Source organism: Streptomyces sp. NPDC001549 (genome assembly GCF_042894025.1).
Taxonomy (GTDB): Bacteria; Actinomycetota; Actinomycetes; order Streptomycetales; family Streptomycetaceae; genus Streptomyces; species Streptomyces kutzneri.
This window is the reverse complement of sequence record NZ_JBIAVJ010000038.1, coordinates 1-54,015: the sequence shown is the minus strand read 5'-3', so window position 1 is coordinate 54,015 and position 54,015 is coordinate 1. Positions and strand designations below refer to the sequence as shown.

Genomic DNA, 54,015 nt, shown 5'->3' with positions numbered 1-54,015 from the left:
CGATCTTGGCGCTGATCGCGACGATCACAACGGGGAAGACCAGTCGCATACCGAAGACCGCGATCAGGACGCCGATGGTGAGGAAGATCTTCTGCCAGAAGGCATTCATCTTCTTCAGGATTCCGGCGTTGACCACCGCGTTGTCGAAAGACAGCGAGATCTCGAGGACCGACAGGATCGCGACGATACCGAAGGCCTGCCACCCCCCGTAGAACACCGCTGCGACCAGACCGAGCGCAGTGATTGCGAACGACCAGCCGAAGGTTTTGAGAACCACTGGCACCCCATCGTCTTGTACGGCTTTACGAAACGTTGACCCCGAAGTCTAGAGCGATGCCTCGGAGCCCCGACGCGTACCCCTGCCCCACCGCACGGAACTTCCATTCGCCCCCGTACCGGTAGACCTCGCCGAAGATCATCGCGGTTTCGCTGGACGCGTCCTCGGACAGGTCGTAGCGGGCCAGTTCCTGGCCGTCGGCCTGGTTCACCACACGGATGAAGGCGTTGCTGACCTGGCCGAAGCTCTGCCGACGGGAGTCCGCGTCGTGGATCGAGACCGGGAAGACGATCTTGTCCACGGCCGCCGGCACCTTGGTGAGGTCGATGATGATCGACTCGTCGTCGCCTTCACCCTCGCCGGTGAGGTTGTCCCCCGTGTGTTCGACGGAGCCGTCGGGGCTCGTCAGGTTGTTGTAGAAGACGAAGTACTCGTCCCCCAGCACCCGGCCGCTGTTGCAGAGCAGCGCGCTGGCGTCGAGGTCGAAGTCGGCTCCCGTGGTCGAGCGCGCGTCCCATCCGAGACCGATCAGAACCCTGGTGAGGTTCGGTGCGGCCTTGGAGAGGGAGACATTGCCCCCCTTGGCGAGTGTGACGCCCATGTTGTGGTCCTCCCCGGACGACGGTGTGGCGATATGGCGATGTGCCGGTGCGGTGCGGTGCGATGTGGCGGGTGTGGTGCGGCCTGGCGGGTGCTGCTGTGTGCCGTGGTGCTGCGTGCCGTGCTGCTGCTGTGTGCCGTGGCGCTGCATGCGGTGTGCCGGTGGTGCGGTGTGCCGCCCGCGGTGGTATCCGCGGGTAAAGCCGGTCCGGCGCCGTACACACAGTGCACGGCGCCGGACGGACGGACTGCTCTCAGGCTCAGACGTTGACGCCGAAGTCCTGCGCGATGCCGCGCAGGCCCGATGCGTAACCCTGGCCGATGGCGCGGAACTTCCACTCCGCACCGTTGCGGTACAGCTCGCCGAAGACCATGGCGGTCTCGGTCGAGGCGTCCTCGGAGAGGTCGTAACGCGCGAGCTCGGTGTTGTCGGCCTGGTTCACCACGCGGATGTACGCGTTGCGGACCTGGCCGAAGCTCTGCTGGCGGCTCTCGGCCTCGTAGATCGAGACCGGGAAGACGATCTTGGCAACGTCGGCCGGGACGCCGGCCAGGTTCACCTTGATCGCCTCGTCGTCGCCCTCGCCCTCACCGGTGGTGTTGTCACCGGTGTGCTCCACCGAGCCGTCGGGGCTCTTCAGGTTGTTGAAGAAGACGAAGTTCGCGTCGCTGGTGACCTTGCCCTGGTCGCTGGTCAGGATCGCGCTGGCGTCGAGGTCGAAGTCGACACCGGTGGTGGTGCGAGCATCCCAGCCCAGACCGACGATGACCGCCGTCAGGTTAGGCGCGGCCTTGGTCAGCGAGACGTTGCCGCCCTTGCTGAGGCTGACTCCCACGGGTCCTCCATTTGGGTTCTGTGTGTGGGGCGGTGCCCCGTCGTGCAGGGGGCCCTCCCGGCCGTGACCGGGGGAGCTACCGGATCAACGTTTCGATCCTAGTGACGGGTTCCCGCCTGTAAGCGGTTTTCGCAGGGAAAATGCATGTACGGCCCGCTCGGGCGCGCTCAGAGACTGTCGATCGCCTTGATGTACTCGTTCAGGTCACGCGCGTCGGGCAGTCCGTTGACGACAGTCCAGCGCACGACGCCGTCCTTGTCGATGATGAAGGTGCCGCGGACCGCGCATCCCTTGTCCTCGTCGAAGACGCCGTAGGCGCGCGAGGTCTGCCCGTGCGGCCAGAAGTCCGACAGCAGCGGGTACTCCAGGCCCTCCTGCTCCCCGAAGACCCGCAGGGTGGGCACGGAGTCGTTGGAGACGGCCAGGAGCTGCACGTCGTCGTTCTGGAAGCGCGGGAGCTGGTCGCGCAGCTCGCACAGCTCGCCGGTGCAGACGCCGGTGAAGGCGAACGGGTAGAAGAGCAGCACCACTGCCTTCTCGCCCCGGAAGTCGGAGAGCCGCACGGTGGCGCCGTGGTTGTCCTTGAGCTCGAAGTCCGGGGCCTTGTCGCCGACCTCGATCGCCATCTCTCGCATCCCTTCGTTCCCGCATCCCCGCGTTGGGCTGTTCGGGTGAGTCACAGACTAGGCCCTGGACGTGGGCAGGTCATGGAACGCACACACCCCGCAGACCGGGGTCACCTGGTCGGCGGGGTGCGCGTCCGCTTGGCTGCGGGCGTACGGCTCAGCGCTTGGCCTTGGCGGCCTTCGGCGTCACCAGCTTGGTGGAGGTCCACTCCTTGCCGACGGGCAGGCCCTTGGCAAGCGAGAGGCCGGCCGTCTCGGCTGCCTCGCTGATGTCGCTGGCCTCGACGTAGCCGTCACGGCCCGTCTTGGGGGTCAGCAGCAGGATCAGTGCGCCGTCCTCGACCAGCTCGGTCGCATCGACCAGGGCGTCCGTCAGATCGCCGTCCTCGTCGCGGAACCACAACAACACCGCGTCGGCGACGTCGTCGTAGTCCTCGTCGGCCAGCTCGCTGACGAGCTTCTCGACGGCGTCACGGAATTCCTGATCGACGTCGTCGTCGTAGCCGATCTCCTGGACCACCTGTTCGGACTGGAAACCCAGCCGGGCGGCCAGGCTCTCCGCGTGGTCCGCGGTCGCGCTCACGGGGTGCCTCCTGCTCATGTTCGGTGAATGTCTTCTGGCGGCGCGCGTACGCGCAGCATTGGCCGTAGTCCACACGGGCGCGGCGGATCGCGCAAGTACCCGGCCGCCGAGACCGTCGAAACGGTGACGATTGCGGCCGTCTCGCCGCAACTTTCAGCCTTCCCGTGTGCACCTCTCGTGATTCATCCCACACCATTCCAGCTCATTCGGCATCATCGTCGACGCTTGAGGACTTTCCTACCTGTTTGAGGGACGAACGGTCTCACGAAGGCGGCGCCCGTCTTGGGCGTAAGGTTGCGGTTTGGCCGGACTCGCGACGGATCGCCGCCGATCCTTCCCTCCCGGGTTCCCTGCGGTTTCCAGGGATTACCCGGTGGTAAAGATGAAGATTTCGGCCCAGCGTAAGAGCATGGGAGGCGGCGAACCCCAGGCACGACTCCCCCGACAGCGAAGGAACAGCGTGGCTTCCGCATCCGATCGCAATCCGATCATCATTGGCGGCCTGCCGAGTCAGGTCCCGGACTTCGATCCGGAGGAGACGCAGGAGTGGCTCGACTCCCTCGACGCCGCAGTCGACGAGCGGGGCCGTGAACGGGCCCGCTACCTGATGCTGCGGCTGATCGAGCGGGCCCGCGAGAAGCGCGTGGCCGTGCCGGAGATGCGCAGCACGGACTACGTCAACACGATCGCCACCCGGGACGAGCCGTTCTTCCCCGGCAACGAGGAGATCGAGCGCAAGGTCCTCAACGCCACCCGGTGGAACGCGGCCGTCATGGTCTCGCGCGCCCAGCGTCCCGGTATCGGCGTCGGCGGCCACATCGCCACGTTCGCCTCCTCCGCCTCCCTCTACGACGTGGGCTTCAACCACTTCTTCCGGGGCAAGGACGAGGGCGACGGCGGCGACCAGATCTTCTTCCAGGGCCACGCCTCCCCCGGCATCTACGCTCGCGCCTACCTCCTGGACCGGCTCACCGAGCAGCAGCTCGACTCCTTCCGCCAGGAGAAGTCGAAGGCCCCGTACGGCCTTTCGAGCTACCCGCACCCGCGGCTGATGCCGGACTTCTGGGAGTTCCCGACCGTCTCGATGGGCCTCGGCCCCATCAGCGCGATCTACCAGGCGCGGATGAACCGGTACATGGAGGCGCGCGGTATCGCCGACACCTCCAAGTCCCACGTCTGGGCGTATCTCGGCGACGGCGAGATGGACGAGCCGGAGTCGCTGGGCCAGCTGTCGATCGCGGCCCGTGAGGGTCTGGACAACCTGACCTTCGTCGTCAACTGCAACCTGCAGCGCCTCGACGGCCCGGTGCGCGGCAACGGCAAGATCATCCAGGAGCTGGAGTCGATCTTCCGCGGCGCGGGCTGGAACGTCATCAAGCTGATCTGGGACCGCTCCTGGGACCCGCTGCTGGCCCAGGACCGCGACGGCATCCTCGTCAACAAGATGAACTCCACGCCCGACGGGCAGTTCCAGACGTACGCCACCGAGTCGGGCGCGTACATCCGCGAGCACTTCTTCGGCGGCGACCAGCGGCTGCGGGCGATGGTCGAGAACATGTCCGACCAGCAGATCCAGCACCTGGGCCGCGGCGGTCACGACCACAAGAAGGTCTACGCGGCCTACGCGGCGGCCAAGGCCCACAAGGGCCAGCCGACGGTGATCCTGGCCCAGACGGTCAAGGGCTGGACGCTCGGCCCGAACTTCGAGGGCCGCAACGCGACGCACCAGATGAAGAAGCTGACGGTCGACGACCTCAAGCGCTTCCGCGACCGTCTGCACATCCCGATCACGGACGCGCAGCTGGAGGGCGGGGCCCCGCCGTACTACCACCCGGGCCCGAGCTCCCCCGAGATCCAGTACATGCACGACCAGCGCAGCGCGCTGGGCGGGTACGTGCCGACCCGCGTGGTGCGCGCCAAGCCGCTGCAGCTGCCGGACGACACGACGTACGCGGCCGCCAAGAAGGGGTCCGGGCAGCAGTCGATCGCCACGACCATGGCCTTCGTCCGCATCCTGAAGGACCTGATGCGGGACAAGGAGATCGGCAAGCGCTTCGTGCTGATCGCGCCCGACGAGTACCGCACCTTCGGTATGGACGCCTTCTTCCCGAGCGCCAAGATCTACAACCCGCTGGGCCAGCAGTACGAGGCGGTCGACCGCGACCTGCTGCTCGCGTACAAGGAGTCCCCGACCGGCCAGATGCTGCACGACGGCATCTCGGAGGCGGGCTGCACGGCCTCGCTGATCGCCGCGGGCTCGGCGTACGCGACGCACGGCGAGCCGCTGATCCCGGTCTACGTCTTCTACTCGATGTTCGGTTTCCAGCGCACGGGTGACCAGTTCTGGCAGATGGCCGACCAGCTCGCGCGCGGTTTCGTCCTCGGCGCGACCGCCGGACGGACCACCCTCACGGGTGAGGGCCTCCAGCACGCCGACGGTCACTCCCAGCTGCTGGCCTCGACGAACCCGGGCTGCGTGGCGTACGACCCGGCCTACGGCTACGAGATCGCGCACATCGTCAAGGACGGTCTGCGGCGGATGTACGGCCCCGAGGCGGAGGACGTCTTCTACTACCTGACCGTCTACAACGAGCCGATCCAGCACCCGGCCGAGCCGGCGGACGTCGACGTGGACGGCATCCTCAAGGGCATCCACCGGGTGTCGCAGGGCACCGCGGGCACGATCGGGGCGCAGCTGATGGCCTCGGGCGTGGCGGTGCCGTGGGCGCTGGAGGCGCAGCGGATCCTGGCGGCCGACTGGGGTGTCCGGGCGGACGTCTGGTCGGCGACCTCCTGGAACGAGCTGCGCCGCGAGGCGGTCGAGGTGGAGCAGCACAACCTGCTCCACCCGGAGGAGGAGCAGCGCGTCCCGTACGTGACGCGGAAGCTGTCGGGTGCGGAGGGGCCGTTCGTGGCGGTCTCGGACTGGATGCGGGCGGTTCCGGACCAGATCTCGCGGTGGGTGCCGGGTGCGTACACCTCGCTGGGCGCGGACGGCTTCGGCTTCGCGGACACCCGTGGCGCCGCTCGGCGCTTCTTCCACATCGACGCCCAGTCGGTGGTCCTGGCGACGCTCACCGAGCTCGCGCGGGCGGGGAAGATCGACCGCTCGGTGCTGAAGCAGGCGATCGACCGGTACCAGCTGCTGGACGTGACGGCGGCGGACCCGGGCGCTGCGGGCGGCGACGCGTAGTCGCTGCGCGGCAGGACGGATCACAGCGGCGGGCGGGTCCCGGCTCCGGCCGGGGCCCGCTCTCCTTTACGGGTTCCTTACGATGCTCGGCATGAAGGAACCCTCCCGCCAGCTGCTGTGGGAGCGGCGGAGCCAGACCCCGCTGCTCCTGCTCGCCGCGGCTTTCGCCGTGGCGTACGCCGTGCCCATCGTCGCCCCCGACGCGCGTGCGGAGGTGCACGGGGCGTGCACCTACGTCGAATGGGTGGTGTGGGGGGCCTTCGCCGTCGACTACCTGGTCCGCCTCGCCCTCGCGGCGGACCGCAAGCATTTCGTCCGGACCCACTGGCTGGACCTGGCCGCCGTGGTGCTGCCGCTCGTGCAGCCGCTGCGCCTGCTGCGACTGGTCGCCACGTTGATGCTGGTGGGCCGGCGGGCCCGGATGGCCCCGCAGATCCAGCTGACGACGTATGTGGCCGGGGCCGTCGTGGGGCTGCTGATGTTCGGCTCGCTGGCGGTGCTCAGTGTGGAGCGGGACGCCCCCGACGGGAACATCAAGAACCTGGGTGACGCCGTGTGGTGGTCCTTCACCACGATGACGACGGTCGGGTACGGGGACCATTCGCCCACCACCGGCCTCGGCCGGGTCCTGGCCGTCGGTCTGATGCTGTCGGGGATCGCCCTGCTCGGTGTGGTGACGGCCAACATCGCCGCTTGGTTCATCTCCCGCTTCGAACGGGACGACCGGGCGGACATGCTCCAGCTGGCGGCCATCCGGGAACTGCAGGACGAGGTACGGGCGCTGCGCGGCGAGGTCGCCCGGCTGGGCGGCACCACGGCCGTGGCCACGGGCGCAGCCGTGGCCGTGGCCTCGACCCCGGCCGCGGCCGACCCGCCGAACGCCCCGGCGCAGCGGGAAGCTACCTCTCCCACACCTTGAACGCCCGCACCTGGTAGGGCGACTGGGGCAGCCAGACCCCGTCGCCCGGATAGGTCTGGAACTCGCCCGTCTCCGCGCACTCGGCCGACTGGTAGGTGGTCACCGGGCGCCCGGTGCGGTTGGTGAGCGACTGGGCGCTGGTCCCGGCCGGCAGCGCGGTGCAGCTGTTGATGTCCAGGGTGCTGAGTTCGTGCGTCTGCCGCGCCCCCTTGAACTCCGGTTTCGCCCACAGGCACAGCTGCCCGGTCGCGCAGGCCCCGAGGGTCGGCGGGCCCGCGGCGTGCGCCGTGGTGGCCGTACTCGGGAGGAGGGCGGTGAGGGCCAGGACGGTCGCGGCGAGGGCGGTCGTGGTGGTGGCGCGGGTGCTTCGACACGTACGCATGACGGGTCAACTCCTTGTTGACGACGGGCGCCCGGACCGTTTCCGGAGCTCCGCCGACACCACGCTGACCTGCGACGACGGGCGGGCGGAAGAGGCCCCGGGCGGGTCCACCCAGATAGGCGACAGCCCCGGCGCGGCCCTCCGGCATAGCCTTCGTACCTACGGAGTTGACGCTTCCGGGAGCCGCGGGGCCGGGCTCGCGGCCGCCCCGGCCGGGGTGCGAACCCCGCCGGGCCCGCACCCGAACGTGTCATGCGCGAACGCTCCCGCGGGCCGGCCGAGGACCTCGGACGGCGCGTCGCAAACGGCTTGACTCAGCGGTCGCCACCCCGTCGGCCGCCGGTACGCTGACCGCCCACTCGGCGTCAGGAGGGAGCCCCGCGTTGATGATCGACGAGCGGTCGGCGACGGCCGCGCCGGTGACCGGACTGCGCGAACGCAAGAAGCGGCGCACCCGGAACGCGCTGCTGCGCGCCGCCCTCCCGCTGTTCCTCTCCCAGGGGTACGAGCGCACCACGGTCGACGAGATCACCGACGCCGTGAACGTGTCCCAGCGCACCTTCTTCCGCTACTTCGCCAACAAGGAGGAGGTCGTCTTCGCCCTCCAGGAGCTGGTCGAGTCGCGGTTCGTCGCCGAACTGCACGCCCGGCCGGCGGCCGAGGGGCCCTTCGAGGCCCTGCGGGGCGCGGCGCTCGCCGCCTGGGACAGCGTCGAGCTGACCCTGTCCGAGGTGGTCCCGGTCGATCTCTACATGCGCAGCTACCGGTTGATCGAGTCCACCCCGGCCCTGCTCGCCGTGCACCTGCGGCGCTCCACGGAGCTGGAGGAGCGGATCTCCCGGCTGATCGGCGCCCGCGAGGGTCTGGACGTGGACGCCGATCCGAGGCCGCGGGTCGCGGTCGCCGCGTTCTGCGGTGTGATGCGCGTCACGGGGCGGCTCTGGGGGCAGGGCGAGGACACCAGTGTGGAGTCGATCCGAAGGCTGACGGTGACCTACCTCGACCGGATCGGCCCGGCGCTGACCTCCAGTTGGCGGGGGTCCGCGTAGCCCGGCGGCCGGTGCCGTCCGGTCCGCCGACGCGCCGGCGGGTGCTCCGCCCGGGCCTCACGGAGTCCCACGGTCGGCCGTGAGTCCTGTCACCCGGCACGCCTGTGGCGTAAGACGTCTCATAGGCTGGTCACAGTGAACGTGCCCGGCCTTGCCCACCCCACCGCCCTCGGCGCCGACCCGCGCCCTGCCGCTTTGCGTGCCCTGCTCGCGCTGGCGGTGGTCTTCATCATGCTGGCGACCACCGGCTGGACGGCCGTGCACCGGCCTGAGAAGGACACCCCGCTGCGGGTCGCAGCCCTCGGCGCCTGGGCCAAGGCCCGGGTCGACGGCCGCCCGATGCCCCCCGCGGACGCCCCCGCACGGACGGTGGCCCGTTTCTTCGCGGGCCTCGACGGGACCCAGCGCGCCCGGCTCGCCGACGGCTACCCGCTCGTCGTGGGCAACCTCGAAGGGGCCCCCGCGGCCGTCCGCTACCGGGCCAACCTGCAGGGCCTGGAACAGGCCCGCCGGGTCGAGGAGGCCCGCAGCCGCGATGTCGCGCTGACTCCGGCCGACCGGTCCACGGCCACCCGGCGCTCCCACCGCTTCGCCTCGCTCACCGAGCCGGGCCGCCAGATCCTCGCCTTCGACCCGAGCGGCAACGGCCGCGTGGCCGAGGTCTTCGGTGACCTCAGCGGGGCCGATCGGGTCTCGGTGATCGTCCCCGGTGTCGACACCGACGTGCTCACCTTCGAGCGCACCCAGCGCCGCCTGACCTCCCCGGTCGGCATGGCCGAGTCCCTGTACGAGGCCCAGCGGGCGGCCGACCCGGACAGCCGGACGGCGGTCATCGCCTGGGCCGGCTACACCGCCCCCACCGGCATCGGCGTGGACGCCGCCACGGGCCGCATGGCCGTCGACGGCGCCGTCCTGCTGAAGTCCCTGACCGCGGCCCTGCCCGGGGACGCGAGCGTGGCGCTGTTCTGCCACAGCTACGGATCGGTCGTCTGCGGGGTCGCGGCGCACGAGCTGCCGCGCCGGGTGACCGACGTGGTGGTGGCGGGCAGCCCCGGGATGCGCGCGGAGAACGTCGCCGGGCTGCACACCTCGGCGCGGGTCTGGGCGACGCGTGACGAGGGCGACTGGATCGCGGACGTACCGCACCTGGAGGTCGGCGGCCTGGGCCACGGCGCCGATCCGGTCTCCCCGGCGTTCGGCGCGCGGCTGCTGTCCTCGGCCCGGGCCAAGAGCCACACCGGCTATTTCGCGCCAGGTACGGACTCGATGGACAACTTCGCCAAGATCGGAACCGGCGCGTTCGCTTCCGTTGTCTGTGCGACCGGGAACGATGCGTGCCGGCGCGGGATTTCCGGGACAGAGCAGGACTGACGCGCGTAGAGGCGCGGAAATCGGTCCCCGCAACCGGGGGGACGTGCGGGGGCGCCGCCGTTTACGATGTGCCGCATGGGTGACGTACTGGCCGGAAATCATGCCGTCTGGGAGTTCGACTCGGACTCGGTGCTCATCCGCTTCGCACGGGGGATCAGAACGCCGAGGCTGCCACGACTCTGGCATGCCCTGGGCTCGCGCCGGATCCCCCTCGAAGCGGTGTCCGCCGTGACCGTGACCGTGACCGGCAACAAGCGGGACACGGTGGTTCTGCGTGCCCTGCCGCGGCCGGGCGCGGATCCGCTGATGGAGGCCGCCGCCGGGCAGCTCAAGGAGGCGTGCGACCCGTACCGGCTGGTGCTGCCGGGCGACCGGGCGCCGGCCGCCACGGCGTTCGCCGACGCGCTGCGGTCCCGGCTCGGGCCGGATGCCGCCGAGCCGTCCGCGCGCTTCCTCGTCGACGTGCCGCAGCCGCCGCTGCACCTGAAGGCGTACGACGCCCGGGTGGGCTTCGACGGCTCGGCGGTCACCTTCCACTGGTCCCGTACGGGCGCCTCCAGCGCCAAGTGGAAGGCGGGCGACCAGCGCTTCCCGCTGGCCGCGCTCACCGGCGTCGAGTGGTGCTCCCCGGAGGGCCCCGGCGGGCACCTGCGGCTGCTGCTGCGGGACACCACCGGTGACCCCCGCCCGGACCACGACCTGGCGGCGGCCGTCTTCGGCACGGGCTACGGGGCGGTGCACGAGTCGCTGCCGTTCGCCGCGGCCGTCCTGGCCGCCCTGCGCGCCCGTACCCCGGTCGCCTCCGTGCCACGGGCCCGCTCCGGCGACGACCGGCTGCGGCACCTGAGCGAGCTGCACGCGGCGGGGCTGCTCACGGACGCGGAGTACGCGGCGCTGCGGGACCGGTTCGCCGCCGAGTCGCTCTGAGCGGGGCCCGGCGGCTGGGCCGAGGGACGGCCTAGCCCTCCCGCACCGCCGAGGTGAAGCTCATATCCGGGTAGCGGTTCCCGGCGACCTGGGCGGCGATCGGCTCCAGCAGGTCCAGCTCGGCCCGGGTGAGGGTGATCCGGGTCGCCCCGGTGTTCTCGCGCAGCCGTCCGGGCTTGCGGGTGCCCGGGATCGGGACCACGGTCAGCCCGTGCACCTTCGCCCGCTGCTGCACCCAGGCCAGGGCGATCTGCGCCGGGGTCGCACCGCGCTGCGCGGCGATCTCCCGGACCGGGACCAGCAGCTCCGCGTTGGCCTTGGCGTTGTCGCCGTTGAAGCGCGGCTGGTAGCGGCGGAAGTCGTTCTGCGACAGCTCCGCGGACGCGTCCGCGAAGGACCCGGTCAGGAAGCCCCGGCCCAGCGGGGAGTACGGCACGAAGGCCACGCCCAGCTCCGCCGCCGCGCCCACCGCGCTGCGCTCCACGTCCCGGCTGAACAGCGACCACTCCGACTGGAGCGCCGCGATCGGGTGCACGGCGTGCGCCTCGCGCAGTTCCGCTCCGGTGACCTCGCTGAGGCCCAGGTAGCGGACCTTGCCCTCCTGCACCAGCTCCGCCATGGCGCCGACGGACTCGGCGAACGGCACGGCCGGGTCGCGCCGGTGCATGTAGTACAGGTCGATGACGTCCACGCCGAGCCGGCGCAGGCTGGCCTCCACGGACGCCCGGACGTAGCCGCGGTCGTTGCGGACGCCCCGGTACTGCGGGTCGTCGGTGCGCTCTATGGCGAACTTCGTCGCCAGGGTGATCTCGTCCCGGTGGGCGGCCACGAAGGGCGCCAGGAACTCCTCGTTGCGCCCCCGCCCGTAGACGTCCGCGGTGTCGAAGAGGGTGACCCCGGCGGCCAGCGCCGCGTCCAGGGTCTCGCGGGCCGCCGCCTCGTCGGTGTCCCCGTAGAACTCGCTCATGCCCATGCAGCCGAGGCCCTGGACGCCGACCAGCGGGCCGCCCTTGCCGAGCTCTACCTGTTCGAGGGTGATGCCGTGCTCCGTCATTGCTGTGCCTTCCCCGATACCGTTTTCATGGCGTACATATCGATCTTGTAGTCCAGTACGGCGAGCGCGTCCGTGAGCTCCGTGATCCGCGAGCGCACCTCGCGGCGCGTGCGTTCCAGCAGCTCCCGGCGTTCCCCCACCGTGTGCTCGCCCTCGCGGACCAGTTCGGCGTACCGCACCATGTCCGCCACCGACATCCCCGTGGCGCGCAGCTTGCCCACGAAGGCCAGCCAGTCGAGGTCCTTGTCGGTGAAGCGCCGCTGCCCCGAGTGGGAGCGGTCCACGTGCGGCATCAGGCCGATCCGCTCGTACCAGCGCAGGGTGTGCTGGGTCAGACCGGTCCGGGCCTCGACCTCGCTGATCGTGTACCGCGTCTGCGTCAGGCTCTGGCTCATGACTCCACGCTAAAACCCTTGAGTGCACTCCAAGCAAGTAGGCTCGGCGGCATGGACAGCGTGGAGGACGGGAACGGCATGGAAAGCCTGCGGATCATCGAGACCTGGCCGGTACCGACCGCCGCGGCGGCCGTCGTACGGGCCGACGGGAGCCTGGCGGGCTCCCACGGGCCCGTCGACCACCGGTTCGCCCTGGCGTCGGTCACCAAGCCGCTCACCGCGTACGCCGCCCTCGTCGCGTACGAGGAGGGGGCGATCGAGCTGGACGAGCCGGCCGGGCCCGAGGGGTCGACGGTCCGTCACCTGCTCGCGCACACCAGCGGCCTGGCCTTCGACGAGCACCGGGTGTCGGCCCCGCCCGGGCAGCGCCGGCTGTACTCGAACGCCGGTTTCGAGGAGCTCGGCGACCACATCGCCAAGGCCACCGGCATCCCCTTCGCGGAGTACCTGCACCAGGCGGTCTTCGAGCCGCTGGGCATGGAGCGGACCACCCTGGAGGGCTCGCCCGCCAAGGACGGCGTCTCGACCGTCGCCGACCTGCTGCGGTTCGCCGCCGAGCTGCAGGCGCCGCGGCTGCTGGACGTCCGTACGGTCGCCGAGGCCACCTCCGTGGTCCATCCAGGACTCAAGGGCGTCCTGCCCGGCTACGGGCACCAGTCCCCCAACGACTGGGGCCTCGGCCTGGAGATCCGCGACCACAAGTCCCCGCACTGGACGGGCGTTTCCTCCTCGCCGCGCACCTTCGGCCACTTCGGCCAGGCCGGCACCTTCCTGTGGGTGGACCCGGACGCGCGCGCCGCGTGCGTGGCGCTGACCGACCGCGCCTTCGGCCCGTGGGCGGCCGAGGCCTGGACCCCGTTCACCGACGCGGTGCTGGCCGAGCTCCGCTCCCGCTAGGGGGTGTCTCCTCCGGATCCGGACGGGGCGGGGAACTCCCAGATCAGCAGCTCCCCCGGGGATCCGGCGACGACCTCCAGGTCCCGTTCGGCGGTGATCCGTACCGAATCCCCGGGGCCCAGCTCCGCCCCGTCCAGGCGCACGTCCCCGCGCACCACGTGCAGGTACACCCGGTCCGCCGCGGGTACGGCGACGCGCTCGCCCGCGCCGGGCCGCCGGACGTGCAGCACGGCGCCGGCCGCGGGGACCTCGTAGGGCGCGGCGCCGGTGATCCCCCGGACGACCCCGTACGAGGGCTCGCCGCCCGCGGCGAGGGGCGCGAGCCACATCTGCACGAAACGCAGCCGCCCGGCGCCGTCGTTGCGCTCCACGTGCCGCGCCCCGGAACCGGCGCTGAGCCGCTGTACGTCCCCCGGCCGCACCACGCTCTTCTCGCCGGTGCTGTCCTGGTGGGTGAGTTCGCCCTCGATCACCCAGGTCACGATCTCGGTGTGGCTGTGCGGGTGCTCGTCGAAGCCGGCGCCCGGCGCGAGGGTCTCCTCGTTGCAGGCGAGCACCGGCCCGAAGCGCAGATTGTCCGGGTCGTAGAAGGCGCCGAAGGAGAAGGCGTGCCGGGTGGTGATCCCGGCGGCCGGGTCCCCGCCCTCGTACCGGTCGGCGCCGGGGCGAACATCAATCATGGACGCCACGGTAGACCCCGCCGCGGCCCGGGGCGCGGGCCGCAGGCGGGACCGGACTCCGCGTACCCGTCCCGATAAGGCAGTCTTGTCACGTGCCCCAACCCGAACGTGAGCATTCGCCCGCCACACATGCCGCGCATCCCGCTCCCGCCCATCCGCACACCGCGACCCTCCGCCGACTGGAGAAGTCCGCGGGCCGGCTGGCCGCCAACGCGATCGCGCGCATGGACGAGACCCTGCCGTGGTACCGGGCCATGCCGCCCGAGAACCGGTCCTGGATCGGCCTGGTCGCCCAGGCCGGTATCGCCGCGTTCACGGAGTGGTTCAGGCACCCGGAGACCCCGCAGGCCATCTCCACCGATGTCTTCGGGACGGCTCCGCGCGAGCTGACCCGGGCGATCACCCTGCGCCAGACCGTCGAGATGGTCCGCACCACGATCGAGGTCATGGAGGCCGCGATCGAGGAGGTGGCGGCCCCGGGCGACGAGTCGATCCTGCGCGAGGCGCTGCTGGTGTACGCCCGGGAGATCGCCTTCGCGACCGCCCAGGTGTACGCGCAGGCCGCCGAGGCGCGCGGGGCCTGGGACGCCCGGCTGGAGTCCCTGGTCGTCAACGCGGTGCTGTCCGGCGAGGCGGACGAGGGTGCGCTGTCGCGGGCGGCGGCGCTGGGCTGGAACTCCCCGGAGCACGTGTGCGTGGTGCTCGGCACCGCGCCGGAGGGCGACAGCGAGCTGACGGTCGAGGCGATCCGGCGCGCGGCCCGTCACCACAAGCTCCAGGTCCTCACCGGTGTGCTCGGGGACCGGCTGGTCGTCATCGCGGGCGGCAGCGACAACCCGATCCAGGTGGCCAAGTCGCTGATCGGACCGTTCGCGGCGGGTCCGGTGGTGGCCGGACCGGTGGTGTCCGACCTGCTGAACGCGACGAAATCGGCGCAGGCCGCGGCGGCCGGGCTGAAAGCGTGCACGGCCTGGCAGGATGCCCCTCGGCCGGTCCTGGCGGACGATCTCCTGCCGGAACGGGCCATCGCCTCCGATCCCGCCGCCAGGGATCAGCTGGTGGAGGAGATCTACAGACCACTGGAGGAGGCGGGGTCCGCGCTGCTGGAGACCCTGAGCGTCTACCTGGAGCAGGCGAGCAGCCTGGAAGGGGCGGCGCGGATGCTGTTCGTGCACCCCAACACGGTGCGCTACCGGCTACGACGTGTGACCGACGTCACCGGATGGTCTCCTTCTGATGTCCGCTCGGCGTTCACGCTGCGAATCGCCCTGATTCTCGGGCGTCTGGCCGACGGCGACCCCCAGTCCTAGACTTTTGTCGGACATCAACAATTACCCCGACGGTTCTTCGTCCCTGTCCCCACGGGCGGCAGGGACCATCCACAAGAGAGAGTGTGAGGGTGCTCGTACTCGTCGCTCCCGGCCAAGGCGCTCAGACGCCCGGCTTCTTGACTCCCTGGCTCGAACTTCCCGGTGCCGCTGACCGCGTCGCCGCGTGGTCGGACGCCATCGAGCTCGACCTTGCCCACTACGGCACGAACGCAGACGCCGACGCGATCCGCGACACGGCCGTGGCCCAGCCCCTGCTGGTCGCCGCGGGCCTGCTGTCCGCATCCGCGCTCGGTTCCCCGGCCGCCTTCGGCGCCGTCGCAGGCCACAGCGTCGGTGAGATCACCGCCGCCGCCTACGCCGGCGTGCTGTCCGAGGCCGACGCGCTGTCGTTCGTCCGGACCCGCGGTCTGGGGATGGCCGAGGCCGCCGCGGTCACCGAGACCGGCATGGCCGCGGTCCTCGGCGGTGACCCCGACGTGGTCGTCGCACACCTGGAGAAGCTGGGCCTGACGCCCGCGAACATCAACGGCGCGGGTCAGATCGTGGCCGCCGGCACGATGGAGCAGATCGCCGCTCTGGAGGCCGACAAGCCCGAAGGCTCCATGAAGGTCGTCGCCCTCAAGGTCGCGGGCGCCTTCCACACGCACCACATGGCCCCCGCGGTCGCCACGCTGGAGAAGGCCGCCGAGGCCCTCACCCCGGCGGACCCGGCGCTGAAGTACGTCTCGAACAAGGACGGCCTTGTCGTCACCACGGGCGCCGATGTCGTCGCCCGCCTGGTCGGTCAGGTCGCCAACCCGGTCCGCTGGGACCTGTGCATGGAGACGTTCGCCGAACTGGGCGTCACGGGAATCATCGAGCTCTGCCCCGGTGGCACCCTGACGGGTCTGGCCAAGCGCGCGCTGAAGGGCGTACCGAGCGTGGCTCTGAAGACCCCGGACGATCTCGACAAGGCCGCGGCGCTCATCGCCGAACTGACGGCCTGAGAGAAGGAGCCCACACAGCATGTCCAAGATCAAGCCGGCCAAGGGCTCCCCTTACGCCCGCATCCTCGGTGTCGGCGGCTACCGCCCGACCCGTGTGGTGCCCAACGAGGTCATCCTCGAGACCATCGACTCGTCCGACGAGTGGATCCGCTCCCGCTCCGGCATCGCGACCCGGCACTGGGCCTCGCCCCAGGAGACCGTCTCCGCGATGTCGGTGGAGGCCTCGGGGAAGGCGCTGGCCGACGCCGGTGTCGCCCCGGAGCAGATCGGTGCCGTGATCGTCTCGACGGTCTCGCACTTCAAGCAGACCCCGGCCGTCGCGACCGAGATCGCGCACCGGATCGGCGCGGGCAAGCCCGCCGCCTTCGACATCTCCGCCGGCTGTGCCGGATTCGGCTACGGCCTGACCCTGGCCAAGGGTCTGGTGGTGGAAGGTTCCGCGGAGTACGTCCTCGTCATCGGCGTGGAGCGGCTCTCGGACCTGACCGACCTGGAGGACCGCGCGACGGCCTTCCTGTTCGGTGACGGCGCCGGCGCCGTGGTCGTCGGTCCCTCGGACGAGCCGGCCATCGGCCCCACGGTGTGGGGTTCGGAGGGCGACAAGTCCGAGACGATCAAGCAGACCGTGCCGTGGGACGAGTACCTCGGCAAAGACGGCGGCGAGAAGTTTCCGGCCATCACCCAGGAGGGTCAGGCGGTCTTCCGCTGGGCCGTCTTCGAGATGGCCAAGGTGGCCCAGCAGGCGCTCGACGCGGCCGGGATCACCGCGGACGACCTGGACGTCTTCATTCCGCACCAGGCGAACATGCGGATCATCGACTCGATGGTGAAGACTCTGAAGCTGCCGGAGCACGTCACGGTCGCCCGTGACGTGGAGACCACCGGCAACACGTCGGCCGCCTCGATTCCGCTCGCTATGGAGCGGCTCCTGGCGACCGGAGCGGCGAAGAGCGGCGACACCGCGCTCGTCATCGGCTTCGGGGCGGGACTCGTCTACGCCGCGACGGTCGTTACCCTCCCCTAGGGCCGGGATCCACATCCCACCCTGTTCCACCTCAGTTAGCTATAGAAGGAGCGCCACATGGCCGCCACGCAGGAAGAGATCGTCGCGGGTCTCGCGGAGATCGTCAACGAGATCGCCGGTATCCCCACCGAGGACGTCGCGATCGAGAAGTCCTTCACCGACGACCTGGACGTCGACTCGCTCTCCATGGTCGAGGTCGTCGTCGCCGCCGAAGAGCGCTTCGACGTCAAGATCCCGGACGAGGATGTCAAGAACCTCAAGACGGTCGGCGACGCCGCTGACTACATCCTGAAGCACCAGGCCTGAGCCTGACGAGCGTTTGTCGCCACCTGGCGGTGGCGCCGTGACAATTCAGCACCCCCTGAGACGTGGAGAAAGAATTCCTGTGAGCCCGACCAATCGCACCGTGGTCGTCACCGGTATCGGCGCAACCACTCCGCTGGGTGGCGACAGCGCTTCGACCTGGGAAGGTCTGCTTGCCGGCCGTTCCGGCGTGAAGCCCCTGGAGGGCGAGCGCTTCGCCGAACTCCCGGTACGCATCGCCGCTCGGGCCGCCGTCGACCCGAGTGAGGTCCTGCCCCGGCCGCTGGCCCGCAAGCTGGACCGCTCGGCGCAGTTCGCCATCATCGCGGCCCGCGAGGCGTGGGCCGACGCCGGTTACACCACCCCGGCCGGTGAGGAGACGGAAGAGGGCGCCTTCATCGCGCCCGAGCGTCTGGGCACCGTGATCGCCTCCGGCATCGGCGGTGTCACCACCCTGCTCGACCAGTACGACGTCCTGAAGGACAAGGGTGTGCGCCGGGTCTCCCCGCACACCGTCCCCATGCTCATGCCGAACGGCCCGTCGGCCAACGTCGGCCTGGAGGTCAACGCCCAGGCGGGCGTGCACACTCCGGTCAGCGCCTGCGCGTCCGGTGCCGAGGCCATCGGCTACGCCGTCGAGATGATCCGTTCCGGCCGCGCCGACGTGGTCGTCGCGGGCGGCACCGAGGCGGCGATCCACCCGCTGCCGATCGCCGCGTTCGCCAACATGATGGCGATGTCCAAGAACAACGAGAACCCCGAGCAGGCCTCCCGCCCGTACGACAAGGCCCGTGACGGCTTCGTACTGGGCGAGGGCGCGGGCGTCGTCGTCCTGGAGTCCGCCGAGCACGCCGCCGCGCGCGGTGCCCGGGTCTACTGCGAGGTGCTGGGCCAGGGTCTGTCCGCGGACAGCCACCACATCGCGCAGCCGGAGCCGACCGGCCGCGGTGTCGCGGCCGCGGTGCAGAACCTGCTCGACAACACGGGTCTCGACCCGGCCGAGCTGGTCCACCTGAACGCGCACGCCACGTCGACCCCGCAGGGTGACACGGCCGAGCTGAAGGCCCTGCGCAAGGTGCTGGGCGACGACCTCGACCACATCGCCATCTCCGCGACCAAGTCGATGACGGGTCACCTGCTGGGCGGCGCGGGCGGTATCGAGACCGTCGCGACCGTGCTGGCGCTGTACAACCGGCTGGCCCCGCCGACGATCAACATCGACGACCTCGACGAGGACATCGACGCGGACATCGTCGTCGGCGAGCCGCGCAAGCTGCCGGCCGACGGCCCGATCTCCGCGATCAACAACTCCTTCGGCTTCGGCGGCCACAACGTGACCCTGGCATTCCGCACGGTCTAGTACGTCCGAGCCACGCGAAAGGCCCACCCGGTGAATCCGGGTGGGCCTTCTGCGTGCCTATTGCGTGCCTTCTGCGTGCCCGCTGCAGGCCTGCCGCATGCCTGCCGCAGGCTCAGACCACCTGGTGGAGCCAGCGGACCGGGGCACCCTCGCCCGCGTAGCGGAAGGGCTCCAGTTCGTCGTCCCACGGTTTGCCGAGCAGCTTGGCGATCTCCGCCTCCAGGTCGGTCTCGCCGCGCGCGGAGCGGGCGAGGGCGGCGCGCAGCCGGTCCTCCGGGATCAGGATGTCGCCGTGCATACCGGTGACGGCGTGGAAGATGCCGAGCTCCGGGGTGGAGCTGTAGCGCTCGCCCTCGGCGGTCGGGCACGGTTCCGCGGTCACCTCGAAGCGCAGCAGGTGCCAGCCGCGCAGCGCGGAGGCGAGTTTCGAGGCGGTGCCCGCTTCGGCCTGCCAGGAGAACTCGGCTCTCCAGGTGCCCGGGGAGGCGGGCTGTCTGATCCAGTCGAGGTTCACCCGCACCCCGAGCACGCCCGCAACAGCCCATTCCACATGCGGGCAGAGCGCGCGCGGTGCGGAATGCACGTACAGAACTCCACGTGTCGTCACCGGGACCTCCAGTGTGGGACGAGGTCGGGAATAAACTCCAGAAAACGGACAGTATGTGACGTGATGTAATGTAACGGAAATTATTTGACATTGCGCTACGGGACCTGCGGCCGAAACGCCACGGGAAAAAGCTACCGTGCGCCAGGGGTCATGGTGTGACGTACGGTCGCTCCAAGACCCGTAAACACAGAGCTTTCACTCAGCAGGACCCCCCGAACGATGTGGGGATGACAAGGAGGGCCCCTTCCCATGCGCACCACCGCTCCGCGCCGCCGCGCGCGCCGGCCCCTCGCGGGCGCGGGCGCGGCGTTCGTCCTGCTGGCCGGGACGGCCACCGGGTGCAGCTCGGGCGGGTCGGGCGGGCAGGGCGGGGAGAGCGGGGCGCAGGGCGCACCGCGCTGGAACACGGCACCCGCCTCGATCGCGGCCGTGGGCGACTCCATCACGCGTGGTTTCGACGCCTGTTCGGTCCTGGCCGACTGCCCGGAGGTCTCCTGGGCCACCGGGAACGACCCCGCGGTCCGCTCCCTCGCCGCCCGGCTGCTCGGGGACGCCGAGGCGCCCGCCCGGAGCTGGAACTACGCGGTGACCGGCTCGCGGATGGCGGACCTGCCGGCTCAGCTGGCGGGGGCCGCCGCGCACAAGCCCGACCTGGTCACGGTGATGGTGGGCTCGAACGACGCCTGCCGGCCCACGGCTTCGTCGATGACGCCGGTGGCGGAGTTCCGGTCCGGTTTCGAGCAGGCCCTCGCGGGCCTGCGGACCGCGTCCCCCGCCTCGCAGGTGTACGTCTCCAGCGTGCCGGACCTGCAGCGGCTGTGGGAGCAGGGCAAGGACCTCCCGATGGTGCGGCAGATCTGGAAGCTGGGGATCTGTCAGTCCATGCTCGCCGATCCGCTGTCGGCGGCCTCGGGGGCGACGGCCCGGCGCGAGCAGGTGCGGGCGCGGGTGGTGGAGTACAACGAGGTGCTGCGCGAGGTCTGCGCGAAGGACGCGCTGTGCCGCTACGACGGCGGTGCCGTGTTCCAGTACCCCTTCGCGGCGGATCAGTTGAGCCGCTGGGACTGGTTCCATCCGGGCAAGGACGGGCAGGCGCGGCTCGCGGAACTGGCGCACCGCCAGGTGACGGCGGCCGAACCGCCGCGTTGACGCCCCGGCGCACGGCGGGTCCGGAGGTGGGAGTCAGGGCCCGCCCCCGGACCGGTTCTCAGGGGTGATTTCCGGCCATACGGCGTGTCACGCGATGTCGAGCGTCGCGGTCAGCCGGGTGTCACCGTGCGAGTGGCTCGCGCGGACCTCGTAGGTGCCGCCGATCCGCCGCCAGCCGCGGGCCTCCTCGTCCCAGATCTCGAAGGCCCGGGCGGGCAGGGCGATCTCGGTCTCGACGCTCTCGCCGGGGCCCGCCGCGACGCCCGCGAAGGCGGCCAGCCAGCTCGCCGGGCGCTCCACGGTCTCGTGCGCGTGCGCGGGCGCGGGCGCCAGATAGACCTGGACGACCTCGCGGCCGGGGCGGGCGCCGGTGTTGGTGAGGCGGACCCGGACCGTGTCGCCGGTGGCCTCCAGGGAGTCGTACGTCCAGTCGGTGTAGCCGAGTCCGTGCCCGAAGGGGTAGGCGGGGGTCACGGCGTGCTTCTCGTACGCCCGGTAGCCGACGAAGAGCCCCTCGCGGTATTCCAGGCGCCCCTCGGTCGGGACGACCTCGGTGACGGGCGCGTCCGCGAACCGCGCGGGCCAGGTGGTGGGCAGCCGCCCGCCGGGCTCCGCGTCGCCGAGGAGTACGTCGGCCAGCGCGGCCCCGCCCTCCTGCCCGGGGAACCAGGTCAGCAGGACGGCGGCCACGTCCTCGCGCCACGGGAGCTCCACCGGGGAGCCCGCGTTGACGACGACCACCGTGTTCGGGTTGACGGCGGCGACCGCGCGCACCAGGTCGTCCTGGCGGCCGGGGAGGGTGAGGTCCTGCCGGTCGAAGCCCTCGGACTCCACGCGCTCGGTGGTGGCGACGACCACGACGGCGGTGCCGGCCTCGCGCGCGGCGGCCACGGCCTCGGCGATCAGCTCGTCGGCGTCGCGCCGCGGGCCGAGGTGGAGCAGCGAGAACATGATCGCCCGGAGCGGCAGCGCGGACATGTCGGGGACCTGGAAGGTCAGTGACACCTCCACGGGCTCGCCCTCGGTGAGGGTGAGGCGGGCGCGCTCGCTGGGGGCGCCGAAGAAGGCCTCGAAGGGGTCGGCCTCGTTGCCCATCTCCTGGACGCCGCTCCACAGGTGCTCGCCGCCGACGGTCAGGGCGAAGGCGCCGAGTCCGCGGGTGCCGAAGGCGTGCTCGCCGCTCTCGCGCGGCACGAAGGTGCCGCGGACCTCGATGCTCGCCATGGTCTCGTACGTGACCCCCGCGGGCAGGTCGTCGCCGATCCACTGGACCTGGCCCGAGGGCAGGCCGCCCTCGCCGAGGACGGTCCCGGAGGCGTCGCGGCAGACGGCGTGGAGCTCGAAGCCCTGGCCGGCGGGGGTGAGCTCGTCGGAGGGGTCGGCGCCGATGCTGTAGGTGAGGGCGCCCTCGGGGAGGGCGGCGGTGAGGCCGTCGAGCGGGGAGACGATCCGCTCGGGGAATACGGTGGCGCTGCCCCCGCCGAGTACACGGGCGTCACGGGCGGCGGCGCCGGACAGGGCGACGGTGCGGCCGGCGGCCCCGTCGAGCGGCAGCGCCCCTTCGTTGCGGACCAGGACGAAGCCGCGGGCGGCGAGCTCGCGGGCCAGCGCCTGGCCGTCGATCGGGGCCGGGGCGCTCTCCACGGCGGCGGGGGCGCCCTCCAGGACGCCGACGCGGGCGGCGAGGCGCAGGACGTTGCGCACGGCCTCGTCCACGGCGGACTCGGGGACCTCGCCGGCGCGGACGGCCTCGGCGAGGGCGGGGCCGTAGACGGTGGTGGGGCCGGGCATGGCCACGTCCATGCCGCCCAGGATGTCGCCGACGGTGGAGCGGGCGGCCATCCAGTCGGAGACGTTGCAGCCGTCGAAGCCCCATTCGGCGCGCAGGACCTCGTTCACGAGGTACTGGTGCTCGGTCATGGTCGTGCCGTTGACCTGGTTGTAGGCGGTCATGATGCCCCAGGGGTGGGCATTGGCGACGATGGCCTCGAAGGGCGCCAGGTACAGCTCGCGCAGGGGGCGCGGGGCGATGGCGCTGTCGACGGTGAACCGGTCGGTCTCGGCGTCGTTGCCGACGAAGTGCTTGACGGTGGTGCCGACGCCGCCGTCCTGGACACCGTTCACATTGCCGGAGCCGACGGCGCCGGTGAGGTACGGGTCCTCGGAGTAGCACTCGAAGTGCCGGCCGCCGAGCGGGGAGCGGTGCAGGTTGACGGTGGGCGCGAGGAGGACGTGCACGCCCTTGCGGCGGGCCTCCTGGGCGAGGAGCCGGCCGGCGCGGCGGGCGAGCTCCGGGTCCCAGGCGGCGGCGAGCGCGGTCGGGGACGGCAGGGCGATGGACGGGTCGTCGGCGGTCCAGCGCACGCCGCGGACCCCGATGGGCCCGTCGGAGAAGACCAGGGACTCCAGCCCGATCGCGGGGACGGCGGGCAGGGACCACATGTCCTGGCCGGCCAGGAGCCGGGTCTTGGTGTCGAGGTCCAGTTTGCCCAGCGCCGCCTCGACGGCGTCGCTGCGCATCTGATCGCGGACCTGATCGGCATCGGTCACGGCCGTGCCTCCTCGTTGAGTGCGGTTGCTCGGTGCGGTGCCCCCATCGTGGACCTGTTACCTGTTGAACGGTAGGGTTCGTAATGTGTTCGTGATATTTGGATCCAGTACGGTCCTGTGGGCAGGGCACAGCACGTGAACGCGAACGGGAAGGGGTGCCGGATCGATGGTCAGGGCGAGGAGCGAGGAACGCCGCGGGGAGATCGTCCGCGCGGCCGTCGAGGTGATCGCGGAGCGCGGCTACCGGGGCGCGTCCCTGGCCACCGTCGCCGAACGCGTGGGCCTGACCCAGCAGGGGCTGCTGCACTACTTCCCGACCAAGGAGGCCCTGCTGGTCGCGGTACTGGAGGAACGCGACCGCTGGGACACGGGCGGCGGCTCGCGCTCCGCCGCCGACACCTGGCGCCTGGACCTGCTGGACTCGCTGGTCGAGTACAACGCCATGCGCCCGGGCATCGTGCAGACCTTCTCGGCGCTGCTGGGCGAGAGCGTCACCGACGGGCACCCGGCCCGGGAGTTCTTCACCGAGCGCTACGCCCAGGTCCGCTCGGAGATGGCGGCGGTGCTGCGCGCCGAGTTCGGCGACCGCCTCCCCTCCGGCCTCACCCCCGAGCAGGTGGCCCCGCTGCTGACGGCGGTCATGGACGGCCTCCAGTACCAGTGGCTGCTGGCCCCCGAATCGGTCGACATGCCCGCCGCCTTCCGCTCCTTCCTGACCCTGCTGCGGGGCCCGGACACGACCTAGTCGATCTGGAGCTCGCCCATCCGGCTCCAGCCGTTCGCACCCTCGATGGTGGTGCTGACGATCTCGGGCGTACGGGTCACCATCGGCCGCATGGTCTCCAGCGCGGCGCGGAAGTGCTCCGAGGTGACGTGCGCCTCGGCGGCGTCGTCCTGGAAGGCCTCGACCAGGACGTAGGTGTCCGGCTCCTCCAGGCTGCGCGACCACTCGAACCAGAGGTTCCCGGGTTCGGCGCGGGTGGCGTGGGTGAAGGGCGCGACCTTGTCGGGCCACGCGTCGACGTATTCGGGCTTGACGGGGAATTTCACCACAATGAAGATCACACAGGCATTTTATGCAGGTTGATCCGGGCCGTGGGCGAAGTCCCGCCCCGCCGCCCGGGCGGGTCAGGCGCGGAGGGCGGAGAGGTCCCGGTCGGCCAGGTCCGGACGGGACGTCAGCGCGGCGTGCACCGACTCCAGGACCGGCAGCGCCGCGTGGGCGGTGGCCAGGGACACGTCCTTCGCGGCGAGGGAGACCGGGAAGTGATCCCGGCGCTCGCCGCCTCCTCGGCACGGGCCGACCTCGCGCTCGTCCCCCTGCACCCGGACGACACCCCGCGCCGCCGGGTCTACGCCGCCACCCCGCGCGGGATCGCCCCCTCCCCCGCCGCCCTCGCCTTCCTTGCCCTGCTCAAGGAGGTCGCCGCCGGGCTGGCATCCTGACCCGGTGAAGATCGCCGCAGCGCAGCTGACCTGTACCCCCGCCGATGTCCGGGCCAACGTCGCGCGGGCCGCGGACCTCGCCGCCGCGGCCCGCGAAGAGGGCGCCGAGCTGGTGGTGTTCCCCGAGCTCACGCTCACCGGCTACGAGCTCGCCGCACTGGCCGCCGACCCGGGCCTGTGGACGGCCGCCGACGACCCCCGGCTGGATCCGCTGCGCTCCGCCGGGATCGCCACCGCCGTGAACGTCGCCCTGCCCACCGGCGGCCCGCGCCCCGCCATCGCGACGCTGGTCCACGACGCGGACGGCGCGCACGTGACGACGTACGCGAAGCAGCACCTCTACCGCCACGAGCAGGAGGTCTTCGAACCGGGCCGGGGCGACGGGCGCTTCGAACTCGGCGGGATCCGCTTCTGTCTGGGCATCTGCTTCGACAACCACTTCCCCGAACTGCCCGGCCGGGGCGCCGCCGACGGCTGCCGGGTCCACCTGGCGAGCTCCCTGTACGGCACGGGCGACGGGATCCACGAGCGCGCCACCGTCCACCCCGGGATCGCGAAGGAACACGGCCTGTACGTGGTCCTCGCCAACCACGTCGGCCCGGCGGGCCCGTGGACCGGCTGCGGCCGCTCGGCCGTGTGGGCCCCGGGCGGCGCCCTGCTGGCCGAGGCGGACGACCGTACGCCCTCGGTGGTGACGGCCTCGGTCGCCACGGTCCCGGTGTGATGAGGTGGGTGCCATGAGCGACTTCGAGACGATCACGGTTCCGGAACGCCTCCACGGATATCCGGGGGTGGCCTTCGGCGGCTACGTGGCGGGCGTACTGGCCGCCCGGGCCGCCGCGAAGGACGTACGGGTGGACTTCCGGCGGCCCGTGCCGACCGGGGCGCCGGTGCGGCTCGCCGCGATCGCGGACGGCGGCTGCGAGCTGACGGACGGCGAGCTGCTCCTGGCCGTGGCGACCCCGGTCGGGGCGCCTGGCACGCACTGGCCCGAAGCCCCGTCCTGGGACCGGGCCGTGGCCGCGGCCGAGGCCTTCCGGGCGGACCCGCCGGACGGTCAGCCCGACTGCTTCGGCTGCGGCCTGGACCGGACGCCCGCCACCGGGCTGCGCCTGCACTGCGGTACGGTGCCGGGCCGCGAGCTGGTCGCCGCGGCCTGGACGCCCGCGCCCGGACTCGGTGGCGCGGACGGGCTGCTGCCGCCCGAGCTGGTGTGGGGCGCACTGGACTGCCCCGGGAACGCGGCCGGGCGGCTGCTCGACGGCCGCGGGGCCGGTGCGGTCACGGCCGCGCTCGGCGCCCGGCTGCTGCGGCCGGTGCCGGTGGGCGAGGGGCTCGTCTCGTACGCCTGGATGCTGTCGTCCTCGGGCCGCAAGTACACCGTGGGCACGGCCCTGGCCACGGCCGGCGGCGAACTGTGCGCCGTCGCCGAGGCGCTGTGGGTGGAGCCCCGGACCTGAGGTCTGCCCGCCGGTTGTGACGGGGTGGGGTGTGTGCCGGGGCGTCCCCACAGGGCTCCGAACCCACTTCCGCTGCGCTCTCCGGCCCTGGCCACGTTCGGCACCCGAGGAGACGCCCCGGCGCGCGCCCGGCCCCGGCGCGCCCGGCACCCCGTACCCGGCCCGGTCTGTGCGCGCATCGCCTGGTCTTGCCGCTGCGGTCTACGCCGAGTCGGGCAGCAGGTGCTTGCTGCCCCACATCCCCAGGGGTTCCAGGGCCGCGTTCAGGTCCTGGCCCAGCGGGGTCAGGGAGTACTCGACGCGCGGCGGCACCTCCTCGTACACCTCGCGGTGCACGATGCCGTCGGTCTCCAGCTCGCGCAGCTGGGCGGCGAGCACCTTCTCCGAGACCCCGGGGACGAGCCTGCGCAGTTCACCGAACCGGCGCGGGCGCTGCTCCAGCTCCCACAGGAGCGATACCTTCCACTTGCCGTCGATCACGGACATCGCCGCGGCGATCCCACAGTGATCCGCACCGGGCCTTCGTGCCACCGCCATCGCGCACCCTCCCCACCTGCTCGCTCACCTTGGGGTAACCACCCACTCCAAAGTGCGTACTTGAGCGTCCTGCCGCCCGCCACCAGGCTAAACGCCATGACCGACACCCACACCGCACCGCAGCACTCCCTCACCCTCCTCGGCCTCGGCGACATGGGCACCGCCCTCGCCCGCACCTGGCTCGCCGCCGGGCATTCCCTGACCGTCTGGAACCGCACCCCCGCCAAGGCCGAGGCGCTGGCCGCCGAAGGGGCTTCCGTCGCCGCGACCGCGGCCGGCGCGGTCGCCGCGAACGCGCTGGTCGTGGTCTGCCTGCTGGACGACGCCAGCGTCGGCTCCGCCCTGGACGGCATCGACCTGACCGGCAAGGACCTCGTCAACCTCACCACCGGCACCCCGGCCGACGCGCGCGCCCGCGCCGCCTGGGCCGAGGAGCGCGGCGCCCGGTACCTGGACGGCGGGATCATGGCCACGCCGACGATGATCGGGGTCCCCGAGGCCGGCGGCTACGTCTTCTACAGCGGCTCGCGCGCACTCTTCGACAGCCACCGGGCGGTCCTGGAGGTCCCGGCAGGGTCCCGCTTCGTCGGCGAGAACCCCAAGCACGCGGCCCTGCACGATGTGGCGCTGCTCAGCGCGATGTGGGGGATGTTCGCCGGCATCTCGCACGCCTACGCGCTGATCGAGGGCGAGGACATCGCCCCGAAGGACCTGGCCCCGCTGCTGTCCGAGTGGCTCGGCGCGATGGGCTTCTTCGTCGGCAACGCCGCCGAGCGGCTGACCTCGCGGGACTTCACCTCGGGGGTGGTGTCCAACCTGGCCATGCAGGTCGCGGGCAGCGGCACGATGCTGCGCACCGCCGAGGAGCAGGGCGTCAGCGCCGAGCTGGTCACCCCGTACGTGGACCTGCTGCGCCGGCGGCTCGCCGCGGACCCGGCCGCGCACGGCGGGGAGGACACGACGGGGGCCGTCCTGCTGCTGAAGCGGTAGCCGGCCCGGGCCGGGGCGCTACGAGTACGCGGGCGGCGGCGGGCCGAAGCCCGCGGGGGTGGTTTCGGTGGCCCGAGCCTCGTCGGTCCGCATCAGGTCGCGGGCCATCAGCGTGGCGCCGGCCACCGCGCCCGGCATCAGGAACACCGCGACCAGCGGCACCAGGAACGCCAGCACCAGCGGCACCCCGAAGCCCAGCACCAGCAGCCGCCGCGAGCGCATCAGCTCCAGCCGGTCGGGCAGCTCCACCTTGCGCCGCTGCAGGGCCACGGCGGTGAGCTCCTGGGTCAGGAAGTACCCGGAGACGCAGAAGCCGAGCACCGGGATCACCGTCTGGCCGATCACCGGGATGAACCCGAGGGCGAAGAGCACGATCCCGTACAGCAGCACCCGCAGGAGAACCTTCACGCTGTCCCGGGCCGAGATCCACAGCTCCAGCCAGAGCGGGAGCCCCGACTGCGGCACCTCGCCGCCCTCGCTGCGGTCGACCTGCTCCGAGAGGGACTCGTAGAACGGCTGGCCGATCAGCAGGGTCACGGCGGTGAAGGTGATCACCGCGAGGAACAGCCCGAGGCTGAAGAGCAGGGCGGTCAGGAAGCCGCGGAAGAGCGCGAGCCACGGCGAGGACCAGTCGTCGGCGAAGGGGGTGGCCCAGGCCGTCAGGTCGTCGGCCCCGTAGCCGAGCCCGATCAGGGCGCCGGCGTAGAGGACGAACGCCACGAGCCCGGGCAGCAGCCCGAAGCCCAGCCACCGGCCGTGGCCGAACACCCATCGCTGTCCGGCCAGCAGATACCGGAAGCCCCCCGCAAGATCACGCATGGGGCCAGTTTACGGCGAAGGCCGCACCCCGGTGGGGGTGCGGCCTTCGCGCTGCGAGCGTCGGATCAGACGGCGAGCTCGACGGTGATGTTGCCGCGGGTGGCCTTCGAGTACGGGCAGACCTCGTGGGCCTTCTCGATGAGGTTCTTGGCGGTGGCGGCGTCCACGTTCGGGATCACGGCGGAGATCTTGACGATGAGGCCGAAGCCCTCGTCGTTCTTGCCGATGCCGACCTCGGCGGTGACCGTGGAGCCGGAGATGTCGGCGTTCACGTTCTTCGCGACGACGCCCAGGGCACCCTGGAAGCAGGCGCTGTAGCCGGCGGCGAACAGCTGCTCCGGGTTGGTACCGGCGCCGCTGCCACCGAGCTCCTTCGGCGGGTTCACGACGACGTCGAGCTGGCCGTCGTTGGTGGCGACGCGACCGTCACGGCCGTTCTCGGCGGTGGCGACAGCGGTGTAGGCGACGTCGGACTGCTGGATGGACATAAAGGAAAATCCTCCTGGTAATCGCCGTGAGTCGCGCCCACGATCACGACGGTGTGCAGTGAGCCTAACCGGTGAAAGAAACGATCATCTTTCCGGTGTTCTCGCCGCGCAGCATGCCGAGGAAGGCGGAGGTGGCGTTCTCGACACCCTCGACGACCGTCTCGTCGTACCGCAGCTCACCGGAACGCAGCCATCCGGCGACGTCCTGGACGAACTGCTGCTGCAGTCCGTTGTGGTCGTTGACGAGGATGCCCTGGAGGCGCAGGCGCTTGCCGATGACCTGCATCAGGTTGCGCGGGCCGGGGGCGGCCTCGGTGTCGTTGTAGCCGGCGATCGCGCCGCACAGGGTGGCCCGGCCGTTCACCTTCATCGAGGAGATGGCGGCCTCCAGGTGGTCACCGCCTACGTTGTCGAAGTAGACGTCGATGCCCTCGGGGGCGGCGGCCGGCAGCTGCTCGGCGACGGGGCCGTTCTTGTAGTTGAAGGCGGCGTCGAAGCCGTACTTCTCCGTGAGCAGCGTCACCTTCTCGTCCGAGCCGGCGGAGCCGATCACCCGGGACGCGCCCTTGATCCTGGCGAACTGGCCGACGAGGCTGCCGACCGCACCGGCGGCACCGGAGACGAAGACGGAGTCACCCTCCTTGAAGGAGGCGACCTCGAAGAGTCCGGCGTAGGCGGTCAGACCCGGCATGCCGAGGACGCCGAGGTAGGCGGAGAGCGGGGCGAGCGAGGCGTCCACCTTGACGACGTGCGCGGCGTCGAGGTCCGCGTACTCGCGCCAGCCCAGGTGGTGCAGCACGTGGTCGCCCACCGCGAAGCCCTCGGCGGCGGAGGCGACTATCTCGCCGACCGCGCCGCCCTGCATCGGCTCGTCCAGCTGGAAGGGCGGGATGTAGGACTTCACGTCGTTCATCCGGCCGCGCATGTAGGGGTCCACGGACATGTGCAGGTTGCGCACGAGAATCCGGCCGGCGGCGGGCTCGGCGGACACGGGCACCTCGCGCAGGGCGAAGTCCTCGGCGACGGGCCAGCCCTGCGGGCGACGGACGAGGTGCCACTCGCGGCTGACGGCGGGGATCTGGGACATGCGGCGCTCCTGGTCAGAACGAAATTGCTTCACTAGGTGAAACAACCATGCGCCTAGATATTTCATGTTGTCAAGTAAATGGGTACGCTGGTTCCATGCCCAGTCGTCGAGTGGACCCAGTGACCGTCGAAGTCGTCGAGCTCATCGGCGACGTCGTGGCCCGCTATCACATGGAGTACGAGCACGCGGCCGCCAGCCACCAGCTCACCGGCGCCCAGGCCAAGGTGCTGAACATGCTCTCCCTGGAGCCCATGCCGATGCGGCGCATCGCGCTGAAGCTGCGGTGCGAGCCCTCCAACGTGACCGGCATCGTCGACCGCCTGGAGACCCGGGGCCTGGTCGAACGCCGCCCGGACCCGGCGGACCGCCGGGTGAAGCTGGCCGCCCCCACCGAGGAGGGCACGCTGGCCGCGGAGCGGCTGCGCGAGTCGCTGGACTTCGCCCGCGAACCGCTGGCCGGGCTGTCCGCGGAGGAACGGACGGTCCTGCGGGACCTCCTCAGGCGCATGCTGGCCTGACGGCACCGCCCGGCCGGCCCCGGCCCGGCATACGCCCGGCATGCGCCCGGCATGCGCCCGGCCTGGCCCGGTCCGGCCTGGCCCGGTCGTCCGGCCTGGCCCGGTCCGGCTCACCGGCCGAAAGAATCCTCCGGACGCGTGTCCGCGGGCGGCGGCAGGGGTCCGGGAGGGCCTGGCGACGGGGCCTAGAACCAGCAGAAGATCCAGCAGCTCTTGGTCGGTGAGGGCGACGGCGTCGGGGACTGCGGGGGCGACGGTGGCTGCGTGCTCGCGGAGGCGCTCGGCGACGGCTTCCCCGACGCGGTCTTCCCTGCGGACGGCGCCGGGCCGGGAGTACGGGACGCCGGGTCCGACGTCGCGGGCGCGGGGGCGGACGAGGCCGGACCCGGCTGCGCGGCGCTCCCGGAAGACGCCGCGGCACCGGCCGTCTTCGTACCCGTGGCGGGGGCCTTCGCCGTGGCCTTTCCCGGTCCCGTGGGCGCACCGGCCGTCGGAGCGTCGGGCAGCGGGGCGGGCTGCTGCGGGCCGTCGTCGGTCAGCACCACGGTCGCGGCCCGGTCGGCGCGCTCCCCGTCGGTGGCCATGCGGGCCACCGCCATCGAGCCCCCGACCGCGATCAGCAGGCCGAGCGAGAGCGACAGCACGGTCCGGCGGCGGCGCCGGTGCGTGACCCGGCGGCGGGCGCCCGCGCGCCGTTCGTTCGGCGCGGACAGCACGACGAGCGAGTCGGCGAAGACCTCGGCCAGTGCGGTCGGCGGTCCGGGTACAGGCGCCTCGGCGGCGGGCACGGCGGTCGGCGCGGCGCCGGAGGCGGCGGGTATCAGGTACTCGGCGGGGGTTCCGCATCCGGCGCACGCCAGTGCGCCGTTGAGGTGCCTCCGGCAGGCGTGGCAATAGTTCATGGCGCCCGCAGGCTACGTGGTCTGCGGCAACATCCGGATCCCGAGAACGTAAGGATCCTGTGTGGAATCGTTCCTTCCATGACATCTTTCGGGCCGACCGGATTCCAGTTGGTGCTCTTGCGGCGGATGGCCGACTTCCAGCCGGACCTCGCCGACGAGGCCCGTCACCGGCTGGGCGCCTCGCTCGCGGACCAGCGCGCGGCGAACAAGCACTGGCAGGCGATGGTCCGCTCACCCCGCTCCCGCGGGGCCCTCGCCCGGTACCGCTCGGTGCTCGGCCCGCCGGAGTCCGCCGAGCACCGCACGATCGGCGACCTGGAGTGCGAGGCCCTGCTGTGGCCGCTGCCGCTCTGGCCGGACCTGCGCTTCGAGGTGCTGGCCGCGCCGGACGGTGCCGTGTGGAACGAGTGGCTGGTGCGGACCCCGGGCGCGCGGGGGCCCGTACTGGAGTCGCCGGACGATCTGCGGCCCTGGTCGGCGACGGTGGACGAGGTGGCGCGGGCCTTCGCCCCGGTCCGGCCGATGGAGGGCACCGCGCCGACCCGCTGGCGCCTGGCCTTCGCCGCGCGGGGGCGGCCCTGCGTGGCGGAGTTCACCTACGGCCTGCTGCAGCGGTTCTCCCTGGACGACACCCCCTACTAGGAGGCCAGGAGGCCAGGAGGCCAGAAGGCTAGGAGGAGAGGAAGGCGCGGATCCCGGCCGAGGTGCCGTCGTCGCCGAGCAGGTCGTTGTGCTTGAGGCAGCCGACCGGCGTGTTGGCGGCTCCGGTCAGCGGGACGCTGTCGTCCGGGTTGACGACCTCGTCGCAGTTGGACCAGAAGGTCGCGTACGTCACCGCGCCCGGGGTCTCGTCCCCGCCGTTCAGGTTCTTCACCACGTACGACCCGGGGGTCATGTCCCGGCACGCCTGGTCCCACAGCGCGCAGGCCCAGGCGGTGGAGGTGCCCCGGTTGGGTCCGGCCAGTGAGACCCAGTGATCCACGGCGGCCGCGCCGCCGCCGAACTTCACGTACCAGCGGCTGACCAGCGAACCGAAGGAGTGCGCGACGACGTCGACCTTGGCGGCGCCGGTCTCCCGGCGTACCTGGTCGACGTAGGCGCCGAGCCGCCCGGCGAGGACCTCGTTGACGGACTGGTGGGTGTCGTAGCCGAAGGAGAAGAGCTCCGCGTCGGTGTACCCGGCGGCGCGCAGGTCCGCGCGCAGGGCTCCCCAGACTCCCGGGTCGGCGTTGTAGCCGTGCACGAGGACCACCGGATTGCGGGAGGAGGCCTGGGCCGGTGAAGCCGTCGGCAGCGCGAGGCACAGCGTCAGGAGTGCCAGGAGCACCGGAAGAGTCAGGAGCGCCGGGAGGGGTGGAAGCGCCTGCAGTCTCTGTCGGGCCGTCAGCATCGGGTCCCCTTTACCTTGTTACGCGTGAGTAGCGCGTGCGGTGCGCGCATGGTGCTGCCTGTCGGTACAGAAATCCACCCCCATGCAGCCGCGACGCACCCCCCGGCCGGAGCAGCTCAACGGGCCATGAGACCGAATTGCCCGCGATGATATGAAAAGTGACCGACATTTCCGTCGGCCCTCTTGCGTCAGCGCTCTCGGAGGATCTGCCGTGACCGTCAGTCTTGAGCAGTTGCGCCGCTGCCACGTCGCCGTCGACCTGGGGGCGGCAAGAACCCGCGTGTACGTCAAGGGCGTCGGCCTCGTGGTCGACGAACCCAGCGTCGCCGCGGTCAACACGCGCACCGGCGCACTCATCGCCGTCGGCTCCTTCGCCGAACGGATGACCGGCCGCACACCCGACTACATCCGGGTCGTACGCCCCGTCTCCGGCGGCACCGTCGTCGACATCGAGATGGCCCAGCGGATGCTGCGTCACCTCCTCGGCGAGAAGCTGCGGCGCGCCCTGCGCCGCAAGCCGCGGCTGCGGGCCGCTGCCTGCACCCCGCACGACGCGGACCCGCTCGCCCAGCGGGCCACCGTGGAGACCCTCGTCGGGCTCGGCGCCCGGCGCGTCGAACTGGTCGACACCCTGATCGCGGCGGCCGTCGGCTGCGGACTCCCCGTGGAGCAGCCGACCGCGACGATGATCATGGTGTGCGGGGCGGCGGCCACCCAGGTGGCCGTCCTCTCCCTCGGATCCATCGTCACCGCCGAGCGGATCCCGGTCGGCGGCGAGGCCATCGACCACGCGGTCGTCCAGCACCTGCGCCACGCGCACGAGCTGATGCTGCCCAGCCAGGCCGTCCGGCCGCTGCAACTGGCCCTCCACGGCAACGGCCTCACCGCCGAGGGGCCGGCATCCACCCTCATCCACGGCCGCGACGTGGCCACCGGACTGGCCCGCTCCGTCCACGTGGACACCGCGGCCGTCCGGGACGCCATCCACACGCCGCTGACCGCCGTCCTCGACGGCATCGGCAAGGTACTGCGGGACTGCCCGCCGGACCTGGTCGCCGATCTGACGGACCGGGGGATCATGATGGTGGGCGGCAGCGCCCTGCTGCCGGGCCTGGACCAGATGCTGCGGGACGCCACCGGAATGCCCGTCGCCATCGCGGAACGGCCGGACGTGTGCGCCGTACTCGGTCTCGGCGCGATGCTCGAAGGGAAGATCGCCCCCATGGTCCTCAACCCGCTGGCCGAATGAGGCCCCAGGAGCCGAAAGAGTCCGAGGAGATCAAAGAGACCGAGGAGTCCTACGAACCCGCGGAGTCCGGGGGCCCCGGGGAGCCCGGGGAGCCCGCCGAGGAGGCGGCGAGCCTTCCGGTGCTGCTGGAAGCCGTCCTCAACGTCGGGTCCGAGCTGGAGCTGCACACCACCCTCCAGCACATCGTGGACTCCGCGACCGAGCTGTGCGCGGCCCGGTACGGAGCGCTCGGGGTCGTCGACCCCGAGCGCGTCCTGCTGACCCAGCTGTTCACGGCAGGGCTCACCGAGGAGGAGCGGGCCGCGATCCCGCACCTGCCGGACGCGCGCTCCGGCGTGCTCGGAGCCCTCGTCGGCGACCCGCGCCCGCTGCTCCTGGACGACGTCGCCCAGGACCCGCGGGCGGCCGGATTCCCGCCGGGCCACCCGCCCATGCACAGCCTCCTGAGCGTCCCGATCCGGGTGCACACGGAGGTCTTCGGCAACCTCTACCTCACCGAGAAGCGGGGCGGCGGCCCCTTCACGGACGAGGACCTCGCCCTGCTGCGCGTCCTGGCCTCGCAGGCGGGCATAGCGATCGGCAACGCCCGGCTCTACGAGACCGCGCGCCGCCGGGAGCGCTGGATCGACGGCGCCGCCGCCGTGACCACGACCCTGCTCGCCGGACGCCCCGCGGCGGACGCCCTGATGTGCGTGGCCGAACGGGCCCGGCTGCTGGCGGACGCCGCGGCCGGGGTGGTGCTCCAGCCGACCCCCGAGGGCGGCATGGAGATCGTGGCCGCCTCCACGCAGGGGGACCCCGGGGACCTGGTGGGGACGGCGATCGCCCCCGGTTCGCCGGTGCTGGTACAACTCCTCGGCGGCGAACCCGTCTTCATCGACGACTCGGCGACGGATCCCCGGATGACCACGCACGTGCGGGAGCGGTTCGGGCCGAGCATGATGCTTCCGCTGCAGAGCGGCGGCCAGCTGATCGGCACCCTGGCCCTGCCCCGCGCCCGGGGCGGCCCCGCGTACGACGCGGTGGACCGGCTGCTCGCCGCGCAGTTCGCCTCCCAGGCCGCGCTGGCCCTCGTCCTCGCGGACGCCCAGCACGACCGGGAGCAGCTGGCGGTGTACGAGGACCGCGACCGGATCGCGCGGGACCTGCACGACCTGGTGGTCCAGCGGCTCTTCGCCACCGAGATGATGCTCGAAAGCACCCGGCGGCGGGCCGCGAACGCCCCGTCCGGGGACACGGTCGGCGACGAGCTCAGCCGGGCCGTGGACGAGCTCGACTCCACCATCCAGGAGGTCCGGACGGCCATCTTCGCCCTCCAGCAGCCGCCGACCGACGCCCCGACGACCTTCCGGGGGCGGGTGCTGCGCGAGACGGGCGGGGCGGCGGCCGTGCTCGGCTTCCAGCCGTCGGTGCACTTCGCGGGCGCGGTGGACGCCCTGCTGCCGGATCCGGTGGCGGTCGACCTGCTCGGGGCCCTGCGCGGCGCCCTGGCCGCGGCGCACCGGCGCGGCGAGATCACCTTCATCGACGTGCAGGTGAACGCGAGCCCGTCCCGGGTCCGCCTGACGGTGGCGGACGACGGCCGTACGGAGTCGGGCGCGCGGGGCACGACGGTGACGTGGGAGTCGGCGCTGTGACGTGTGACAGGCCGCGGGGCGCCGGGATGCAGCGGAAACGGCTGGTCACAGAGCTCTGTTCCGCAGGCTGTGCTTCCATTCTCCGGTGAACGACGAGAGCGCTCCTCCAGCCGGCGAAACCCCGGGCCCGCATCACCGGCACGACCGACGTGTCCGGCCTCGGACGGACTCCGACCTCGGCGCGTGCGTCCAGGTGCTCTCCGAGGTCCACGAGCGGAACGGCTACCCCGTGAACTGGCCGGACCACCCCGGCGACTGACCCGGCCGGGTGGCCGCGCGCAGCGCGATCCGGGTGTTGGACTGGGCCACCCCCGCCTCCCGTTTCATCCGGCGGAGCAGCCCGTCGAGGGCGGCGGGGTCGGCGGCCCGGGCGCGTACGAGGTAGTCGTGCTCGCCGGTCACGTGCACGACCTCGGTGATCCCGGAGAGCTTGGCGACCTGCCGCTCGAACTCCTCGTTGGTGGTGTCCTGGCGCAGGGTGACGTCGATGAACACGACGAGCCCGCCGGCGGTGTCGGCCGCCGGGTCCACGATCGTGGTGAACCCGCGGATCACCCCTTCGCGGCGCATCCGCCGTACCCGGTCGGCGGTGGCGTTGGCGCTGAGGCCCACGCGGACTCCCAGGTCGCGGTACGAGATCCGCGCATCCTGCTGCAGGATGCCGAGGATTTCCCTGTCGAGGCGGTCCATACCGCGATTCTCGCAGCCGGGCCCGGTATGCGCGCTCATCCCCCGCAGGCCGGGCCCGACGCTCGCCCCATGAGCGAACTGATGACACCGACGCTGGCGGGCGCGGCCGCGGGGCTGGGCGTGGCGATGCCCATGGGGGCGATGAGCGTGCTGCTGCTGCAGGAGGCGATGCGCGACCGCCGCACGGCCGTGGCCGCGGCCGCGGGAATCGCGGCGGTCGACCTCGGCTACGCTGCCCTCGCCACGGCCCTGGGGCCCTGGGTGGCCTCCCACATCTCTCCGGTCGAGGCCTGGGTCCGGCTGGCCTCGGCGGTGATCCTGCTGGTCATCGCGGCGCGCGGCCTTTCCGGGGCCTCCCCCGCCCAGGCTCCGGCCCCGGCCCCCGCCCAGGCCCAGGCCCCCGCCCAGGCCCCCGCCCAGGCCCCGGCCCCGGCGTCCGCCCCGCCCCCGGCCCGGCCGGCCAGGGCCTTCGCCCGGTACGTCGGCCTCACCGCCCTCAACCCCACCACCGCCCTCTACTTCGCCGCCCTCACCACCGCCCAGGGCGCCACCCTGGGCACGGGCCCGGCCGGCGCCGCCTTCCTCCTCGGTGTCGGCGCCGCCTCCCTCCTCTGGCAGCAGGCACTCGTGACGCTCGGCTCCCTCGCCGGCACCCGCGTCCCGGACGGCGCCCGCGTCTGGACCTTCCGCCTCGGCTACGGCCTGGTCGCCGCCTACGCCCTCAAGATCGCCTTCCCCCTGCCGACCCTCGGGTGAGGCGCCCGGGCGGGGTCAGGGGCGGCTCGGGGTGGCCTCGGGGTCATGCCGGATACGGGTCGACGCCACGGCCGAAATCATCAGTACATGACCCATCAGCCGCTGAGCCACCGCCGTGCGACCCTCACCCGGGCCGCCTTCGTCACCGCCCCCCTGTGCATGCTGGCCTACGGCGCCATCCGGCTCAGCGACCCCGGCCACGGCCCGGGCCCCGCCTGGACCGCGGGCCACGTCCTCCTGCTGGCCGGGGTGCTGCAGTTCGCCCTGATCCTCCCGGCCCTGCACCGGCTGACCGGGCCCGCCCGCGGGGCGGGCCGCCTCGGCGCCGGCGCCGCCACCCTGCTCGGGCTGACCGGCACCCTGGCGGTCGCCGCCCAGGCCTCCATCGACCTCGTCGTCGGCTTCCGCGCCGCCGACCGCCCGGAGATGGCGCGGCTCTTCGAGGAGATCCAGAGCCACCCCGGGGTGCTCCCCGCCGTCTACACCGTCGGCCCGATGCTCTTCTACGCCGGCCTCCTCTGGCTTCTGGTCCACCTCGCCGTCCAGCGCCGCGTCAGCCCCTGGCGACCCGTCATGGTGGTGCTGGGCACGGCCACCACCGCCGTCAGCCTCGATCTGCTGCCGCTCGGCGCCCTCTTCTTCACCGCGGCCCTCCTCCCCCGGTCCCTCCCCCTGACCGCCCCGCGGGTGCAGCCCCTAGGGTGACCCCGTGACGACCCGCCTCTCGGCCCGCGCGGCCATCGCCTCCGTGACCGACCCCGGCAGCTTCACCGAACTCCCCGCGCCCCGGCGGGAGTCCCCAGCCGACGGCCCCCTGGAGTGGACCGGCTACGACGACTCCCGCGCCCGCGCCGCCGGGCGCACCGGCGAGCAGGAGTCCGTGGTCACCGGCACCGCCCGGGTCGGCGGCCACGAAGCCACCGTCATCTCCTTCGAGTTCGGCTTCCTCGGCGGCTCGCTGGGGCAGCGCACCGGGGACCGGCTCGAAGCCGCGTACGCCCACGCCCGCGAGCACCGGCTCCCCCTCGTCTCGCTCATCGCCACCGGCGGCTCCCGGATGCAGGAGGGCATGCTCGCCCTCACCCAGCTCCAGCGTGTGGCCCGCCAGTGCGTGCTGACCCGGGCCGCGGGGCTCCCCCAGCTCGCCGTCCTGCGCGATCCGACCACGGGCGGCGGCTGGGCCACCCTGGGGGCCGGGGCCGATGTCGTCCTCGCGCTCCCCGGGGCCCAGGTCGGCTTCGCCGGGTCCCGGGTGCGTCCGGCGGACGCGGATCCGGCGGCCTACTGTGCCGAAGGCCAGTACGCCGCCGGTCACGTGGACGCCGTGGTGCCCGCCGCCGAGCTGCCGGGCACCCTCGCCGACTGGCTCCGCGTGCTGGCCGCGCCCCGCCCCGCGGGGCCGGTCGAACCGCCGGGCGCGCTGGCGGACGTAGCACCTCCGCGGACCGGCTGGGACGCCGTCCTGCAGGCCCGGCACCCCGGCCGGCCGCACGCCGCCGCGTACCTGGACGCGTACTTCGAGCTCCGCCTGCCGCTCTCCGGGGACCGGGCGGGCGGCACCGACCCCGGCATGCTGTGCGGATTCGGGCTGCGCGAGGGCCGCGCCGTCGCCTACGCCGCCCAGTGCGGCACCGCCACCCGCCCGGCGGGCTACCGTACGGCCGCCCGTGTCATCCGCCTCGCGGACCGCCTCGGCATCCCGGTGCTCACCCTGGTGGACACCCCGGGCGCGGCCAACGACGCCGCCGCCGAACACGCGGGCGCGGGCGCGGCCATCGCCGACACCTTCGCGGCGCTGGCCGCGGCCACGGTCCCCGTCACCACCCTGCTGATCGGCGAGGGCGGCTCGGGCGGCGCCCTCGCGCTGGCCGCACCCGGGAACACCTGGGTCACCCCGGACAGCTACTTCTCGGTGATCGCCCCGGAACTGGCGGCGGCCATCCTCAAGCGGCCCCCGTCGGCCGCGCCCGCCACGGCGGACCAGCTCCGCGTGCGCCCCCAGGACCTGGTCGCCCTGGGGGTCGCCCGCGGCATCGTCGGCCCGGCCCGGCCCCTGTCGGCCTAACGCCTGCGCTGCGGCAGCCGGACGTCCACCCGGTACAGCCGCGTCACCTGCTGGGCCAGCTCGTTGTCGTCGCTGGCCAGCAGCAGCCGTACGCGCCCGGCCCCGTCGTGATCCGTGACCACCATGCCCTCGATGCTGTCCACCAGCGGGTGGTTCTGCGGCAGCTTCGACGGCTGGGCCCCGCGGCGCATCGCCCGCGTCAACGACTACGAGGTCAAGGCCGCCCGGCTCCAGGGCGAGTTCGTCTGGCACACCCACGAGGACACCGACGAGCTCTTCCTGGTGGTCGGGGGCACCCTGACGATCCGCCTGCGCGACGGGGACGTGGTCCTGGGCCCCGGCGAGATGTACGTGGTCCCGCGCGGGGTCGAACACTGCCCGGCGGCCGAGGAGGAGGCGCAGATCCTGCTCTTCGAGCCGGCCGGCACCCCCAACACGGGCGCCGAGGGCGGCGACCGCACCCGGGAACCGGTGGACGCGTAGCCCGGCCGGTCGCGCCGGGGCCGGGTGTGTGCCGGGGCGCTCCCCGCCGGGCGCCGAACGCGATCCCGCCCGGCCCCGGCGGTCCCGGCGGCTAGGCCTGTGGGGAGCGGGCGTCGTAGCGGGCGAAGTTGCGCCAGCGCAGCGCGAGCAGGCCCAGCACCAGTACACAGGCCAGTCCGCCGCCCGTGACGGCCACGGTCGGGGAGATCAGGTCGGCGGTGGTCCCGGCGAGGAAGTCTCCGAGCCGGGGTCCGCCCGCGACGACGATGATGAAGACGCCCTGCAGGCGGCCGCGCATGTCGTCGGGGGTGGCGGCCTGGAGCATGGTCGTGCGGAACACCATCGAGGCGGTGTCCGCGTACCCGGCCAGGGCCAGGAAGAACATGCCGAGCCACAGGTTCCGGGTGATCCCGAACACCGCGACGGCCAGCCCCCAGCCGGCGACGGCGAGCAGGATCGCCAGCCCGTGCCGGCGGATGCGGCCCTGCCAGCCGGAGAACAGCCCGCCGAGCAGCGCCCCGGCGGCCATCGCGGCGACCAGCAGGCCGACCGTACCGGGGCCGCCGCCGTACCAGAGCCCGGCGATGGCCGGGAACAGCGCCCGGGGCTGGGCGAGCACCATGGCGGCCAGGTCGGAGAAGAAGGTCATCCGGATGTTCGGCCGGGTGCCGAGGAAGCGCAGTCCGTCGAGAACGGAGGCCCTTCCCCGGGCGCCCTCGGCCCGGTCGGGCTTCATCGACGGCAGCTTCCACATCGCGTAGAGCGCGGCGGTGAAGGTGACGGCGTCGATCAGGTAGGCCGTCTCGTAGCCCGCGACGGTGACGATGAACCCGCCGAAGGCCGGGCCGACCATCGACCCGAAGGTCATGGTCACCGAGTTCAGGGCGTTGGCGGCCGGCAGCTGTTCGACCGGGAGCAGCCTCGGGATCATGGCGGACCGCGCCGGTCCGGTGAGCGCCCCGCAGACCGCCTGGAGCGCGACGACGGCGTACAGGAACCAGACGCGGTGGAAGTCGAGCAGCGCGGCGGCGGCGAGCACGACCGACAGCGCGGCGGCGCCCATCGAGCTGTAGAGGCCGAGTTTGCGCCGGTCCACGGTGTCGGCGATCGCGCCGCCGTAGAGGCCGAAGACGACGAGCGGGACGAGCGAGAAGAGGCCGACGAGCCCGACGGAGAAGCTGGACCGGGTGATGTCGTAGACCTGGAGCGATATCGCCAGGGTGGTCATCGCCTGACCGACCCACGAGATGGTTCCGCCGAACCACAGCCGCCGGTAGTCCGCGGATGCGCTCAGCGGGGTGAGGTCGGCGAATATGCGCTGCCAGAGCTGGGGTGGGGCGGTCGTCCGGGTCACAGCGGATAATAACCACCGGCCGTCCGCCGCCCTCCTGGATTTTCGGCCCCTTCACACACCGGCAACAGTCGCCACACCCGGCCCCGGGCTCCCGGCCCGGGCGGCGTATTACCGGTAACTCGCCACTATCACCGGACATTTGACTGAATCGACGTGCGCTCCTCACCTCGGGTTCAGCTCATGATGAAAAGACTCGTATGTCCAGGGAGGCGTAGTGATCGAACCTGGCAACAGCACCACGAGCACCGGCACGGCGCAGAACACGGTGCGCACCACCGTCCCCCTCACCGTCGGCGTCGAGGAGGAGTTCCTGCTCGTCGACGCCCGCAGCTTCCGGGTGGTTCCCGCCGCCCCGCTGGTCCTGGCGACGGCCGGCGGGCTGCCCGGCGAACTCCACCCCGAAGGCACCCGCTACCAGGTGGAGATATCCACCCCGATAGCCCACTCGGCGGCCTCGCTGCGCGCCGAGCTCGCCGCCCTGCGGCGCACCCTCGGCCGGGCCGCCCGCGCCCACGGCTGCCGGCTGCTGGCCGCCCCCTCGCCGGTGGTCGCCGTGGAGGGGCCGCTGCACCTGACCGACGACGAGCCGCGCCAGCGCGAGCAGCACCGCCGGTTCGGCGCGCTCACCGACACGCTGGTCAGCTGCGGCCGCCACATCCACATCGGCACGCTTGACGTGGACACGGCGGTGGCCGTGTCCAACCGGATCAGACCCTGGCTGCCCACGCTGATCGCGCTGGCCGCCAACTCGCCGTTCTGGGGCGGCCGTGACACCGGTCATGCCAGCTGGCGGGCGATGGCCTGGTCCGGCTGGCCCTCGGCGGGCCTGCCCCCGCACTTCACGTCCACGGCGCACTTCCGGCGCTCGGTGCAGACCCTGCTCGGCTCCGGGGCGGCCCTGGACACCAAGATGGTCTACTGGGACCTCCGCCCCTCCGGGCACTGGCCGACGCTCGAGATCCGGGCGCCCGACATGTCCCCGGACATCGACTCGGCCATCCTGCAGGCCGAACTGGCCCGCGCACTGGTCTCCACGGCGCTGCGCGAGATCGCGGAGCGCCGCCCCGAACCGGCCGTACGGGACGACGTACTGCGCCTCGCGCGCTGGCGGGCGGCCCACGACGGCCTGGAGGGCTTCGGCCTCGACCCGTACTCGGGGACGGAACTCCCCGCGGCGGACCTCGCGGAGGCCCTGCTGGACCTGATCGCCCCGGAACTGGCCGCCGCCGGCGACCTCGACCACGCCGCCAAGACCCTGGCGGGCCTCCTGCGCGACGGCTCGGGAGCCCACCGCCAGCGGGTGGCGTTCGCCCGCCGGCAGGACCTGACGGACGTACTGCGCCACCTCACGGACGAGACGGAGGACTTCTAGACCGCCAGCGCCCCTGAACACTCCAAAGCCGCAGGTGCAGGTGCAGGTGCAGGTGCAATCGTTTCTGCACCTGCGGCTTGCCGGTGGAGCGCACGGCATGGCGCTCGCCCGCCGGTCGGCAACCGGCCACGAGAGGGCTGCTTCCGCCCGTCCGCCGGCACCGGGACCGGGCTATGCTGCGGAGAAACGTGGACGTTCCAGCCCCCGACGGCGCGTTGCCTGTCATCGAAGTCTGCATCGCGGCACGGACCTCCCCGTCCGACCGCCCGGTGCGTGCGAGGGCACGGTTCGTCCCTCCGTCCTGGAACACAGGCTGCTGGACCGGCCTTTCGCCCGCTGAGCGAGCACACCCGCACCGGAAGAGCCGCGAAGGGCCGGGAAGTCCGGCACCGAACGGCGCTGCCCGGCCGGTCCTGAACCGAGGCACCGCCATGCGCATGCCAAATCCGAACACCCGCCGGTACGACGAGATCGGCCGGACGCTGATCACTGTGACCGGAGAGCTCGACCTGGACACCGTCCACCCGCTCCGCGCGACGCTGACGCAGTGCCTGCGCGACGGCGCCCGTACCGTCGACATCGACCTGACTGCGCTCACCTTCTGCGACTGCAGCGGCCTCAACGTCTTCCTCTCCACGTGGCAACAGCTCACGGCGGCCGGAGGATCCCTGCACCTGCACCACCCGCCGCGCGTGCTGGCCCGGCTCATCGGCATCACCGGCTCCGGTTTCCTGCTCGGCAGTCCTCCTGCCCCCGCCGTTCCCCCGGTCACCGCAGCCCTGCGCGGCGTGGCGTGACGGGCACCTCGCCGCGAGGCCGCCCGGTACGGCAGTGCTCCAGGCGCTGGTCCCGCCCCCCCGGGGAAAGCGCGGAAGTCGCTGCCGCGGGCGGCCCGGCGCACCGCCCCCGTGCCTGGAGGCAGGCGCGATGACCGGTGACCGGACGGTGAGGATCAAGGTGCTGGTGGCCCAACAGGCAGCCCTGCGCGGCGCGCGGGTCGCCGTGGTGGATGTGTGCACCGCTGCGGTGGCCACGCTTCCGATCGGTGGAGCCGGAGTGTCGGCGATGTCCCGGACCGCGGCCGGCCACCCGCTGTGCAGTACCGACCTGGTGAGCGAGCGGCTCGAAGAACTCCAGCTCACTCTGGGCGAAGGTCCGTGCGTGGATGCCTACGCCCTCGGGTCGGCCGTCCTGGCATCCGATCTGCGAGGGGACGAAGAGCGCCGGCGGTGGCCCGTGTTCGCCCCCGAGGCGAACGCCGCCGGCGCGGGATCGGTGTTCTCGTTCCCGCTCCAGATCGGTGCCATCAGCCCCGGCGTCCTGGACCTGTACTCCGGTGTGCCGGTCGAGCTGGACTCAGAGCAACTGGCCGATGCGATGGTGCTCGCCGACACCGCCACCCTCGTCCTTCTCGGCACCCGGCTCGGCGAGGTGGGCACGCGGCCGGACGGAAACCCGCCGGCCCCATGCTCGGCGGACGGCCGCCTTGAGGATCTGGGCGGCCACCGCGCCGAGATCGACCAGGCCACCGGCATGCTCACCGTCCAGCTCGGCGTGGACATCGAGGAGGCGTTCATCCGCCTGCGCGCCTACGCCTACACCCACGAACGCCGGCTCGCCGAGGTGGCCGCCGACGTGGTGGCCCGGCGGCTCCGGTTCCCGCCGAGCACGGACGATGGTTTCGGCACGGCCGACGATGCCTGACAACAGAAGGTGCGTGCGATGAATGAGCAGCTCCTTGCCAAGACGTTCGTCGAACTGGCGGACACCTTGGTCGCGGACTTCGACCTGATCGACTTCCTGCGCCTGCTGACCGACCGCTGCGTCGGCATGCTCGGCGTGAGTGCGGCAGGTGTTCTCCTCGCGGACCGGGCCGGTGAACTCCGCGTGATGGCCGCCTCCGACGAGGAGGTACGCCTGCTCGAACTCTTCCAGCTCCAGAACGACCAAGGTCCCTGTCTGGATTGCTTCCGCACCGGGGCGCCCGTCACGGTGACGGACCTGAGCGCGGAAGCCGCCCGCTGGCCCCGCTTCGCCTTGCAGGCCCGCCGCAGCGGCTACTCGGCGGTCCAGGCTCTGCCGATGCGCCTGCGGGACGAGGTCGTCGGTGCCCTGAACCTGTTCCGCGCCACACCCGGGCCCTTCGACCCCGCCGCCACACCCATCGCCCAGGCCTTGGCCGACGTCGCCACGATCAGCCTCCTGCAGCAACGCTCCTCCCAACGCAGCAGCCTCCTCAACGAGCAGTTGCAGACCGCATTGAACAGCCGGGTCCTGATCGAGCAGGCCAAGGGCAAACTCGCCGAACGCCAGGGCATCGACATGGAGCAGGCCTTCACCGCATTGCGGGGTTACGCCCGCGCACACAACCGCCGCCTGTCCGACCTGGCCCGCGCCTTCGTCGACGGAACGGAACCTCTCACCGGCCTGGGTGGCTGACCCTCCCCGCCGCAGCGCGCGTACGGCGGGGAGGGTGTCGCCTGCTACCCGTGGCGTTCGCGGTCGCCCCGGTCCTGTCGATTCCAACGGCCGCGGCGCTGCCGGCTGTAGCGGCGGTCCCAGCGGTCCTGCTGATCCCGGTAGTAGCGGTAGTCCCGGTAGTCGACGTCATCGCCGTGGCCCCGGTAGCCGGAGCCCCTTCTGCCGTAGTGCACGAGGCCAAAGACCAACAGGGCGGCGGCCACCCACAGGAGGGGGTACGCGTAGCCGAGGGCGAACAGGATCACGGCGAGGATGAGAAGCATGACGAACACGGCAGGCCTTCCCGTAGCGGAATGGGACATCGCTGCCGGGGACTGGGGCCTCGCACAAGAGCGTAGCCCCGCGGGGAGCTCCGGGATAGCGCGCACTGGATCACGCTGACAACCGTTCACCCCACCCGCCCCTGCAGAAGTCCCGGAACTCCCCAGCCACTCGGGTCCATTGACAAGGAACATGGCCAGGCGTTGACTGACGACGACGGCGTAGGGCCGTGCCACCCGGGAAGCCTCCGGGGAGCCGCCCTGCACCTTCCGCTTCGCCCGGACCTCGCGAAACGCAGGAACCATCCCTGTGACCGCTGTGGAGGTCCCGGCCACGCCCCATCCGGCTTCTCCTCCTCCGGCTCATACCGGCTCTGACCGGGTTCGGCTTCGTCGTGCGCGGCGGCAGCGGGCACAACGGTCGCCGGTACAGCCGAAACCACGGAACACCCGCAGGGAGCCCACCCATCGGACCGAGCAAGGGACCGCCGCCATGGGCATCGCCCAGAGGATCAGGAACAAAATGCACGCCCTCCAGGGAAGGATCACGGACAGTACCGGCCTGACCACGCACAACAAGCGATCGGCTGGACGGGCGAAGGCCGACCGGGCGGCCGGCAACCTGAAGCAGTCCGGCGAGAAGATCAAAAACGCTTTCAGGCGGTGACCCACCACCATGCGGTACGAACCGACAGGGGTTGACGGGAATGCAGCAGAGCCACTGGCGAGCCAAGAGCCGGAGAGGGCGGCCATGTCCAGGGCCGTGATCATCGCCGGAGCTGTCGTCGCTCTGGCAGCCGCCTTCTTCGCCGCACTCGGGCGGGGCCGCGGCGGGCGTAGTCCGAGGCGCCGCTTCGGGCCCGAGTACGACCGCCCCGTGACCCGCCACAAGGGCGACACCATGGCGGCGGGCCGAGAACTCGGCGCCCGCATGAAGCAGCACGGCGCGGTCAAGGAGCAGCCGCTGCCGGCAGGGGCCCGCGAGCAGTACGCGGCCCAATGGGCCGGAATCCAGCAGCGGTTCGTCGATTCCCCTCAGGAATCGGTCACGGAGGCCGATGCGCTGCTGGCGCGGCTGGCAAAGGACCGGGGCTTCCCCGGCGGCGGGCCCTTCGAAGAACAGCTCGCCGCGCTCTCCGTCCACCACGCGAGCCACGTCGACGGCTATCGCCGCATGCACAGGGCGGTGGACGGCCAGGAGAGCACCGAGGAGATGCGGAGGGCCATGATCGAGGGCCGGGGCCTCTTCGACGCCCTGGTGGCGGAACATCCGGACGACTCGCGCCGGCATCCTCCGGGGCGACACCACGCGAAGGGAAGCGGCCCGCGATGACCTACGACCAGGAGCGCGCACGACAGACCCCGCCCCGAAGGCAGGTTCCCGGGCGGCGTGACCCGCGCGGCCCGGCACCCGCACCTCGCCCCGCACCGGCCCAGGAGCCGGGCGAGCCGCTCATCAGCGCCGAGGCCCTCTTGCAGACCCCGACCTCTGAGCACCTTCTCCCGCAGGACGTACGAGACAAGCTGACCCTGCAACTCCAGCAGTGCCTCAGCACCTTCGTCGAGAGTCCGCGCCAGGCGGTGGAGCAGGCCGACAGCGCCTTCGCCGAGGCCACCACCCACCTCGCGGCCACGCTCGAGGAACGCCGCCACGCCCTCGGTGCGAGCTGGCAGGGCCAGGGCACCGACGCGCAGACGGACGAGCTGCGCCGCGCACTGCACCAGTACCGGGCGCTCACCGTGCGGCTGCTGCGCATGTGAGTGGCCGCGTAACGTTCGACTCCCGGCAGCCGGCGACGTAGCCCGCCTCCCCGTTGGATTACCCCGCCGACCGCTCGTCCTCGCCCGATGAGGAAGTGGTGCAGCTTCCGGCCATGTGGCCGGGGCTGCACCACTGGCACACCCGAGCCCGGCCGCCGTGACGGCGCACAGGACCCGGAAACGCCAAAGCCGCAGGTGCGATCGTTTCTGCACCTGCGGCTTGTGGTGGGGCGGGTGGGACTCGAACCCACGGCCGACGGATTATGAGTCCGCTGCTCTAACCGGCTGAGCTACCGCCCCTTCACGGCGTGGCGCGTACACGTGTGCGCGCCGTCTGCCGCAGCATAGCCGCTCATACGATCTCCTGCCTCGGATGCCTCGCATGATCGGCTTCGCCTGTTCAGAGAGACCGCGCTGAGGGCTGTCCGGTTCCGGACGGGGCGACAAAGAAAAGAAGAGGACCCCTCAGGGTCCTCTTCTTCTTCCTTGCTCCCCCGGCTGGACTCGAACCAGCAACCCTCCGGTTAACAGCCGAATGCTCTGCCAATTGAGCTACAGGGGACCGCGCTCCCCCGACTGGACTCGAACCAGTAACCTGCCGGTTAACAGCCGGCTGCTCTGCCAATTGAGCTACAGGGGATTGCTGCGGTGCATCGAACAGCCCACCTCCGGCGTTGCCGGGGGGCGAGTGCCCGTTGCGAGTCATAGATTAGCGCAAGCAGGGGGGTGCTCCGCCAATCGGTATCGACAGCGGGCCGGGCACCACACGACGAAGGGTGACAGGCATGCGGTACAAGGTCACGTTCGTGGTCGGACTGGCCCTCGGGTACGTGCTCGGAACCCGGGCCGGACGCGAGCGCTACGAGCAGCTGCGGAAGTCCGCCCGGCAGCTCGCGCAGAACCCCGCGGTGCGCAATGCCGCCGAGACCGCGGGCCAGACCGGGCGCGAGTTCGCCGGGAAGGCCTTCACCGCGGTGAGCCACAAGGTCGGCGACGCCGTCCCGGACTCGCTCGCCGGGCGGGTACGGGGGCTGCGCAACCGGGTCGGCGGCGGCGCCGGCGAGGACGACTGGGGCACCAGCAACACCTGAGCTGCACAGGTCCGTGCTGGGGCCCGCGGGATCCATGAGGTTCCGGGGGCTCCGGACCGGTCGAGTCCGGCCCCGCGTGCGGCAGAATTCACCGCATGGGGATAGTCGCCGGGCTGGACAGCTCTTCCGCGTTCACACGCATCGTCGTCTGTGACACCGAGACCGGCGCCGTGCTGCGCCAGGGGTACGCACCCCATCCACAGCCCACGGGTGAACCGGCCGGCTCGCACCCCCACGAGACCGACCCGCAGGCCTGGCTGCTCTCGCTCGGCGAGGCCGCCGGCGGCGGGCTCCTCGAAGGGGTCCAGGCCATAGGGGTCTCCGCCCAGCAGCACGGCCTGCTGCCGCTGGACCCGCAGGGCGCTCTGGTGCGTCCCGCCCTCGTCGGCAACGACAAGCGCGGCCAGGTCGCCGCCGCCGACCTCATCGACGCCTTCGGCGGCCGGCACGGCTGGGTCGAGGCGGTGGGCTCGGTCCCGCACTCCGCGCAGCCGGTCGCGAAGCTGGCCTGGCTGGCCCGCAACGAGCCCGAGGCCGCCCGCCGGATCGCCGTGCTGATGTCCCCGCACGACTGGCTCGTCTGGCAGCTGCTGGGCCGCCCGGCCCGCCGGACCACCGACCGCGGCGGCGCCTCCGGTACCGGGTACTGGTCGGCGGCCACCGGAACCTGGCGCCCCGACCTGGTCGAGCTGGCGCTCGGGCACCGGGCGCTGCTGCCCGAGGTGCTCGGCCCGGCCGATGCCGCCGGGACCACGCCCGAGGGGCTGCTGATCTCCGCCGGCACCGGCGAGACGATGGCCGCCGCGCTCGGGCTGGGGCTGGGCCCCGGCGACGCGGTGGTCTCGCTCGGTGCCTCCGGTTCGGTGATGGCGGTGCACCACGAGGCGGTGTCGGAGCCGGGCGGGCTCGTCACCTCGCTGGCCGACGCCAGCGGCATGCACCTGCCCGTGGTGAACACCTCCAACGCCGTACGGGCGCTGCGCGGCACCGCCGAGCTGCTCGGCACCGATCTGGAGGGGCTGTCCGAGCTCGCGCTGAAGTCGACGCCGGGCGCGCACGGCCTCGTACTCCTGCCGTACCTGGAGGGTGAGCGGACCCCGAACCTGCCGCACGCCGCCGGCACCCTGTCCGGGCTGCGCCGGGACTCGATGAAGCCGGAGCACCTGGCCCGGGCCGCCTTCGAGGGCATGCTGTGCGGGCTGGTGGACGCGCTGGACGTGCTGCGCTCGCGCGGGGTCGAGATCCGCCGGGTGTTCCTGCTGGGCGCGGCGGCCGAGCTGCCCGCCGTGCAGGCCGCGGCCCCCGGGCTGTTCGGTACGCAGGTCGTCGTACCGGCGCCGGCCGACTACGCGGCGCTGGGCGCGGCCCGCCAGGCGGCCTGGGCGCTCGGTGTGGCGCAGGGCACCCTGGCCCCGCACACCCCGCCGGTCTGGCCGGCCCCCGCGGCCCAGGTCTTCGAGCCGGGCGAGGAGTTCCCGGCGTGGCAGGCGGTGCGCCAGCAGTACATCGCGACGCGGGAGCAGATCCACCCCGGGGCGTTCTAGTGCTGTGACCGCCTACGTCGCGGGTCGGGGCGGGCTGGTCCTTTTGACCGGCCTTTGCGAAATCCGGTGGGGATCACAGGGCCGGTTGGCCCAAGATGGGCTGAACCCCTCGATCATGCCGACCGGAGCCTGCGCGTGCTCATACGACTTCTGCGGACCCATCTGGGTACGTACCGGAAACCCATCGCGGTGCTGGTCCTGCTGCAACTGCTGCAGACCAGCGCCAGCCTCTACCTGCCCACACTCAACGCCGACATCATCGACAACGGTGTCGTCAACGGCGACAGCGGCTACATCCTGCGCTTCGGCGCGCTGATGCTCGGTGTCTCCCTCGTCCAGCTCGTCTGCAACGTCGGAGCCGTCTACTACGGCGCCCGCACGGCCGCGGCCTTCGGCCGGGACGTCCGTACCGCGATCTTCGACCGCGTGCAGAGCTTCTCGGCGCGGGAGCTGGGCCAGTTCGGTGCCCCGTCGCTGATCACCCGTACGACGAACGACGTCCAGCAGGTCCAGATGCTGGTGCTGATGACCTTCACCCTGATGGTCTCGGCCCCGATCATGTGCGTCGGCGGTATCGCCATGGCACTCTCGCTCGACGTGAAGCTGTCGGGCGTACTGCTCGCCGTCGTCCCGGTGCTCGGGATCTCGGTCGGCGCGATCGTCTTCAGGACGCGGCCGCTGTTCCGCCAGATGCAGGTGCGCCTGGACACCGTGAACCGGGTCCTGCGCGAGCAGATCACCGGCAACCGGGTGATCCGCGCCTTCGTCCGCGACGACTACGAGAAGGACCGCTTCCGCGAGGCCAACGCCGACCTGACCGGCATCTCGCTGTCCGCCGGCAAGCTGCTGGCCTACATGTTCCCCACGGTCATCGTGGTCGTGAACATCTCCAGCGTCGCCGTCATCTGGTTCGGTGCGATGCGCGTCGACAGCGGCGGCATGGAGATCGGCCAGCTGACGGCCTTCCTCGCCTATCTGATGCAGATCGTCATGGCCGTGATGATGGCCACCTTCATGTTCATGATGGTGCCGCGCGCCGAGGTCTGCGGGGAGCGCATCCAGGAGGTCCTGGACACCGAGTCCAGCGTGGTCCCGCCCAAGGACCCGGTGCGCGAACTCGCCCGCCGTGGCCGCCTGGAGCTGCGCGGCGCCGACTTCCGCTACCCGGGCGCCGAGGCCCCCGTCCTGCGCGGGGTGGACCTGGTGGCCCGCCCCGGCGAGACCACGGCGGTCATCGGCTCCACCGGAAGCGGCAAGTCCACGCTGCTGGGCCTGGTCCCGCGACTGTTCGACGCGACCGGCGGCGAGGTCCTCGTCGACGGGGAGGACGTCCGCGTCCTCGACCCGGACCTGCTGGCCAGGACGGTCGGCATGGTGCCGCAGAAGCCGTACCTGTTCTCCGGGACCATCGCCTCCAACCTGCGCTACGGGCGCCCGGACGCGAGCGACGAAGAGCTCTGGCAGGCGCTGGAGGTGGCCCAGGCCAAGGAGTTCGTCTCCGCGCTGGAGGGTGGCCTGGACGCCCCCGTCAGCCAGGGCGGAACCAATGTCTCCGGCGGCCAGCGCCAGCGTCTGGCCATCGCCCGCACGCTCGTGCAGCGCCCGGAGATCTACCTCTTCGACGACTCCTTCTCGGCGCTGGACTACGCGACGGACGCGGCGCTGCGCGCGGCGCTCGCCCGCGAGACCGAGGACGCGACCGTGGTCATCGTCGCCCAGCGGGTCTCCACGATCCGTGATGCCGACCGGATCATCGTCCTGGACGAGGGCCAGGTCGTGGGTGAGGGACGCCACCACGAGCTGATGGCCGGCAACGAGACCTACCGGGAGATCGTGCTCTCCCAGCTGACGGAGGCGGAGGCCGCATGAGCGGGCCCGGAGGACGGATGATGATGGGGCCGGCCCAGCGGTCCATGGACTTCAAGGGCTCGGGCAAGCGGCTGCTGCGTCAGCTCGCGTACGACCGGGCCAAGATCTGGGGCATGGTCGCGGCCGTCGTCGGCAGTGTCGGCTGCGCGGTGGTCGGCCCGAAGATCCTCGGTGAGGCCACCGACCTGGTGTTCGCGGGGATCGTCGGCCGCGAGATGCCGGCCGGGACCACCAAGCAGCAGGCGCTGGACGGCCTGCGCGCCCGGGGCCAGGACGGTATGGCGGGCATGCTCGCCGGTACCGACTTCACCCCGGGGCAGGGCATCGACTTCGGTGCCGTCGGGGTCGTCGCGATCTGGGCGCTGGTGGTCTTCACCCTGGCCGGCCTGCTGATGCTGGTCGCCACGCGGCTGTCGAACCACGTCATGAACGGCACCGTCTACCGGATGCGCGAGGAGCTCCAGGCGAAGCTGTCGCGGCTGCCGCTGTCGTACTTCGACCAGCAGAAGCGCGGCGAGGTGCTGAGCCGGGCCACGAACGACATCGACAACATCGGCCAGACGCTCCAGCAGACGATGGGCCAGCTGCTGAACTCGCTGCTGACCATCGTCGGCGTGCTGGTGATGATGTTCTGGATCTCGCCGCTGCTGGCGCTGGTCGCGCTGGTGACCGTACCGCTGTCGGTCTTCGTCGCCGCGAAGATCGGCAAGAAGTCGCAGCCGCAGTTCGTGGCGCAGTGGAAGGCGACCGGCGCGCTCAACGCCCACATCGAGGAGATGTACTCGGGCCACAGCCTGGTCAAGGTCTTCGGCCGGCAGAAGGAGTCCGCGGCCGTCTTCGCCGAGCAGAACGAGGCGCTGTACCGGGCCTCCTTCAAGGCGCAGCTGGTCAGCGGCGTCATGCAGCCGGTGATGTTCTTCATCTCGAACATCAACTACGTGCTGATAGCCGTCGTCGGCGGGCTCCGCGTCGCCTCCGGCACCCTGTCGATCGGTGACGTGCAGGCCTTCATCCAGTACTCGCGGCAGTTCTCGATGCCGCTGACGCAGGTCGCCTCGATGGCGAACCTCGTGCAGTCCGGTGTCGCCTCGGCGGAGCGGGTGTACGAGCTGCTGGACGCGGCGGAGCAGGAGGCGGACGCCGAGGTTCCGGAGCGTCCGCAGGAACTGCGCGGTCAGGTCACCTTCGACAAGGTGGCCTTCCGCTACGAGCCGGACAGGCCGCTGATCGAGAACCTCTCGCTCACGGTCGAGCCGGGCCACACGGTCGCGATCGTCGGCCCGACCGGCGCCGGAAAGACCACGCTGGTCAATCTGCTGATGCGGTTCTACGAGGTCACGGGCGGGGAGATCGCCCTCGACGGGGTGGACATCGCGAAGATGACCCGCGAGGAACTGCGCGGCGGCATCGGCATGGTGCTCCAGGACACCTGGCTGTTCGGCGGCACCATCGCGGAGAACATCGCCTACGGTGCTTCGCGCGAGGTCACCCGCGCCGAGATCGAGGGGGCGGCGCGGGCCGCCCACGCGGACCGGTTCATCCGCACCCTGCCGGACGGCTACGACACCGTGCTGGACGACGAGGGCGCGGGGGTCAGCGCGGGCGAGAAGCAGCTGATCACCATCGCCCGGGCGTTCCTGTCGGAGCCGGTGATCCTGGTGCTCGACGAGGCGACGAGCTCGGTGGACACCCGTACCGAGGTGCTGATCCAGAAGGCGATGGCCCGCCTCGCGCGCGGCCGTACGTCCTTCGTGATCGCGCACCGGCTCTCCACGATCCGCGACGCGGACGTGATCCTGGTGATGGAGAGCGGATCGATCGTGGAGCAGGGCACGCACGAGGAGCTGCTGGCCTCGGGCGGCGCGTACGCGCGGCTGTACGCGGCGCAGTTCGCGCAGGCGGTGGCCGAGGTCGACTAGACGGCGTAGACCGTCTCCTTCATGCGCCGCACGGCGGAGGGGCACTCGGGTACGGGACGTATTCGGGTGCCCCTCCGCCGTCGTTAGCATGACGGCATGGCATTGGACGTGGTGATTCGCCCTGCTCGGGCGGAGGACGAGCGCGAGATACTGGAGCTGTTCCGCTCGGCGTGGTCGCGCGTGAGCGAACCCGGCCCCGAGCGCCCGGCCGACGCGGCCGTCTTCGACGAGCGGCACCCCGTGGAGAGCTTCCTCGTCGCGGAGCGCGGGCAGAGGATCGTCGGGTACATCGCCCACGCCCCGGCGAGCCCCCTCGAAACCAATCGGCACGTCCGTCACATCCAGGGGCTGGCGGTCCTCGAATCCGCCCGGGGCGGCGGGGTCGGGCAGGCCCTCGTCGAGGCTGTCTGTGCCGCCGCGCGGGCCGGTGGTGCCCGCCGTATCAACCTGCGCGTGCTTGGCCACAACGAGCCGGCGCAGCGGCTCTACCGACGATGCGGCTTCGCGGTGGCCGGTGTCCTGCCCGAGGAGTTCCTGCTGGACGGGGCCTACGTCGACGACGTCTGGATGAGCCGGAGCCTGTCCGACCCACACGCGCCCGCGCAGCCACAGCCGTAGCCGGGCCGACGGGGTGGGGGCGCCTGGCGGGGCGCCCCCGTTACCGTCTTCGTGGCCTCGCAATGAGGCTCCCGGCCTTCGGCCCCGGTATGACTTGAGCCCCCAGTCGAGATGATCGAAAAGGTGGTGT

Annotated in this window: 59 protein-coding genes and 3 tRNA genes (1 of these 62 only partly in view); 37 read left to right on the top strand and 25 right to left on the bottom strand. The window is 71.9% G+C overall.

The genetic code is table 11. The features are described 5' to 3' along the window. The 5 genes from ACFY04_RS39560 to ACFY04_RS39540 form a co-directional block, all read right to left on the bottom strand. On the bottom strand, positions 1-277 hold the 5' portion of the coding sequence (locus ACFY04_RS39560; protein ID WP_189964011.1) for a DUF475 domain-containing protein. The gene continues 839 nt to the left of window position 1, outside the view; the window shows 277 of its 1,116 coding nt (coding positions 1-277); its start codon is at positions 275-277; its stop codon lies beyond the left edge, outside the window. 25 nt (positions 278-302) lie between these two features. Then, positions 303-878, bottom strand: a complete 576-nt coding sequence (locus tag ACFY04_RS39555; RefSeq protein WP_389125135.1) for a TerD family protein — start codon at positions 876-878, stop codon at positions 303-305. 259 nt (positions 879-1,137) lie between these two features. Then, the gene (locus ACFY04_RS39550) at positions 1,138-1,713 is read right to left on the bottom strand and encodes a TerD family protein (RefSeq protein WP_030009302.1); all 576 of its coding nucleotides are present in this window, start codon (positions 1,711-1,713) and stop codon (positions 1,138-1,140) included. A 167-nt stretch (positions 1,714-1,880) separates the two neighbouring features. Then, positions 1,881-2,339, bottom strand: coding sequence for a peroxiredoxin (locus tag ACFY04_RS39545; RefSeq protein WP_389125132.1), 459 nt, complete (start codon positions 2,337-2,339; stop codon positions 1,881-1,883). A 157-nt stretch (positions 2,340-2,496) separates the two neighbouring features. Then, entirely contained in the window at positions 2,497-2,922 is a 426-nt protein-coding gene (locus ACFY04_RS39540) for a DUF3052 domain-containing protein (RefSeq protein ID WP_030009300.1), read from the bottom strand. A gap of 460 nt (positions 2,923-3,382) precedes the next feature. On the opposite strand from ACFY04_RS39540, the gene aceE reads away from it, so the two are divergent. Together aceE and ACFY04_RS39530 are read left to right on the top strand one after the other, a co-directional pair. Next, positions 3,383-6,115, top strand: a complete 2,733-nt coding sequence (gene aceE / locus ACFY04_RS39535; RefSeq protein WP_389125130.1) for a pyruvate dehydrogenase (acetyl-transferring), homodimeric type — start codon at positions 3,383-3,385, stop codon at positions 6,113-6,115. A 91-nt stretch (positions 6,116-6,206) separates the two neighbouring features. After that, positions 6,207-7,034: a potassium channel family protein gene (locus ACFY04_RS39530; protein WP_389125129.1), complete on the top strand. Its 828-nt coding sequence runs from the start codon at positions 6,207-6,209 to the stop codon at positions 7,032-7,034. Here the strand turns inward: ACFY04_RS39530 and ACFY04_RS39525 are convergent. Then, entirely contained in the window at positions 7,015-7,416 is a 402-nt protein-coding gene (locus tag ACFY04_RS39525; protein WP_389125126.1) for a peptidase inhibitor family I36 protein, read from the bottom strand. The genes ACFY04_RS39530 and ACFY04_RS39525 overlap by 20 nt on opposite strands. 386 nt (positions 7,417-7,802) lie before the next feature. On the opposite strand from ACFY04_RS39525, the gene ACFY04_RS39520 reads away from it, so the two are divergent. From ACFY04_RS39520 to ACFY04_RS39510, 3 genes are all read left to right on the top strand, one after another. Continuing rightward, positions 7,803-8,465 (top strand): TetR/AcrR family transcriptional regulator, encoded by a 663-nt coding sequence (locus ACFY04_RS39520; RefSeq protein ID WP_389125123.1) that lies wholly within the window; start codon positions 7,803-7,805, stop codon positions 8,463-8,465. Positions 8,466-8,684: 219 nt separating this feature from the next. Continuing rightward, positions 8,685-9,836 (top strand): alpha/beta hydrolase, encoded by a 1,152-nt coding sequence (locus ACFY04_RS39515; RefSeq protein ID WP_389125140.1) that lies wholly within the window; start codon positions 8,685-8,687, stop codon positions 9,834-9,836. A gap of 66 nt (positions 9,837-9,902) precedes the next feature. Further along, positions 9,903-10,763 carry a DUF4429 domain-containing protein gene (locus tag ACFY04_RS39510; RefSeq protein ID WP_389125121.1) on the top strand — a complete coding sequence of 287 codons (861 nt, stop codon included), beginning with the start codon at positions 9,903-9,905 and terminating at the stop codon, positions 10,761-10,763. 31 nt (positions 10,764-10,794) lie between these two features. Here the strand turns inward: ACFY04_RS39510 and ACFY04_RS39505 are convergent, their stop codons facing one another. Together ACFY04_RS39505 and ACFY04_RS39500 are read right to left on the bottom strand one after the other, a co-directional pair. Then, complete coding sequence (locus tag ACFY04_RS39505) at positions 10,795-11,817, bottom strand: aldo/keto reductase (protein ID WP_389125118.1); 1,023 nt, start codon at positions 11,815-11,817, stop codon at positions 10,795-10,797. After that, positions 11,814-12,212, bottom strand: a complete 399-nt coding sequence (locus ACFY04_RS39500) for a MerR family transcriptional regulator (protein ID WP_202201697.1) — start codon at positions 12,210-12,212, stop codon at positions 11,814-11,816. The genes ACFY04_RS39505 and ACFY04_RS39500 overlap by 4 nt, the downstream gene beginning before the upstream one ends. 78 nt (positions 12,213-12,290) lie before the next feature. Here ACFY04_RS39500 and ACFY04_RS39495 point away from each other — a divergent pair, with 78 nt between their 5' ends. Then, positions 12,291-13,109, top strand: a complete 819-nt coding sequence (locus ACFY04_RS39495) for a serine hydrolase domain-containing protein (protein WP_389125138.1) — start codon at positions 12,291-12,293, stop codon at positions 13,107-13,109. Here ACFY04_RS39495 and ACFY04_RS39490 read toward each other — a convergent pair. Beyond that, entirely contained in the window at positions 13,106-13,789 is a 684-nt protein-coding gene (locus ACFY04_RS39490) for a pirin family protein (protein ID WP_389125116.1), read from the bottom strand. The two genes, ACFY04_RS39495 and ACFY04_RS39490, sit on opposite strands and share 4 nt — an antisense overlap. 92 nt (positions 13,790-13,881) lie before the next feature. Here ACFY04_RS39490 and ACFY04_RS39485 point away from each other — a divergent pair, with 92 nt between their 5' ends. The 5 genes from ACFY04_RS39485 (at position 13,882) to ACFY04_RS39465 (ending at position 18,793) form a co-directional block, all read left to right on the top strand. Next, on the top strand, positions 13,882-15,099 hold the full coding sequence (locus tag ACFY04_RS39485) for a PucR family transcriptional regulator (protein WP_373039059.1): 1,218 nt from the start codon (positions 13,882-13,884) through the stop codon (positions 15,097-15,099). An 89-nt stretch (positions 15,100-15,188) separates the two neighbouring features. After that, positions 15,189-16,106 carry an ACP S-malonyltransferase gene (locus ACFY04_RS39480; RefSeq protein ID WP_389125113.1) on the top strand — a complete coding sequence of 306 codons (918 nt, stop codon included), beginning with the start codon at positions 15,189-15,191 and terminating at the stop codon, positions 16,104-16,106. A 19-nt stretch (positions 16,107-16,125) separates the two neighbouring features. Continuing rightward, positions 16,126-17,130, top strand: a complete 1,005-nt coding sequence (locus ACFY04_RS39475) for a ketoacyl-ACP synthase III (RefSeq protein WP_030009996.1) — start codon at positions 16,126-16,128, stop codon at positions 17,128-17,130. Between the two features lie 57 nt (positions 17,131-17,187). Beyond that, a complete protein-coding gene (locus ACFY04_RS39470; protein WP_384372313.1) occupies positions 17,188-17,436 on the top strand; it encodes an acyl carrier protein in 249 nt (82 codons plus the stop codon). Between the two features lie 79 nt (positions 17,437-17,515). Further along, complete coding sequence (locus tag ACFY04_RS39465; RefSeq protein WP_373039062.1) at positions 17,516-18,793, top strand: beta-ketoacyl synthase; 1,278 nt, start codon at positions 17,516-17,518, stop codon at positions 18,791-18,793. Positions 18,794-18,905: 112 nt separating this feature from the next. Here ACFY04_RS39465 and ACFY04_RS39460 read toward each other — a convergent pair whose 3' ends face one another. Then, complete coding sequence (locus tag ACFY04_RS39460) at positions 18,906-19,400, bottom strand: DUF3145 domain-containing protein (RefSeq protein WP_030160508.1); 495 nt, start codon at positions 19,398-19,400, stop codon at positions 18,906-18,908. Positions 19,401-19,649: 249 nt separating this feature from the next. Between ACFY04_RS39460 and ACFY04_RS39455 the strand changes: the two genes are divergently transcribed. After that, the gene (locus ACFY04_RS39455) at positions 19,650-20,549 is read left to right on the top strand and encodes an SGNH/GDSL hydrolase family protein (protein ID WP_389125111.1); all 900 of its coding nucleotides are present in this window, start codon (positions 19,650-19,652) and stop codon (positions 20,547-20,549) included. Between the two features lie 87 nt (positions 20,550-20,636). Here the strand turns inward: ACFY04_RS39455 and ACFY04_RS39450 are convergent, their stop codons facing one another. Then, a complete protein-coding gene (locus tag ACFY04_RS39450; protein ID WP_389125136.1) occupies positions 20,637-23,069 on the bottom strand; it encodes a beta-glucosidase in 2,433 nt (810 codons plus the stop codon). A gap of 196 nt (positions 23,070-23,265) precedes the next feature. On the opposite strand from ACFY04_RS39450, the gene ACFY04_RS39445 reads away from it, so the two are divergent. Further along, positions 23,266-23,844 carry a TetR/AcrR family transcriptional regulator gene (locus ACFY04_RS39445; RefSeq protein ID WP_389125110.1) on the top strand — a complete coding sequence of 193 codons (579 nt, stop codon included), beginning with the start codon at positions 23,266-23,268 and terminating at the stop codon, positions 23,842-23,844. Here ACFY04_RS39445 and ACFY04_RS39440 read toward each other — a convergent pair. Continuing rightward, positions 23,841-24,164, bottom strand: a complete 324-nt coding sequence (locus ACFY04_RS39440; protein ID WP_030715439.1) for a putative quinol monooxygenase — start codon at positions 24,162-24,164, stop codon at positions 23,841-23,843. The genes ACFY04_RS39445 and ACFY04_RS39440 overlap by 4 nt on opposite strands. Positions 24,165-24,365: 201 nt before the next feature. Here ACFY04_RS39440 and ACFY04_RS39435 point away from each other — a divergent pair, with 201 nt between their 5' ends. Genes ACFY04_RS39435 through ACFY04_RS39425 form a run of 3 tightly spaced genes read left to right on the top strand, consistent with a single transcriptional unit; the run spans position 24,366 to position 26,005 of the window. Further along, positions 24,366-24,545, top strand: coding sequence for a hypothetical protein (locus ACFY04_RS39435; protein ID WP_389125107.1), 180 nt, complete (start codon positions 24,366-24,368; stop codon positions 24,543-24,545). A 4-nt stretch (positions 24,546-24,549) separates the two neighbouring features. Continuing rightward, entirely contained in the window at positions 24,550-25,269 is a 720-nt protein-coding gene (locus tag ACFY04_RS39430; protein ID WP_389125104.1) for a carbon-nitrogen hydrolase family protein, read from the top strand. 13 nt (positions 25,270-25,282) lie between these two features. Next, complete coding sequence (locus ACFY04_RS39425; RefSeq protein WP_389125102.1) at positions 25,283-26,005, top strand: hypothetical protein; 723 nt, start codon at positions 25,283-25,285, stop codon at positions 26,003-26,005. A gap of 201 nt (positions 26,006-26,206) precedes the next feature. Here the strand turns inward: ACFY04_RS39425 and ACFY04_RS39420 are convergent, their stop codons facing one another. Beyond that, positions 26,207-26,491: a winged helix-turn-helix transcriptional regulator gene (locus tag ACFY04_RS39420; RefSeq protein ID WP_389125099.1), complete on the bottom strand. Its 285-nt coding sequence runs from the start codon at positions 26,489-26,491 to the stop codon at positions 26,207-26,209. A gap of 147 nt (positions 26,492-26,638) precedes the next feature. Here ACFY04_RS39420 and ACFY04_RS39415 point away from each other — a divergent pair, with 147 nt between their 5' ends. Further along, positions 26,639-27,532, top strand: a complete 894-nt coding sequence (locus tag ACFY04_RS39415) for an NAD(P)-dependent oxidoreductase (RefSeq protein WP_389125096.1) — start codon at positions 26,639-26,641, stop codon at positions 27,530-27,532. An 18-nt stretch (positions 27,533-27,550) separates the two neighbouring features. Here the strand turns inward: ACFY04_RS39415 and ACFY04_RS39410 are convergent, their stop codons facing one another. From ACFY04_RS39410 to ACFY04_RS39400, 3 genes are all read right to left on the bottom strand, one after another. Continuing rightward, a complete protein-coding gene (locus tag ACFY04_RS39410; RefSeq protein WP_389125093.1) occupies positions 27,551-28,351 on the bottom strand; it encodes an EI24 domain-containing protein in 801 nt (266 codons plus the stop codon). Positions 28,352-28,416: 65 nt separating this feature from the next. After that, positions 28,417-28,839, bottom strand: coding sequence for an organic hydroperoxide resistance protein (locus ACFY04_RS39405; RefSeq protein ID WP_389125091.1), 423 nt, complete (start codon positions 28,837-28,839; stop codon positions 28,417-28,419). Between the two features lie 64 nt (positions 28,840-28,903). Further along, positions 28,904-29,926, bottom strand: a complete 1,023-nt coding sequence (locus tag ACFY04_RS39400) for an NADP-dependent oxidoreductase (RefSeq protein WP_389125089.1) — start codon at positions 29,924-29,926, stop codon at positions 28,904-28,906. 95 nt (positions 29,927-30,021) lie between these two features. Here ACFY04_RS39400 and ACFY04_RS39395 point away from each other — a divergent pair, with 95 nt between their 5' ends. Then, positions 30,022-30,444 (top strand): MarR family transcriptional regulator, encoded by a 423-nt coding sequence (locus ACFY04_RS39395; protein WP_030011102.1) that lies wholly within the window; start codon positions 30,022-30,024, stop codon positions 30,442-30,444. A gap of 185 nt (positions 30,445-30,629) precedes the next feature. Here the strand turns inward: ACFY04_RS39395 and ACFY04_RS39390 are convergent, their stop codons facing one another. Further along, entirely contained in the window at positions 30,630-31,346 is a 717-nt protein-coding gene (locus ACFY04_RS39390) for a hypothetical protein (RefSeq protein WP_389125086.1), read from the bottom strand. Between the two features lie 78 nt (positions 31,347-31,424). Here ACFY04_RS39390 and ACFY04_RS39385 point away from each other — a divergent pair, with 78 nt between their 5' ends. Then, complete coding sequence (locus ACFY04_RS39385) at positions 31,425-31,988, top strand: hypothetical protein (protein ID WP_389125083.1); 564 nt, start codon at positions 31,425-31,427, stop codon at positions 31,986-31,988. A 28-nt stretch (positions 31,989-32,016) separates the two neighbouring features. Here ACFY04_RS39385 and ACFY04_RS39380 read toward each other — a convergent pair whose 3' ends face one another. Further along, positions 32,017-32,673: an esterase/lipase family protein gene (locus ACFY04_RS39380; RefSeq protein WP_389125080.1), complete on the bottom strand. Its 657-nt coding sequence runs from the start codon at positions 32,671-32,673 to the stop codon at positions 32,017-32,019. Between the two features lie 274 nt (positions 32,674-32,947). Between ACFY04_RS39380 and ACFY04_RS39375 the strand changes: the two genes are divergently transcribed. Both ACFY04_RS39375 and ACFY04_RS39370 read left to right on the top strand, forming a co-directional pair. Then, positions 32,948-33,985: a rod shape-determining protein gene (locus ACFY04_RS39375; RefSeq protein WP_389125078.1), complete on the top strand. Its 1,038-nt coding sequence runs from the start codon at positions 32,948-32,950 to the stop codon at positions 33,983-33,985. After that, complete coding sequence (locus ACFY04_RS39370) at positions 33,982-35,622, top strand: GAF domain-containing protein (RefSeq protein WP_389125075.1); 1,641 nt, start codon at positions 33,982-33,984, stop codon at positions 35,620-35,622. Before ACFY04_RS39375 ends, ACFY04_RS39370 begins: the two co-directional genes overlap by 4 nt. 222 nt (positions 35,623-35,844) lie before the next feature. Here ACFY04_RS39370 and ACFY04_RS39365 read toward each other — a convergent pair whose 3' ends face one another. Then, a complete protein-coding gene (locus tag ACFY04_RS39365; RefSeq protein ID WP_389125073.1) occupies positions 35,845-36,312 on the bottom strand; it encodes an Lrp/AsnC family transcriptional regulator in 468 nt (155 codons plus the stop codon). Positions 36,313-36,381: 69 nt separating this feature from the next. On the opposite strand from ACFY04_RS39365, the gene ACFY04_RS39360 reads away from it, so the two are divergent. From ACFY04_RS39360 to ACFY04_RS39350, 3 genes are all read left to right on the top strand, one after another. Beyond that, positions 36,382-37,068 (top strand): LysE family transporter, encoded by a 687-nt coding sequence (locus ACFY04_RS39360; protein ID WP_389125070.1) that lies wholly within the window; start codon positions 36,382-36,384, stop codon positions 37,066-37,068. Between the two features lie 87 nt (positions 37,069-37,155). Then, positions 37,156-37,773, top strand: coding sequence for a hypothetical protein (locus tag ACFY04_RS39355; RefSeq protein WP_389125067.1), 618 nt, complete (start codon positions 37,156-37,158; stop codon positions 37,771-37,773). Positions 37,774-37,777: 4 nt separating this feature from the next. Further along, complete coding sequence (locus ACFY04_RS39350) at positions 37,778-39,133, top strand: carboxyl transferase domain-containing protein (RefSeq protein ID WP_389125064.1); 1,356 nt, start codon at positions 37,778-37,780, stop codon at positions 39,131-39,133. On the opposite strand, the gene ACFY04_RS39345 is transcribed toward ACFY04_RS39350, so the two are convergent. After that, a complete protein-coding gene (locus ACFY04_RS39345) occupies positions 39,130-39,258 on the bottom strand; it encodes a hypothetical protein (protein WP_389125061.1) in 129 nt (42 codons plus the stop codon). The two genes, ACFY04_RS39350 and ACFY04_RS39345, sit on opposite strands and share 4 nt — an antisense overlap. A 7-nt stretch (positions 39,259-39,265) precedes the next feature. Between ACFY04_RS39345 and ACFY04_RS39340 the strand changes: the two genes are divergently transcribed. Continuing rightward, positions 39,266-39,616, top strand: coding sequence for a cupin domain-containing protein (locus tag ACFY04_RS39340; RefSeq protein ID WP_389125058.1), 351 nt, complete (start codon positions 39,266-39,268; stop codon positions 39,614-39,616). 91 nt (positions 39,617-39,707) lie between these two features. On the opposite strand, the gene ACFY04_RS39335 is transcribed toward ACFY04_RS39340, so the two are convergent. After that, positions 39,708-40,970 (bottom strand): MFS transporter, encoded by a 1,263-nt coding sequence (locus tag ACFY04_RS39335; protein WP_389125055.1) that lies wholly within the window; start codon positions 40,968-40,970, stop codon positions 39,708-39,710. Positions 40,971-41,184: 214 nt separating this feature from the next. Between ACFY04_RS39335 and ACFY04_RS39330 the strand changes: the two genes are divergently transcribed. The 4 genes from ACFY04_RS39330 to ACFY04_RS39315 all read left to right on the top strand — a co-directional run bounded on the left by ACFY04_RS39330 (position 41,185) and on the right by ACFY04_RS39315 (position 44,781). Further along, positions 41,185-42,342 (top strand): glutamate--cysteine ligase, encoded by a 1,158-nt coding sequence (locus ACFY04_RS39330; protein WP_389125052.1) that lies wholly within the window; start codon positions 41,185-41,187, stop codon positions 42,340-42,342. Between the two features lie 437 nt (positions 42,343-42,779). Then, the gene (locus ACFY04_RS39325; RefSeq protein ID WP_389125049.1) at positions 42,780-43,139 is read left to right on the top strand and encodes an STAS domain-containing protein; all 360 of its coding nucleotides are present in this window, start codon (positions 42,780-42,782) and stop codon (positions 43,137-43,139) included. 130 nt (positions 43,140-43,269) lie between these two features. Beyond that, positions 43,270-44,046, top strand: a complete 777-nt coding sequence (locus ACFY04_RS39320; RefSeq protein ID WP_389125046.1) for a GAF and ANTAR domain-containing protein — start codon at positions 43,270-43,272, stop codon at positions 44,044-44,046. An 18-nt stretch (positions 44,047-44,064) separates the two neighbouring features. Next, positions 44,065-44,781, top strand: coding sequence for a GAF and ANTAR domain-containing protein (locus tag ACFY04_RS39315; protein ID WP_389125043.1), 717 nt, complete (start codon positions 44,065-44,067; stop codon positions 44,779-44,781). Positions 44,782-44,825: 44 nt separating this feature from the next. Here ACFY04_RS39315 and ACFY04_RS39310 read toward each other — a convergent pair whose 3' ends face one another. Next, a complete protein-coding gene (locus ACFY04_RS39310) occupies positions 44,826-45,086 on the bottom strand; it encodes a hypothetical protein (protein WP_389125040.1) in 261 nt (86 codons plus the stop codon). Positions 45,087-45,576: 490 nt separating this feature from the next. On the opposite strand from ACFY04_RS39310, the gene ACFY04_RS39305 reads away from it, so the two are divergent. From ACFY04_RS39305 to ACFY04_RS39295, 3 genes are all read left to right on the top strand, one after another. Further along, the gene (locus tag ACFY04_RS39305) at positions 45,577-45,750 is read left to right on the top strand and encodes a CsbD family protein (RefSeq protein ID WP_389125037.1); all 174 of its coding nucleotides are present in this window, start codon (positions 45,577-45,579) and stop codon (positions 45,748-45,750) included. An 84-nt stretch (positions 45,751-45,834) separates the two neighbouring features. Beyond that, entirely contained in the window at positions 45,835-46,416 is a 582-nt protein-coding gene (locus ACFY04_RS39300) for a hypothetical protein (protein WP_389125034.1), read from the top strand. Further along, a complete protein-coding gene (locus ACFY04_RS39295) occupies positions 46,413-46,844 on the top strand; it encodes a hypothetical protein (protein WP_389125031.1) in 432 nt (143 codons plus the stop codon). Before ACFY04_RS39300 ends, ACFY04_RS39295 begins: the two co-directional genes overlap by 4 nt. 223 nt (positions 46,845-47,067) lie before the next feature. Here the strand turns inward: ACFY04_RS39295 and ACFY04_RS39290 are convergent. From ACFY04_RS39290 to ACFY04_RS39280, 3 genes are all read right to left on the bottom strand, one after another. Continuing rightward, positions 47,068-47,144 (bottom strand) — tRNA-Ile (locus ACFY04_RS39290). Positions 47,145-47,333: 189 nt separating this feature from the next. Continuing rightward, a tRNA-Asn gene (locus tag ACFY04_RS39285) sits at positions 47,334-47,406 on the bottom strand. Positions 47,407-47,411: 5 nt separating this feature from the next. Next, positions 47,412-47,484 (bottom strand) — tRNA-Asn (locus tag ACFY04_RS39280). A 145-nt stretch (positions 47,485-47,629) separates the two neighbouring features. On the opposite strand from ACFY04_RS39280, the gene ACFY04_RS39275 reads away from it, so the two are divergent. The 5 genes from ACFY04_RS39275 to ACFY04_RS39255 all read left to right on the top strand — a co-directional run bounded on the left by ACFY04_RS39275 (position 47,630) and on the right by ACFY04_RS39255 (position 53,885). Further along, a complete protein-coding gene (locus tag ACFY04_RS39275) occupies positions 47,630-47,935 on the top strand; it encodes a YtxH domain-containing protein (protein WP_389125028.1) in 306 nt (101 codons plus the stop codon). Positions 47,936-48,030: 95 nt separating this feature from the next. Then, a complete protein-coding gene (locus tag ACFY04_RS39270; protein WP_389125025.1) occupies positions 48,031-49,479 on the top strand; it encodes an FGGY family carbohydrate kinase in 1,449 nt (482 codons plus the stop codon). Positions 49,480-49,614: 135 nt separating this feature from the next. After that, on the top strand, positions 49,615-51,348 hold the full coding sequence (locus ACFY04_RS39265; protein ID WP_389125021.1) for an ABC transporter ATP-binding protein: 1,734 nt from the start codon (positions 49,615-49,617) through the stop codon (positions 51,346-51,348). Further along, on the top strand, positions 51,345-53,267 hold the full coding sequence (locus ACFY04_RS39260; RefSeq protein ID WP_389125018.1) for an ABC transporter ATP-binding protein: 1,923 nt from the start codon (positions 51,345-51,347) through the stop codon (positions 53,265-53,267). Before ACFY04_RS39265 ends, ACFY04_RS39260 begins: the two co-directional genes overlap by 4 nt. Positions 53,268-53,363: 96 nt before the next feature. After that, the gene (locus ACFY04_RS39255) at positions 53,364-53,885 is read left to right on the top strand and encodes a GNAT family N-acetyltransferase (RefSeq protein WP_389125014.1); all 522 of its coding nucleotides are present in this window, start codon (positions 53,364-53,366) and stop codon (positions 53,883-53,885) included. The last annotated feature ends 130 nt before the right edge of the window (positions 53,886-54,015 follow it).

Bases quoted from the DNA above. Each gene is read 5' to 3' on its own strand.
- ACFY04_RS39555 (WP_389125135.1), bottom strand. From the start codon at position 878: ATGGGCGTCACACTCGCCAAGGGGGGCAATGTCTCCCTCTCCAAGGCC.
- ACFY04_RS39545 (WP_389125132.1), bottom strand. From the start codon at position 2,339: ATGGCGATCGAGGTCGGCGACAAGGCCCCGGACTTCGAGCTCAAGGAC.
- ACFY04_RS39530 (WP_389125129.1), top strand. From the start codon at position 6,207: ATGAAGGAACCCTCCCGCCAGCTGCTGTGGGAGCGGCGGAGCCAGACC.
- ACFY04_RS39525 (WP_389125126.1), bottom strand. From the start codon at position 7,416: ATGCGTACGTGTCGAAGCACCCGCGCCACCACCACGACCGCCCTCGCC.
- ACFY04_RS39520 (WP_389125123.1), top strand. From the start codon at position 7,803: ATGATCGACGAGCGGTCGGCGACGGCCGCGCCGGTGACCGGACTGCGC.
- ACFY04_RS39510 (WP_389125121.1), top strand. From the start codon at position 9,903: ATGTGCCGCATGGGTGACGTACTGGCCGGAAATCATGCCGTCTGGGAG.
- ACFY04_RS39505 (WP_389125118.1), bottom strand. From the start codon at position 11,817: ATGACGGAGCACGGCATCACCCTCGAACAGGTAGAGCTCGGCAAGGGC.
- ACFY04_RS39500 (WP_202201697.1), bottom strand. From the start codon at position 12,212: ATGAGCCAGAGCCTGACGCAGACGCGGTACACGATCAGCGAGGTCGAG.
- ACFY04_RS39495 (WP_389125138.1), top strand. From the start codon at position 12,291: ATGGAAAGCCTGCGGATCATCGAGACCTGGCCGGTACCGACCGCCGCG.
- ACFY04_RS39490 (WP_389125116.1), bottom strand. From the start codon at position 13,789: ATGATTGATGTTCGCCCCGGCGCCGACCGGTACGAGGGCGGGGACCCG.
- ACFY04_RS39475 (WP_030009996.1), top strand. From the start codon at position 16,126: ATGTCCAAGATCAAGCCGGCCAAGGGCTCCCCTTACGCCCGCATCCTC.
- ACFY04_RS39470 (WP_384372313.1), top strand. From the start codon at position 17,188: ATGGCCGCCACGCAGGAAGAGATCGTCGCGGGTCTCGCGGAGATCGTC.
- ACFY04_RS39455 (WP_389125111.1), top strand. From the start codon at position 19,650: ATGCGCACCACCGCTCCGCGCCGCCGCGCGCGCCGGCCCCTCGCGGGC.
- ACFY04_RS39450 (WP_389125136.1), bottom strand. From the start codon at position 23,069: ATGCGCAGCGACGCCGTCGAGGCGGCGCTGGGCAAACTGGACCTCGAC.
- ACFY04_RS39445 (WP_389125110.1), top strand. From the start codon at position 23,266: ATGGTCAGGGCGAGGAGCGAGGAACGCCGCGGGGAGATCGTCCGCGCG.
- ACFY04_RS39425 (WP_389125102.1), top strand. From the start codon at position 25,283: ATGAGCGACTTCGAGACGATCACGGTTCCGGAACGCCTCCACGGATAT.
- ACFY04_RS39420 (WP_389125099.1), bottom strand. From the start codon at position 26,491: ATGTCCGTGATCGACGGCAAGTGGAAGGTATCGCTCCTGTGGGAGCTG.
- ACFY04_RS39415 (WP_389125096.1), top strand. From the start codon at position 26,639: ATGACCGACACCCACACCGCACCGCAGCACTCCCTCACCCTCCTCGGC.
- ACFY04_RS39410 (WP_389125093.1), bottom strand. From the start codon at position 28,351: ATGCGTGATCTTGCGGGGGGCTTCCGGTATCTGCTGGCCGGACAGCGA.
- ACFY04_RS39405 (WP_389125091.1), bottom strand. From the start codon at position 28,839: ATGTCCATCCAGCAGTCCGACGTCGCCTACACCGCTGTCGCCACCGCC.
- ACFY04_RS39400 (WP_389125089.1), bottom strand. From the start codon at position 29,926: ATGTCCCAGATCCCCGCCGTCAGCCGCGAGTGGCACCTCGTCCGTCGC.
- ACFY04_RS39395 (WP_030011102.1), top strand. From the start codon at position 30,022: ATGCCCAGTCGTCGAGTGGACCCAGTGACCGTCGAAGTCGTCGAGCTC.
- ACFY04_RS39390 (WP_389125086.1), bottom strand. From the start codon at position 31,346: ATGAACTATTGCCACGCCTGCCGGAGGCACCTCAACGGCGCACTGGCG.
- ACFY04_RS39385 (WP_389125083.1), top strand. From the start codon at position 31,425: ATGACATCTTTCGGGCCGACCGGATTCCAGTTGGTGCTCTTGCGGCGG.
- ACFY04_RS39370 (WP_389125075.1), top strand. From the start codon at position 33,982: ATGAGGCCCCAGGAGCCGAAAGAGTCCGAGGAGATCAAAGAGACCGAG.
- ACFY04_RS39365 (WP_389125073.1), bottom strand. From the start codon at position 36,312: ATGGACCGCCTCGACAGGGAAATCCTCGGCATCCTGCAGCAGGATGCG.
- ACFY04_RS39360 (WP_389125070.1), top strand. From the start codon at position 36,382: ATGAGCGAACTGATGACACCGACGCTGGCGGGCGCGGCCGCGGGGCTG.
- ACFY04_RS39355 (WP_389125067.1), top strand. From the start codon at position 37,156: ATGACCCATCAGCCGCTGAGCCACCGCCGTGCGACCCTCACCCGGGCC.
- ACFY04_RS39345 (WP_389125061.1), bottom strand. From the start codon at position 39,258: ATGGTGGTCACGGATCACGACGGGGCCGGGCGCGTACGGCTGCTGCTG.
- ACFY04_RS39340 (WP_389125058.1), top strand. From the start codon at position 39,266: ATGCTGTCCACCAGCGGGTGGTTCTGCGGCAGCTTCGACGGCTGGGCC.
- ACFY04_RS39325 (WP_389125049.1), top strand. From the start codon at position 42,780: ATGCCAAATCCGAACACCCGCCGGTACGACGAGATCGGCCGGACGCTG.
- ACFY04_RS39320 (WP_389125046.1), top strand. From the start codon at position 43,270: ATGACCGGTGACCGGACGGTGAGGATCAAGGTGCTGGTGGCCCAACAG.
- ACFY04_RS39315 (WP_389125043.1), top strand. From the start codon at position 44,065: ATGAATGAGCAGCTCCTTGCCAAGACGTTCGTCGAACTGGCGGACACC.
- ACFY04_RS39310 (WP_389125040.1), bottom strand. From the start codon at position 45,086: ATGCTTCTCATCCTCGCCGTGATCCTGTTCGCCCTCGGCTACGCGTAC.
- ACFY04_RS39305 (WP_389125037.1), top strand. From the start codon at position 45,577: ATGGGCATCGCCCAGAGGATCAGGAACAAAATGCACGCCCTCCAGGGA.
- ACFY04_RS39300 (WP_389125034.1), top strand. From the start codon at position 45,835: ATGTCCAGGGCCGTGATCATCGCCGGAGCTGTCGTCGCTCTGGCAGCC.
- ACFY04_RS39295 (WP_389125031.1), top strand. From the start codon at position 46,413: ATGACCTACGACCAGGAGCGCGCACGACAGACCCCGCCCCGAAGGCAG.
- ACFY04_RS39275 (WP_389125028.1), top strand. From the start codon at position 47,630: ATGCGGTACAAGGTCACGTTCGTGGTCGGACTGGCCCTCGGGTACGTG.
- ACFY04_RS39270 (WP_389125025.1), top strand. From the start codon at position 48,031: ATGGGGATAGTCGCCGGGCTGGACAGCTCTTCCGCGTTCACACGCATC.
- ACFY04_RS39260 (WP_389125018.1), top strand. From the start codon at position 51,345: ATGAGCGGGCCCGGAGGACGGATGATGATGGGGCCGGCCCAGCGGTCC.
- ACFY04_RS39255 (WP_389125014.1), top strand. From the start codon at position 53,364: ATGGCATTGGACGTGGTGATTCGCCCTGCTCGGGCGGAGGACGAGCGC.